The 57,671-nt window shown below is 43.4% G+C and carries 52 protein-coding genes and 1 tRNA gene (1 of these 53 cut by a window edge); 19 read left to right on the forward strand and 34 right to left on the reverse strand.

The annotated features are described in order from the left end of the window. The 5 genes from E7X57_RS05645 to E7X57_RS05665 all read right to left on the reverse strand — a co-directional run. Positions 1 to 209, reverse strand: partial view of a tetratricopeptide repeat protein gene (locus tag E7X57_RS05645; protein ID WP_135611496.1) — the 5' portion only. 2,971 nt of this gene lie to the left of the window's left edge; 209 of the gene's 3,180 nt are visible here — the first part of the coding sequence; it begins with the start codon at positions 207 to 209; its stop codon lies off the left edge, out of view. A gap of 245 nt (positions 210 to 454) precedes the next feature. Then, positions 455 to 751: a carboxymuconolactone decarboxylase family protein gene (locus tag E7X57_RS05650; RefSeq protein ID WP_135611499.1), complete on the reverse strand. Its 297-nt coding sequence runs from the start codon at positions 749 to 751 to the stop codon at positions 455 to 457. A gap of 42 nt (positions 752 to 793) precedes the next feature. Beyond that, on the reverse strand, positions 794 to 1,471 hold the full coding sequence (locus E7X57_RS05655) for a RibD family protein (RefSeq protein ID WP_135611502.1): 678 nt from the start codon (positions 1,469 to 1,471) through the stop codon (positions 794 to 796). A 49-nt stretch (positions 1,472 to 1,520) separates the two neighbouring features. After that, positions 1,521 to 1,823, reverse strand: coding sequence for a winged helix-turn-helix domain-containing protein (locus tag E7X57_RS05660; protein WP_244603611.1), 303 nt, complete (start codon positions 1,821 to 1,823; stop codon positions 1,521 to 1,523). After that, positions 1,799 to 2,575, reverse strand: coding sequence for a hypothetical protein (locus tag E7X57_RS05665; protein WP_135611506.1), 777 nt, complete (start codon positions 2,573 to 2,575; stop codon positions 1,799 to 1,801). The genes E7X57_RS05660 and E7X57_RS05665 overlap by 25 nt, the downstream gene beginning before the upstream one ends. Before the next feature lie 113 nt (positions 2,576 to 2,688). Here E7X57_RS05665 and E7X57_RS05670 point away from each other — a divergent pair, with 113 nt between their 5' ends. From E7X57_RS05670 to E7X57_RS12855, 4 genes are all read left to right on the forward strand, one after another. Beyond that, positions 2,689 to 3,429 carry an ABC transporter ATP-binding protein gene (locus tag E7X57_RS05670; RefSeq protein WP_135611509.1) on the forward strand — a complete coding sequence of 247 codons (741 nt, stop codon included), beginning with the start codon at positions 2,689 to 2,691 and terminating at the stop codon, positions 3,427 to 3,429. A gap of 15 nt (positions 3,430 to 3,444) precedes the next feature. Beyond that, complete coding sequence (locus E7X57_RS05675; RefSeq protein ID WP_135611511.1) at positions 3,445 to 4,695, forward strand: COG1361 S-layer family protein; 1,251 nt, start codon at positions 3,445 to 3,447, stop codon at positions 4,693 to 4,695. Positions 4,696 to 4,722: 27 nt separating this feature from the next. Next, positions 4,723 to 6,030: an ABC transporter permease gene (locus tag E7X57_RS05680; protein ID WP_135611513.1), complete on the forward strand. Its 1,308-nt coding sequence runs from the start codon at positions 4,723 to 4,725 to the stop codon at positions 6,028 to 6,030. Between the two features lie 851 nt (positions 6,031 to 6,881). Next, positions 6,882 to 7,016 carry a hypothetical protein gene (locus E7X57_RS12855; protein WP_256369405.1) on the forward strand — a complete coding sequence of 45 codons (135 nt, stop codon included), beginning with the start codon at positions 6,882 to 6,884 and terminating at the stop codon, positions 7,014 to 7,016. Between the two features lie 120 nt (positions 7,017 to 7,136). Here E7X57_RS12855 and E7X57_RS05685 read toward each other — a convergent pair whose 3' ends face one another. Next, a complete protein-coding gene (locus E7X57_RS05685; RefSeq protein WP_135611515.1) occupies positions 7,137 to 8,006 on the reverse strand; it encodes a DMT family transporter in 870 nt (289 codons plus the stop codon). 129 nt (positions 8,007 to 8,135) lie between these two features. Here E7X57_RS05685 and pncB point away from each other — a divergent pair, with 129 nt between their 5' ends. Together pncB and E7X57_RS05695 are read left to right on the forward strand one after the other, a co-directional pair. After that, a complete protein-coding gene (gene pncB / locus E7X57_RS05690) occupies positions 8,136 to 9,347 on the forward strand; it encodes a nicotinate phosphoribosyltransferase (RefSeq protein ID WP_135611517.1) in 1,212 nt (403 codons plus the stop codon). A gap of 250 nt (positions 9,348 to 9,597) precedes the next feature. Continuing rightward, entirely contained in the window at positions 9,598 to 12,129 is a 2,532-nt protein-coding gene (locus tag E7X57_RS05695; RefSeq protein WP_135611519.1) for a bifunctional aconitate hydratase 2/2-methylisocitrate dehydratase, read from the forward strand. A gap of 173 nt (positions 12,130 to 12,302) precedes the next feature. Here the strand turns inward: E7X57_RS05695 and acnA are convergent, their stop codons facing one another. After that, on the reverse strand, positions 12,303 to 15,065 hold the full coding sequence (acnA, locus tag E7X57_RS05700; RefSeq protein WP_135611521.1) for an aconitate hydratase AcnA: 2,763 nt from the start codon (positions 15,063 to 15,065) through the stop codon (positions 12,303 to 12,305). Between the two features lie 19 nt (positions 15,066 to 15,084). After that, a complete protein-coding gene (locus E7X57_RS05705) occupies positions 15,085 to 16,197 on the reverse strand; it encodes a citrate/2-methylcitrate synthase (RefSeq protein WP_135611523.1) in 1,113 nt (370 codons plus the stop codon). Positions 16,198 to 16,360: 163 nt separating this feature from the next. Here E7X57_RS05705 and E7X57_RS05710 point away from each other — a divergent pair, with 163 nt between their 5' ends. The 4 genes from E7X57_RS05710 to E7X57_RS05725 all read left to right on the forward strand — a co-directional run bounded on the left by E7X57_RS05710 (position 16,361) and on the right by E7X57_RS05725 (position 20,770). Beyond that, the gene (locus E7X57_RS05710) at positions 16,361 to 17,575 is read left to right on the forward strand and encodes an alpha-hydroxy-acid oxidizing protein (RefSeq protein WP_135611525.1); all 1,215 of its coding nucleotides are present in this window, start codon (positions 16,361 to 16,363) and stop codon (positions 17,573 to 17,575) included. Between the two features lie 127 nt (positions 17,576 to 17,702). After that, a complete protein-coding gene (locus tag E7X57_RS05715) occupies positions 17,703 to 18,074 on the forward strand; it encodes a VOC family protein (RefSeq protein ID WP_135611527.1) in 372 nt (123 codons plus the stop codon). Positions 18,075 to 18,189: 115 nt separating this feature from the next. Then, positions 18,190 to 19,914 carry a 2-oxoacid:acceptor oxidoreductase subunit alpha gene (locus E7X57_RS05720; RefSeq protein WP_135611529.1) on the forward strand — a complete coding sequence of 575 codons (1,725 nt, stop codon included), beginning with the start codon at positions 18,190 to 18,192 and terminating at the stop codon, positions 19,912 to 19,914. A gap of 1 nt (position 19,915) precedes the next feature. Then, on the forward strand, positions 19,916 to 20,770 hold the full coding sequence (locus E7X57_RS05725; protein WP_135611531.1) for a 2-oxoacid:ferredoxin oxidoreductase subunit beta: 855 nt from the start codon (positions 19,916 to 19,918) through the stop codon (positions 20,768 to 20,770). A gap of 111 nt (positions 20,771 to 20,881) precedes the next feature. Here the strand turns inward: E7X57_RS05725 and E7X57_RS05730 are convergent, their stop codons facing one another. Both E7X57_RS05730 and E7X57_RS05735 read right to left on the reverse strand, forming a co-directional pair. Further along, on the reverse strand, positions 20,882 to 21,529 hold the full coding sequence (locus E7X57_RS05730; protein ID WP_135611533.1) for a LysE family transporter: 648 nt from the start codon (positions 21,527 to 21,529) through the stop codon (positions 20,882 to 20,884). 101 nt (positions 21,530 to 21,630) lie between these two features. Beyond that, a complete protein-coding gene (locus E7X57_RS05735; protein WP_135611535.1) occupies positions 21,631 to 22,464 on the reverse strand; it encodes a hypothetical protein in 834 nt (277 codons plus the stop codon). A 112-nt stretch (positions 22,465 to 22,576) separates the two neighbouring features. On the opposite strand from E7X57_RS05735, the gene E7X57_RS12860 reads away from it, so the two are divergent. Together E7X57_RS12860 and E7X57_RS05740 are read left to right on the forward strand one after the other, a co-directional pair. Then, complete coding sequence (locus tag E7X57_RS12860) at positions 22,577 to 22,708, forward strand: hypothetical protein (RefSeq protein WP_256369406.1); 132 nt, start codon at positions 22,577 to 22,579, stop codon at positions 22,706 to 22,708. Between the two features lie 153 nt (positions 22,709 to 22,861). Further along, positions 22,862 to 23,197 carry a carboxymuconolactone decarboxylase family protein gene (locus E7X57_RS05740; RefSeq protein WP_135611537.1) on the forward strand — a complete coding sequence of 112 codons (336 nt, stop codon included), beginning with the start codon at positions 22,862 to 22,864 and terminating at the stop codon, positions 23,195 to 23,197. 101 nt (positions 23,198 to 23,298) lie between these two features. On the opposite strand, the gene E7X57_RS05745 is transcribed toward E7X57_RS05740, so the two are convergent. Then, positions 23,299 to 23,493, reverse strand: coding sequence for a YegP family protein (locus tag E7X57_RS05745; RefSeq protein WP_135611540.1), 195 nt, complete (start codon positions 23,491 to 23,493; stop codon positions 23,299 to 23,301). 189 nt (positions 23,494 to 23,682) lie between these two features. Then, on the reverse strand, positions 23,683 to 26,337 hold the full coding sequence (locus E7X57_RS05750; RefSeq protein ID WP_135611541.1) for an HAD-IC family P-type ATPase: 2,655 nt from the start codon (positions 26,335 to 26,337) through the stop codon (positions 23,683 to 23,685). A gap of 293 nt (positions 26,338 to 26,630) precedes the next feature. Between E7X57_RS05750 and E7X57_RS05755 the strand changes: the two genes are divergently transcribed. Together E7X57_RS05755 and E7X57_RS05760 are read left to right on the forward strand one after the other, a co-directional pair. Beyond that, positions 26,631 to 27,122 (forward strand): hypothetical protein, encoded by a 492-nt coding sequence (locus tag E7X57_RS05755; protein WP_135611543.1) that lies wholly within the window; start codon positions 26,631 to 26,633, stop codon positions 27,120 to 27,122. Between the two features lie 222 nt (positions 27,123 to 27,344). Then, the gene (locus tag E7X57_RS05760; RefSeq protein ID WP_167880907.1) at positions 27,345 to 28,232 is read left to right on the forward strand and encodes a PGF-pre-PGF domain-containing protein; all 888 of its coding nucleotides are present in this window, start codon (positions 27,345 to 27,347) and stop codon (positions 28,230 to 28,232) included. Between the two features lie 106 nt (positions 28,233 to 28,338). Here E7X57_RS05760 and E7X57_RS05765 read toward each other — a convergent pair whose 3' ends face one another. From E7X57_RS05765 to E7X57_RS05860, 20 genes are all read right to left on the reverse strand, one after another. After that, the gene (locus E7X57_RS05765; protein ID WP_135611547.1) at positions 28,339 to 29,160 is read right to left on the reverse strand and encodes a response regulator; all 822 of its coding nucleotides are present in this window, start codon (positions 29,158 to 29,160) and stop codon (positions 28,339 to 28,341) included. 188 nt (positions 29,161 to 29,348) lie between these two features. Beyond that, a complete protein-coding gene (locus E7X57_RS05770; protein ID WP_135611549.1) occupies positions 29,349 to 30,659 on the reverse strand; it encodes a TldD/PmbA family protein in 1,311 nt (436 codons plus the stop codon). Between the two features lies 1 nt (position 30,660). Beyond that, positions 30,661 to 31,992 carry a TldD/PmbA family protein gene (locus E7X57_RS05775; RefSeq protein WP_135611551.1) on the reverse strand — a complete coding sequence of 444 codons (1,332 nt, stop codon included), beginning with the start codon at positions 31,990 to 31,992 and terminating at the stop codon, positions 30,661 to 30,663. Continuing rightward, entirely contained in the window at positions 31,985 to 33,898 is a 1,914-nt protein-coding gene (lonB, locus tag E7X57_RS05780) for an ATP-dependent protease LonB (RefSeq protein WP_135611554.1), read from the reverse strand. Before lonB ends, E7X57_RS05775 begins: the two co-directional genes overlap by 8 nt. A gap of 390 nt (positions 33,899 to 34,288) precedes the next feature. Then, complete coding sequence (locus tag E7X57_RS05785; RefSeq protein WP_135611556.1) at positions 34,289 to 34,678, reverse strand: AIR carboxylase family protein; 390 nt, start codon at positions 34,676 to 34,678, stop codon at positions 34,289 to 34,291. A 12-nt stretch (positions 34,679 to 34,690) separates the two neighbouring features. Beyond that, positions 34,691 to 34,978, reverse strand: coding sequence for a chorismate mutase (locus E7X57_RS05790; RefSeq protein WP_135611558.1), 288 nt, complete (start codon positions 34,976 to 34,978; stop codon positions 34,691 to 34,693). A 14-nt stretch (positions 34,979 to 34,992) separates the two neighbouring features. Continuing rightward, the gene (locus tag E7X57_RS05795) at positions 34,993 to 35,856 is read right to left on the reverse strand and encodes a shikimate kinase (protein WP_135611560.1); all 864 of its coding nucleotides are present in this window, start codon (positions 35,854 to 35,856) and stop codon (positions 34,993 to 34,995) included. Positions 35,857 to 35,906: 50 nt separating this feature from the next. Further along, on the reverse strand, positions 35,907 to 37,838 hold the full coding sequence (locus tag E7X57_RS05800; RefSeq protein ID WP_135611562.1) for a hydantoinase/oxoprolinase family protein: 1,932 nt from the start codon (positions 37,836 to 37,838) through the stop codon (positions 35,907 to 35,909). A 262-nt stretch (positions 37,839 to 38,100) separates the two neighbouring features. After that, positions 38,101 to 40,020: a hydantoinase/oxoprolinase N-terminal domain-containing protein gene (locus E7X57_RS05805; protein ID WP_135611564.1), complete on the reverse strand. Its 1,920-nt coding sequence runs from the start codon at positions 40,018 to 40,020 to the stop codon at positions 38,101 to 38,103. A gap of 190 nt (positions 40,021 to 40,210) precedes the next feature. Then, positions 40,211 to 40,813: a HemK2/MTQ2 family protein methyltransferase gene (locus tag E7X57_RS05810; RefSeq protein ID WP_135611566.1), complete on the reverse strand. Its 603-nt coding sequence runs from the start codon at positions 40,811 to 40,813 to the stop codon at positions 40,211 to 40,213. Positions 40,814 to 40,818: 5 nt separating this feature from the next. Beyond that, a complete protein-coding gene (gene rsmA, locus E7X57_RS05815) occupies positions 40,819 to 41,631 on the reverse strand; it encodes a 16S rRNA (adenine(1518)-N(6)/adenine(1519)-N(6))-dimethyltransferase RsmA (RefSeq protein ID WP_210409037.1) in 813 nt (270 codons plus the stop codon). 17 nt (positions 41,632 to 41,648) lie between these two features. Beyond that, the gene (locus E7X57_RS05820; RefSeq protein WP_135611568.1) at positions 41,649 to 42,245 is read right to left on the reverse strand and encodes a DUF655 domain-containing protein; all 597 of its coding nucleotides are present in this window, start codon (positions 42,243 to 42,245) and stop codon (positions 41,649 to 41,651) included. Between the two features lie 76 nt (positions 42,246 to 42,321). Then, positions 42,322 to 42,675: an RNA polymerase Rpb4 family protein gene (locus E7X57_RS05825; protein WP_135611570.1), complete on the reverse strand. Its 354-nt coding sequence runs from the start codon at positions 42,673 to 42,675 to the stop codon at positions 42,322 to 42,324. 153 nt (positions 42,676 to 42,828) lie between these two features. After that, on the reverse strand, positions 42,829 to 43,125 hold the full coding sequence (locus E7X57_RS05830; RefSeq protein WP_135611572.1) for a 50S ribosomal protein L21e: 297 nt from the start codon (positions 43,123 to 43,125) through the stop codon (positions 42,829 to 42,831). 65 nt (positions 43,126 to 43,190) lie between these two features. After that, entirely contained in the window at positions 43,191 to 44,483 is a 1,293-nt protein-coding gene (locus E7X57_RS05835; RefSeq protein ID WP_135611574.1) for a tRNA pseudouridine(54/55) synthase Pus10, read from the reverse strand. Between the two features lie 30 nt (positions 44,484 to 44,513). After that, positions 44,514 to 45,122, reverse strand: a complete 609-nt coding sequence (gene trmY, locus E7X57_RS05840; RefSeq protein WP_135611576.1) for a tRNA (pseudouridine(54)-N(1))-methyltransferase TrmY — start codon at positions 45,120 to 45,122, stop codon at positions 44,514 to 44,516. 267 nt (positions 45,123 to 45,389) lie between these two features. Next, positions 45,390 to 46,412 (reverse strand): DUF21 domain-containing protein, encoded by a 1,023-nt coding sequence (locus E7X57_RS05845; RefSeq protein WP_135611578.1) that lies wholly within the window; start codon positions 46,410 to 46,412, stop codon positions 45,390 to 45,392. Positions 46,413 to 46,423: 11 nt separating this feature from the next. Continuing rightward, positions 46,424 to 46,624: a RimK/LysX family protein gene (locus tag E7X57_RS05850; RefSeq protein WP_244603612.1), complete on the reverse strand. Its 201-nt coding sequence runs from the start codon at positions 46,622 to 46,624 to the stop codon at positions 46,424 to 46,426. 200 nt (positions 46,625 to 46,824) lie between these two features. Beyond that, positions 46,825 to 47,325, reverse strand: coding sequence for an META domain-containing protein (locus E7X57_RS05855; RefSeq protein WP_135611581.1), 501 nt, complete (start codon positions 47,323 to 47,325; stop codon positions 46,825 to 46,827). 280 nt (positions 47,326 to 47,605) lie between these two features. Then, entirely contained in the window at positions 47,606 to 48,898 is a 1,293-nt protein-coding gene (locus tag E7X57_RS05860; RefSeq protein ID WP_135611583.1) for a hypothetical protein, read from the reverse strand. 415 nt (positions 48,899 to 49,313) lie between these two features. On the opposite strand from E7X57_RS05860, the gene E7X57_RS05865 reads away from it, so the two are divergent. Next, positions 49,314 to 50,093: a TIGR00266 family protein gene (locus E7X57_RS05865; RefSeq protein ID WP_135611585.1), complete on the forward strand. Its 780-nt coding sequence runs from the start codon at positions 49,314 to 49,316 to the stop codon at positions 50,091 to 50,093. A gap of 23 nt (positions 50,094 to 50,116) precedes the next feature. Continuing rightward, positions 50,117 to 50,749 carry a metallophosphoesterase gene (locus E7X57_RS05870; RefSeq protein WP_135611587.1) on the forward strand — a complete coding sequence of 211 codons (633 nt, stop codon included), beginning with the start codon at positions 50,117 to 50,119 and terminating at the stop codon, positions 50,747 to 50,749. Between the two features lie 54 nt (positions 50,750 to 50,803). Here the strand turns inward: E7X57_RS05870 and E7X57_RS05875 are convergent, their stop codons facing one another. Next, on the reverse strand, positions 50,804 to 51,550 hold the full coding sequence (locus tag E7X57_RS05875; RefSeq protein ID WP_135611589.1) for an MBL fold metallo-hydrolase: 747 nt from the start codon (positions 51,548 to 51,550) through the stop codon (positions 50,804 to 50,806). Positions 51,551 to 51,630: 80 nt separating this feature from the next. Between E7X57_RS05875 and E7X57_RS05880 the strand changes: the two genes are divergently transcribed. From E7X57_RS05880 to ablB, 3 genes are all read left to right on the forward strand, one after another. Then, positions 51,631 to 51,715, forward strand: a tRNA-Leu gene (locus E7X57_RS05880). Positions 51,716 to 52,037: 322 nt separating this feature from the next. Beyond that, on the forward strand, positions 52,038 to 53,345 hold the full coding sequence (gene ablA, locus E7X57_RS05885) for a lysine 2,3-aminomutase (protein WP_135611591.1): 1,308 nt from the start codon (positions 52,038 to 52,040) through the stop codon (positions 53,343 to 53,345). Then, positions 53,345 to 54,181, forward strand: coding sequence for a putative beta-lysine N-acetyltransferase (gene ablB, locus E7X57_RS05890; RefSeq protein ID WP_135611593.1), 837 nt, complete (start codon positions 53,345 to 53,347; stop codon positions 54,179 to 54,181). The genes ablA and ablB overlap by 1 nt, the downstream gene beginning before the upstream one ends. A gap of 266 nt (positions 54,182 to 54,447) precedes the next feature. Here the strand turns inward: ablB and E7X57_RS05895 are convergent, their stop codons facing one another. Next, positions 54,448 to 56,811: a PAS domain-containing sensor histidine kinase gene (locus E7X57_RS05895; protein ID WP_167880908.1), complete on the reverse strand. Its 2,364-nt coding sequence runs from the start codon at positions 56,809 to 56,811 to the stop codon at positions 54,448 to 54,450. Positions 56,812 to 57,671: the final 860 nt, after the last annotated feature.

Genomic DNA, 57,671 nt, shown 5'->3' on the forward strand with positions numbered 1-57,671 from the left:
TTATCAAGAGCTTCAACGTAATCAGGTTCAATCTCGAGGGCCATATCGTATTTGACCAGTGCTTCTTCATAGCTTCCGTTCAACGTTAAAGCAGATCCTTCTTCATTCAGCTCTCTGGCATCAAAGCTCAGACTTTGAGCCTGAAGGCCAAATCCTGAGATCAGAACGATAACAATTAGTACACTTAGAATGGATCCTTTGACCACCATATTTTAACCCATTAAAATCATTTTTTAATTCAGAAACCAGATATTTTTTTTGTATCTAGTAAGTTAATAGCATCAATTTCGTTTTTATTAGTAAATTTTATCCATATCCTTTTAACTTGTCTTTTCTTTCAAGGTCTTATTTAGATTAGAGCTATTCACTAACTTTTATGATAACATGAAAATAGCTCTAACACAAATAAAGTTTTCCATTAATCAGATTTTCTTGTCTTCTTTTATATATTCATTTAATCATTTGATCCGTCAAAGATATCTTCATAAGCATCTGTCCAGTGCAACTGTGATCCACCTGCAATGAACATTGCTACTGCTATGGCTTCGGCGATCTCTTCCTCTGTTGCACCGTTTTCCTTTGCTCTTTCAGAATGTATCTTCACACATTTCTCACATCTCATAAGAACTGCAGATGCGACTGCTATAAGTTCCTTGACTTTCAAGTCAAGTGAATTTTTCCTGAATATTGCTGAACGCATGTCTCCAAAAGCCTTAGAAGCTTCTGGTAAATTGTCATCTAAAAATGTCATTATCTCTCTCCCTGGTCAATTTTATCGAATACAATTGCATTATCACTTATCAGAAGAACGGTTAATTTTGTAAACAAGCCATACATGGTCTTTCTCCAGTTCCTCACATTTTAACAGTTCTAGTTCGATAGGCTTTGTCTTCCTGATATTGGCAAACAAGGTATCGGTTCCTTTCCCTGTCAAAAGGGGCATCACGATCAGGCTGATTTCGTCTACCAGATCCTCTTCGAGCAATGCTCCGTTAAGGCTGCTTCCGCTGTCGACCAGAACTTTTCCTGCCTTGTACTTTTTACTAAGCAGTTCGAGTGCTTCTTTAAGGTCAACGTGTTCTTTACCGGTTACAATGAAGTCGTAGTCTCTTTCTTTAAGATATTCCAGGTATTCCTCTGGCGTTGATCCTGATACAAGTACGATCACATCCCGGCACATATCGAATCTTCGGAACACATGTAGTGATCCTTTCAGAATACCCTTTGAGTCAATGATAGCCCATATTGGGATCGTGCTTTCTCTTTCAGTTTTCCTGAGATCGGCATCCTCTTCCGATGGAACCCCACCAAACATTTCGATCCCGGTCTTTGCAGTGTTTGCTCCTACAAGGTGAATGTCTTCTCCAAAGCTTACCGCTGTTCCATAATGGATTCCCATATCGACCTCGATGTCCTGAAATGAGCCATCAAGGCTAATGGAATTATGTATTATTACCTTTGGCTTTGCCATGTAACCCCATAGTTACATTGTTCTCTTCAAAGAAAAAAGCTACCGTTGTTCAAAGGCCAAAGTCTGCAAGAAATGCTACGAAATCTTCGTATTTATCGAGGAAGTTCCTTCCCTTATCGGTCAGTGAATATATCTTGCGTTTTTCCTTGTATGGTCTGATTGCGATAAGGCCCTTTGATTCAAGGTCTCCGACATATTCTTCGAACATCTGGAAGGAAAGGTTCGATAACCTCTGAAGTTTTGTTGGACTGATCGTATTGTTGGACTCGCGGATAACTTTGAGTATATCCCTTATGATCTCCAGACGGCTTCTTTTCTGGAAAGGCTTCATATTGTTAGAATGCGAGTCCATTTTCGAATTCCTTTAAGAATAATGAAATAAGCTACGATCGTAAGTCCGTTTATGACATATCCTGCTATAGTATCTTCTGCTATCACATTACTGAAAGTACCAAGGAAGTTCAGTGTAAATATAATGATAAGCCCGAGATAGTAAGGGTGGTTTATTGAACCTATCCTTCCGGACGATCTGAGATTAGATCTTATTAACATGAGTATCAGTATAAATATACTTCCTTTGTAAATAATTGTACTGGCAAGTCCATAATGTCCTGATATAAATCCGTATACCATTACATCCATCAGGACGAATACCATCAAACCCAGGAAAAATATTGATTTATATCTTCTTTTCGTGGAGATATTATCGAAAAGCCGCCATGTAATTGTATAAAGCAATTCTGTGTTTGCTATCCAGAAAGAACATCCTGCTAATATCAGTGCAGGAATTCCTACTATCATAAAGAACAATGTTCCGGCTTCCAATGAAAATTTTGCCATTACCATTGAGATCAGCATTGTCAGAAGTGCAAGATTTCCAACACCGAAGAAAAAGAAGGTATTTTTGAAATGCTTAAGTCCCTCATACTGGCTAATTGAATAAAGTTTGGCTATTTCCAGATAGATCATCAATGCAAGAATGGCCATGACAGGATATGCAATGAGGTCGAATACAACATCCGTTAATGTATACATGGATGTCATTTCTGTTGCCATCTCAAGTATCTTCGGTGTCAGTATTGCATCAACAGCATCGATTGCCATGTTCGGTCCTATGTAGGAGCTGGTATATATAAAAAATGTAGTTAAACTATGTTTTTCAACTATCTTTCTCAACTACTTCTCGTTTTTATAGATGTCAGTATTTACAACAGTTCATGTCAGAACCACTGATCGCTTTCAGTAACGTCTGGAAGACCTACCAGATGGGAGAAGTGCAGGTAAATGCCCTCCGGAATGTAAGTGTTTCCATAGACCGTGGAGAGTTTGCTGCTATCATAGGCCCTTCAGGAAGTGGGAAATCCACAATGATGAATCTTGTAGGCTGCCTTGATGTCCCGTCTGAAGGCGAGATCTTCCTTAAGTCAAGGAATATATCTGAAATGACCGAATCAGACCTATCCACACTCAGAGGGAAGACCATTGGATTCGTTTTTCAGCAGTATAACCTGATCCCGGGAATGTCCGCTCTTGAGAATGTTCTTCTTCCCCTTGAGATCCAGGAAGTTGAAGATAATGTTGCCATGGAAAGAGCAAAGGAATCCCTTGAAATGGTCGGCCTGTCAGACAAGCTGAACAACAGGCCCAGCCAGCTTTCCGGCGGGCAGCAGCAACGCGTTTCCATTGCAAGGTCACTGGCATGTGATCCCGAGCTTATTCTTGCAGATGAACCAACCGGTGCTCTGGACAGTAAGACCGGGCGTGAGGTAATGAACATTCTTCAAAGGCTCTGGAAAGAGAAGGGAAAGACCGTGGTGATGGTAACCCACGACATGGATCTTGCACAGTATGCTGCGAGGCACATAGTTCTAAAGGACGGTCAGATAGTTCGCGATGAGCTTAATGATAATTTGTCCGGGGATGGATCTCAGACAAACTTTGATGATCATAATATCTAAAAAAGGTGATCCGATATGAATTTTAAAAAGATTTCAACAATTTTAGTATTATTCCTTTTCATTTCAATGTTATTTGGACATACTGCAATGGGCATGACCAATTCTGACAGGGGATTGATCGTAGATCTACTGAACCAGAAACCAGATCCTGTAAAACCTGGTGATGTTCTTGAAGTTAGATTTTCTATCCAGAACACCAGGTCAAGTGCAACAGATAACGTTATTGTTGAGGTAGTTCCAAAATACCCTTTCAACAAAGTTTCCGGGCAACCGTTGATCGAGAATCTCGGTAAGCTCGGAAAGCGGTATGAGGATGAGAACAGCAAAGTTGTAAAGTTCGAACTTCTAGTTGACAACAATGTCAACGCAGGTCAATATCCTCTTGAGGTATTGGTCTATGAGCAGGGTAACAGGGAGCATGTTTCCCTAAAACAGGATGTCATGATCGATGTTGACAGTGAATCCAATGCTGAGGTCGAGTCCATCAGCCTTGAGAAACTGGTTCCGGGAAAGAAGACCAACCTGTCCTTTGTCATAAAGAACGTTGGAAATTCTCCTTTGAAGAATGCTATGTTCTCATGGGATAGCACAGGTGACCTTATACTTCCTGTAGGTTCAAGCAACGTGAAGTACATCAATTTCATCGATATTGGTGAGAATGCGACCGTAGAGTACCAAGTATTGACAAATGTCAACACAAAACCCGGACTCTACAAGCTGGATATGACACTTATTTATGATGATGTGGAGGAACTGCAAACCATCACACAGGCCGGAACACTGGAGAACCAGAAACGTAAGACCATTGAGAGTAAAGCAGGTATCTATATCGGTGGTACAACTGATTTCGATATCGTTTTTGTCGAGCAGACCATAAGGGGTGATTATTCCTTCTCGGTTTCCAATATCGGAAACAACAAGGCAAGTTCAGTGACCATATCCATTCCTGACCAGGATGGCTGGAGTGCGAACGGTGGTTCAAATTCCGTTGTTCTTGGCAGTCTCCAAAAAGGCGACTACACGATAGCAGATTTTGGCATTACTCCTGACACTTATGGTGAGTTCCTTCCATTGAAGTTCCAGATCGCCTATACATCAAGTGATGGTGAGAGAGAAGTTCAGGACAAGGAATTGTCAGTACTTGCATCAAAACCGGTGATAATACAGGAATCAGCCAAAAGCAGCGGGTCAAACAGCTGGATAGTTCTTGCTTTCGCAGTTGCTTGTGTTGCAGGCTTTGTGTTCTATAAGAAGAAAAAGCTCTAACATTTCTTCTTATTCGGGGTATTCAACATGAAACCGGCAAAGATATTCAAGATATCATTGAACATGGTCAAAGCCAATAAACTGCGAAGCTGGCTTACTATAATTGGAGTTATCATAGGGATAGCTTCTGTTATGACCGTGGTGACAACAGGTGAATTTTTCCAGGACCAGGTAACCAAGACACTGGAAGGATTTGGAGGTGATACTATCACCATAGTCGCTTCCACGCCTTTCCAGGTCATCGATGAAGAAGAAGTAGGTGTTGATCCTGTTAAAGATCAGGAGTACAATGAGTACCTTGAAGACCCTGATATGGATACACAGGCGAAGTTAACAAAGAAGGATGTGCTCACTCTTGAGAGGATCCCTGAGGTCGAGTATATCAATGTAAAAGTTGAAAGCAGTGCATTACTGGCAATGGGTACAGAAGAGACATCCGTATGGATAAGCGGCGTGGACCCGAAGGTATGGGGGAAGATAACCACAGACAAGATCGCTGAAGGTCGGATGCTAAAACCCGGTGATCGGAATGTTGTGGTTATTTCCGATTCACTTGCAAACGAGGCGTTCAAAGATAAGAAGATAAGGCTTAACCAGATGATCGTCATGAATGAAAGATCATATCGCGTAGTCGGCATCCTTGCAAAAGGGGACGGCCTGCTTGGGGGCATAAGCAGTATGTTCGGCAGTAGTGTGTATATGTCATGCGATGATGTTTATGACCTTCAGGGTGAGGACGATGCCTTTGCAAAAGAGGAAGGCGTCTACGATTCAATTGAGGTGAAGCTTTACGAGGGTTCCGATGTGAATACTGTGCTCGATTACATGGACAATAAATTGCAGTTATCAAGACGCGTCGATGAGGATTCCAAGGATTTCTACATTTCCTCACAGAAGGAAATAATGGAAGGTACTAATAAGTTAATTACCGGTCTGACCGCATTCCTTGCTTTCATTGCAGGTATCTCGCTGCTGGTAGGCTCAGTAGGTATTGCCAACACCATGTTCACTTCAGTGCTTGAGAAAACAAAGGAGATCGGTATCATGAAGGCGATCGGTGCCCGAAACGAGGACATCCTTCTGATATTCTTGTGCAATGCTGCCCTGATAGGTCTTGTAGGCGGTCTGCTTGGAATTCTTCTGGGAACAGCAATAGTGCAGGTTATAGTGTTCCTCATTTCGATGCAGCTGAAGATCGCATTTGCATTCACATTGAGCCTGAAGGCAACGGCAGTAGCAACGATCGTTTCAATTGGAGTTGGCCTGGTGGCAGGTCTCATGCCTGCAAAGAATGCTTCGAAGCTGAATCCTGTGGATGCTTTGAGGTATGAGTAAATTGAGAAGGGAATGGAGTACTGAGGAACATTGATCCCGGTTCTCTGATCCTCTTTATTTATTTATTTATTTATTTATCTATTTATGTTTTTTTTACTATCGGAATTGATCAATTAAGGCACAATAACAGTTGTTGCTTAGAAATACTTGAGTGGTGGGTCGAGAACTGTCCCTGATTTAACAGAAATGTCGAATTTTTTGAATTAATGAAATGTGGGTACTTCTTCGATGTCTTGTTCTTAAGCTATTCGTCAGGTCATTATTTTTTAAGATCGAAAAGAAGAGTAGTAACTCCAACTTCTTTACAAAAACAATTTTGGCAACTTTCCTCTAATATTTCCGGGCTTCTTTCATTAAAACAATTTCCACAATTTAGACACGTACAGATTCTCTGATCAGCCATTTTTATCAACCTTCCCCATTTCTTTTCAAATATATATGTTTCAACACTTATAAACTATATTATTTTTTATCATGCATTCCTCTAATATGTAGGAAAGTAAGACTCGAACATAAGTTCTCTATGAAATGGAGATGCTATACATAAAGACCAGGAATATCAAGTTCAAAAGTGAAATGCAATTTTCTCTTATATATACTCTTCATTTAGTAACAACTTATTGTTGCTGAAGCAAAGGGGCTCTTCAGCAAAGAAAATATGAAATAAAGAAACAATCAATGTTTTATGAGATCTTGTTTCCTTTTATCATAGTCTGGACAAAATATATATTTGTCTTTAATATCCCATATTATGGGGTGATACAATAAAACTTCAAAACAAATTTCCAGTGCTTGAAGGATGGATCGAGAACTGCCCTTAGCTTAACAGGGATATCGAACTGCTGGAATGCATGAAATGTGAGCATTTCACAAAGATCGACTGCATCTTTATTGTCTGTGGCTACAAGGAGAAGTATTCCAAGCGGCGGAAGACTTATCGTGATGCAGAGACTGGTGAAGAGGCCATCAGGTGTGAGATTTCCTGAATTGGGTCTTTTTTGATCAGTTCGATGACTAATTGATGTGCAGCAAATTGATCGTTAGAAGTCAGATCGGTCAATATCCCGATCGGGAAATCTATCTTTGTTTTTCTTGATTAGATCATTTCAGTTACGTTCGGAGAGGTAAACTCCTGCAAGTACAAGCACTGCACCGATCACCACATAGATGTTCGGCACATTTCCGATTATTATGCTGTCCCCGATGATCGTTACAAGCGGGAGCAGGTAGATCCCGTTAGTGGTAGTGCCTGATCCTGCAAGGTGTATTGCTTTGTTCCAGAAAAGGAAACCAAATGCTGAGCAGAATACTCCCAGGTAGATGAGAGCAGCTATGACCACCAGCAGGTCATTTTGTGAGAATATGTCTATCCTCAGGTTCTGTGCTTCATAAAGTGCAAAGGGCAAAAGAAAGAGCGTGCCTGCTAATGTGATGTCCCGGGAAACAATGAGCATGTTCCTTGAACCCATGCGGTCTATGATCAAAGTGTAGAACACCCAGGAGAATACCGATCCGAACATCAGGAAATCTCCCAACGGGTTCAGGTTGAGATTGAACTTTCCGTTCAGTATTAATAGACCAACTCCGACAAAAGCAATGAAAGCTCCAAGATACTTTATTGGTTTTGAGAATTTCTTTCTGAGAGCATCTACGGTGAATAGGAAGAACACTGGCACTGTGGCACTTATGAGAGATGAGTTGGTGGCTGTTGTGAATGTCAGTGCTACGTTCTCGAACATATAGTAACAGGTAATTCCCAGAAAACCGGCGATTGCAACATACTTGATCTCATCTCTTGTGTAGTTCTCTTTTTTCCTGCAAATAGAGAACAGGAGAACGGTAGCAATGAAAAAACGTGTAAATCCGATTGTTGCAGGGTCAAGATAGTCAAGCAACACTTTTGTGGCAACGAAGGAAAATCCCCAGATGGCAACGACCATCAACATGTAGAGAATTCCTTTTGTACGATCTTCCATTTTCACCACTCTTTATAAGATGTCAATATAAGGATTGCTTTTGTGAGCCTGTGTTTTTATATATTGGTTTCGATATGTACATTCATATAAGGTATGATATAACTCAATATCTAAAAAGGAAGACCTCATGTGATCCGATCGATACTGGACAATGACCTTTACAAGTTCACAATGCAGATGGCTGTACTGGAACTTTTCCCTGATGCACGGGCAGAATACCATTTCATAAACAGGGGAGAACAGCGCTTTACTGCTGAGTTTGTAGCAGAACTGCGACGAACTATTAATGAGGATCTCGTTGGACTGGCATTGACCGATGAGGAATACTCTTGGCTCAGAACGAATTGCCCTTTTTTCAAACCTTCTTATATTGAGTATCTTAAGAACTTCCGTTTCGATGCTTCGGAAGTGAACTTATCCCTTACTGATGATGGTGACCTTGACCTCTGTATCGAAGGTCCCTGGCACAGTTCCATTCTCTGGGAAATTGTTCTCATGGCGACCATCTCAGAACTCTATTTCACCATTGTGGAAAATGAATGGTTGAACAGGTTCGCATCCAATGGAGACGATCCTGAGATCACTTTAATGAACGAGTATGGCAGCCTGATGAACGAGATGGGTGAAGAGCTCAATTCAAATGGTTGTATCTTCTCTGAATTCGGAACGCGCCGTCGCAGGGGATTCAAATTGCATGACAAGGTTGTTGACGTTCTGCACAGGCTGGACTCATTTGCCGGTACGAGCAATGTCTATCTTGCTAAAAAATACGGTGTCCGTCCGATAGGCACCATCGGCCATGAATGGATCATGGGTAACTCTGCTCTTGTGGGACTTCGAAATGCAAACCTGTTCGCGTTCGAGAACTGGGTCAGGGTCTACAAAGGGGATCTGGGTATTGCTCTAAGCGACACATTCGGATCAAAGCCTTTCTTCAGGAATTTCAGCCTTGAGCTTGCCAAGATCTATGATGGTGTCCGTCATGACAGCGGTGATCCCTTCAAATTCGCAGATGAGGTAATTGAGCATTACAAGAAGCTGGGTATCGACCCCATGAAGAAGTCACTCGTATTCAGTGACTCGCTTCATGTAAAGGATGCTGTCCGGTTAAAAGAGCATTGTGAAGGCCGCATCAATTGCAGTTTTGGTATCGGCACAAGCCTGACGAATAATTCGGATTTCTTCAGTTACAGTCCTCCGCTTAACATGGTTATCAAGCTTCACAAGATCGATGGCATACCTGTGGTCAAACTGAGCGATTCTGAGGATAAGGCTACAGGAGATTGCGATGCATTGAGGGTTGCCAACTATATTTTCGGCAGGAAAGGGCTGGACGATTAAGTGTTATTTTTGAGCTGAATTTTTGGAATATTTATGGGGATAGCTGTAAGTCATGGAAGGTACACTCCCGTATTCGGTTCAGCTCCTTTACTAAATACATTCATTTGTTGCCCCGTTAATGTCATATACAGAAAACACGATTATCAGCATCATATATCATAATTAATGCTTTTTTTCAAGGAAACAATACAGGAAAAAGCTACTCAGCTGCCAATGCAGCGAAAACGCAATTTTTCATGGAGGATAAAAGATGATCGAAGCTTATCTAAAACACGAAGAAGAGAGGAAAGCTCAGGGAATTCCCGCACTTCCTCTGAATCCGGAACAGACTTCTGAACTTTGTGAGTTATTACAAAATCCTCCTGCAGACAAGGAAGAGTTCCTGCTCAACCTGTTCACGGAACGGATCTCTCCTGGTGTGGACCCCGCTGCAAAGGTCAAGGCAGATTTCCTTGGCAAGATACTGTCAGGAGAAGTCTCTTCACCGCTTATTGACAAAAAGGAAGGCATCAGGATCCTGGGAACCATGATCGGCGGCTACAATGTCAAATACCTTATCGAAGCACTCGGGGATGCTGAAGTAGCAGATGAGGCTACCTGTGCGCTTTCAGGTATAACTCTTGTCTACGAAGCTTTTGACGATGTACTGGAACTATCAAAGACAAATGAAGCTGCCAAAAAGGTTCTTGAGAGCTGGGCTAACGCTGAGTGGTTCACAGGCAGACCAGGAATTCCTGAAACCGTTACTGTAAAGGTATTCAAGGTCGACGGCGAGATCAACACCGACGATTTCTCCCCTGCAAGTGCTGCATGGAGCCGCCCGGACATACCTCTTCATGCACTGGAAATGGGCAATACCCGCTTCCCGGGAGGCATTGATGAGATGGCAAAATGGCGCGAGGAAGGAAACGAGGTTGCCTTTGTCGCTGATGTGGTAGGAACCGGTTCCTCCCGTAAATCCGCCTGCAACAGTGTGCTCTGGCACATCGGCAAGGACATACCATACGTTCCCAATAAACGCCGTGGCTGCGTGATCATTGGTACTGCCATAGCTCCTATCTTCTTTAACACAGCTGAGGACTCAGGTGCCCTGCCTCTGCAAATGGATATCAGCAAGCTCCAGCATGGCGACGTCATCACCATCAACACCGTAAAGGACGAAGTAACAGATGGGGAAGGTAATGTTATCTCCACTTTTGATCTCAAACCCAACACCCTCGCGGATGAATATCGCGCTGGCGGTCGTATTCCTCTCATAATTGGTCGTTCGCTGACCACCCGGACTCGCGAGGCAATGGGTCTGCCTGAGACAGACATATTTGTCACACCCGATAATCCGGTTCCTGAGCCGGGACAGGCTTACTCCCTGGCACAAAAGATAGTTGGTCGTGCATGCGGTGTAGACGGAGTTCTACCCGGCACTGCCTGTGAACCGATAATGACCACTGTAGGTTCCCAGGACACCACCGGTCCTATGACCGCCGACGAACTCACAGAACTTGCCTGCCTCAAGTTCCAGGCTCCAATGTTCATGCAGTCATTCTGTCACACAGCAGCCTACCCCAAGCCTGCGGATGTGAAGATGCACAAGGCACTGCCGAATTTCGTTTCTGAGCGTGCGGGTGTATCCCTGAAACCCGGGGACGGTGTCATCCACAGCTGGCTTAACCGCCTGCTGGTTCCGGACACAGTAGGTACCGGTGGCGACTCTCATACAAGGTTCCCGATAGGCATATCATTCCCGGCAGGTTCCGGGCTTGTTGCTTTCGCAGGAGCTCTTGGTTTCATGCCTCTGGATATGCCGGAATCCGTTCTGGTACGTTTCAGTGGTAAGCTTAATCCTGGCATCACGCTGCGTGATGTGGTCAATGCCATTCCATACTATGCTATCAAGCAGGGTCTGATGACCGTGCCAAAGAAAAACAAGATCAATATCTTCAACGGCCGCATCCTCGAAATAGAAGGACTCCCTGATCTCACAGCCGAGCAGGCATTTGAGCTGACGGACTCTGCCGCAGAGCGCTCAGCCGCAGCCGGTTGCATCCAGCTCGGTGAAAGATCCGTATCTACTTTCCTGCGCTCCAACCTTGCATTGATGAAAAAGATGATCGAGAACGGGTACAACGATGCACAGACTCTCCAAAACCGCATAGAAGCTGTTGAGGAGTGGCTGGAAGACCCGCAACTGCTCAAGGCGGATCCGAATGCAGAGTACGCCGCAGTCATAGGGATCGATCTTGCGGACATCAAGGAGCCGATCCTTGCATGCCCGAATGATCCTGATGATGTCAAGCTGCTTTCCGAGATTGCAGGCACCGCGATCCAGGACGTCTTTATAGGCTCATGCATGACAAACATCGGTCACTTCCGTGCTGCAGCCGCGATCTGGAGTGATCAGAAGTTCAACCCCGATGTCCGTACATGGATATGCCCACCTACCCGGATGGACCAGGCAAAGCTCAGGGAAGAGTCAGTTTTCTCCGTGTACAGTCAGGTCGGTGCTCGCATCGAGATCGCCGGATGCTCACTATGCATGGGTAATCAGGCTCGCGTACCGGATGAATCCATAGTGTTCTCCACCAGCACCCGTAATTTCGACAATCGTGTGGGTGACGGAGCTCAGGTCTACCTTGGTTCAGCGGAGCTTGGAGCGGTTATCTCCAACCTTGGCAGGATACCAACGGTCGATGAGTACATGGAAGTTTACATGGAGAAGATCGAGCCAAAACAGGCCGAGATCTACAGGTATCTTCAATTCGATGAAATGGAAGATTTCCTGTAATACAAACTGTAAAACTAACTGTGAAACTTGTTAAATGCGCAAAAATAGTAACTTTAAAGCGCATTTAACAATAATGGGCACACTATGCCCATTATCCACATTTTTATTCTTCACCTTGAAAACTCAGGAAAGGTGAAACTTTCAGCCTGTAAAGAAAAGATCAAGGAGATATCTTACTCTCCCTTCAGTGTGTCCCTGAGGAACTTGTGCAGGATACCGCCGTGTTTGCAGTACTCTACTTCTATTCCTGATGTGAGCCTGACATCCACATTGAAACTCTTCTCATTGCCATCAGCATCAGTTGCGACGACCCTGACCTCTCCTCCGGGCTGAATGTTGTCGATACCGATGATATCGTAGCTTTCCTGCCCTGTGATGTCGAATGTCCCGGCACTTTCTCCCGGCTTGAACTGGAGTGGGACAACTCCCATGCCAACAAGGTTGCTGCGGTGGATCCTCTCGTAGGATTCAGCGATAACTGCCTTTACTCCGAGAAGCTGTGTACCTTTTGCAGCCCAGTCACGTGAGCTTCCGGTTCCGTATTCCTTTCCTGCTACAATTACCAGTGGTACATTGTCTTCCATGTACTGCATTGCTGCGTCGTAGATGAAAGCTTCCTTTCCGTCTGGCATGTGGATGGTCCATGAACCTTCCTTGCCAGGTACCAGCTTGTTCTTAAGGCGAACATTTCCGAATGTTCCACGCATCATTACTTCGTGGTTACCTCTTCTGGAACCGTATGAATTGAAGTTCTCAACAGCAACTCCCTTTGAGATCAGGTACTTTCCTGCAGGATACTCAGGAGGAATTGCACCTGCCGGGGAGATGTGGTCGGTGGTGATACTGTCTGCAACGAACACGAGTGCACGTGCACCTTTGATATCTGACATCTCATCGATATCCATTGGGAAGTCCTGGAAGAACGGTGGCTCCTGTATGTAGGTGGAATCCCGGTCCCAGTTGTAGAGCAGTCCCTTTGGTGCATCCATCTGCTGCCAGAGTTCGTTTCCTTCGAAGACATTTGAATAGGTATTCTCGAATATCTCAGGTGTAACGTACTTTGCAGTTGTTTCAGCGATCTCTTCGTTGGTTGGCCAGAGCTCGTTAAGGTAGACCGGCTCACCATTCGGATCGCATCCCACAGGCTCGTTGGTCATGTCAATATCAACTGTTCCTGCAAGTGCGAATGCAACTACAAGCATTGGGGATGCGAGATAGTTGGCCTTTACATGCGGGCTGATCCTGCCTTCGAAGTTCCTGTTTCCGCTGAGAACTGCTGCTGTGGTAAGGTCCTTGCTCTCGATCTCATCGATAATGGACTGCCTGAGCGGGCCACTATTGCCGATACATGTCATACATCCGTATCCTACGAGATGGAATCCCAGTGCTTCAAGGTATGGCATGAGCCCTGCTGCTTTCAGGTAATCAGTTACTGCACGGGAACCGGGTGCAAGGCTTGTTTTCACGTATGGCCTGACCTTTAGTCCTCTCTCAACAGCCTTCTTTGCGAGAAGTCCGGCTCCGATAAGCACTGACGGGTTAGAGGTGTTGGTACATGATGTGATGGAAGCGATGACCACGGAACCGTGGTTCAATGCAGGGATGTCCTCCTCACATTTGATCTTTCCAATTCCGCTGTGTTCAGGGTGTGTCTTCTCGACAACTGCATATCCTCCGTCCTCAAGCCAGCTGGAATATTCGGATTCATCTACAGTTTTCATCTCGAAGGTGTCCTTCATGGTCTGGTGGAAGCTCTCGGACATCCTGCTAAGCGGGATGCGGTCCTGTGGTCTTTTCGGACCTGCAAGGGATGGCTCCACAGTGCTCATGTCGAGCTCAAGTGTTGAAGTGTATTTTGGATCAGCTTTGTCCGCCGATGCAAAAAGTCCCTGCTCGGTAAGATAATTCCTGACCATCTCTACGTGCTCTTCGCTTCTTCCGGTCATGAGCATGTAAGTCAGTGTCTTTTCATCAGCAGGACAGAATCCCATTGTTGCACCGTATTCAGGTGCCATGTTAGCAAGGATCGCCCTGTCCGGAAGAGTAAGGTCGCGGTAACCGGGTCCGTAATATTCTACGAACTTGCCTACAACACCGTGCTCCCTGAGCATCTGGGTAACGGTAAGTACAAGGTCTGTAGCTGTTACTCCTTCCTTCAGTCTGCCGGTAAGCCTGAAACCGACAACTTCAGGGATCGGCATGTAGTATGGCTGGCCGAGCATGACAGCTTCAGCTTCGATACCGCCTACACCCCAGCCAAGCACGCCCAGACCGTTGATCATGGTGGTGTGGGAATCGGTACCTACGAGTGTGTCAGGGTATGCAACGGTTTCACCGTCTAAATCCTTGAAGTGAACAAGTGGTGCGAGGTTTTCAAGGTTGACCTGGTGGATGATGCCGCTTGCAGGTGGAACCACACGGAAGTTGTCAAAAGTGTTCTGTGCCCAGTGCAGGAGTTCGTATCTTTCCCTGTTCCTCTGGAACTCGAGCTTCTCATTGCAGGAGATAGCTCTGGATGATCCGTAGCAGTCGGTCTGTACAGAGTGGTCGATCACAAGGTCTGCAGGGATCGCCGGGTTGATGTCCTCCGGCTTTCCGCCGAGTCTCTTCATGGCGGACCTGATTGCTGCAATATCTACAACTGCAGGAACGCCTGTAAAGTCCTGTAAGAGTACCCTTGACGGGATGTATGGGATATCAGCCTGTGGCACGTCATCAGGTTTCCAGGAAGCAAGGTTCTTTACGTCTTCTTCGGTCACGACCTTGCCGTCAACGTTCCTTAAGATATCCTCGAGCAATACCCTGATAGAATAAGGTAAAGAAGAGAGCTCACAGAGTCCAGTTTCCTCAAGTTTGGCCAGGCGGTATATGGTTATTTCCTTTTCCTTAAAGCTGAAAGTGTCTTTTGCTCCAAAAGCACCGGAATTTTCACTCATGCTCTACACCTCTGACCAATCATTTTTCTGATCTAACGAATTTTGCGCGAGGTCGTATCAGCCTGTTGTCTGAATATTGCTCAAGGCAATGTGCAATCCAGCCCGATATTCTTCCTATGGCGAAGACCGCGGTTGCAAGTTTTGAGGGAATGTCCAGATATTTGTAGACGACACCTGAGTAAAAATCCACATTCGGGTAAATTGGTTTGCCCTTTTTTCCCACAAATTCCCTGTAAGCGATCTCTTCCATCCTTTCGGCAATATCGAACCAGAGCATATCTCCCCTGTCTTCAGCTATCTCTTTTGCCAGCTTTTTGTATACCTTTGCGCGTGGATCATAGGTCTTGTAGACACGGTGGCCGAATCCCATCAGCTTTTCGTGCTTTTCAACTTTCCCTATTACAAAATTCTCCACCTTATCAACAGAACCTATCTCATCTATGGCTTCCATCACAGCCATACGTGCACCGCCGTGGAGAGGTCCCTTCAATGCGCATAGCCCGCCGATGACGGATGAGTGGATATCTGAAAGTGTAGATGCTATTGTTCTTGCGGTAAATGTGGAGGGGTTGAGTTCGTGGTCAGCACTCAGTATGAAATCTGTTTCGAGGATGCGGGCTTCAAGTTCAGATGGTCTTGTTCCACGAAGCATGTACAGGAAATTAGCACTATGGGATAGTTCCGGGTCAGGTTCAAGTTCTTCCATTCCGTGTTTTGTTCTCGAAAATGATGCAACGACCGTAGGAAAGCGTGCAATCATCCTCATTCCCTTTCTGATGTTCGCTTCAGGAGAATTATCGTTCAGGTCGGGGTCACAATGGGACATGAAAGAAATAGTGGTTCTCAGGGCATCCATAGCTTCAATATTGTAATTGCAGAACCTGATCACATTAAATGCACTGTCACTTATTGTTCTAAGTTCTTTAAGCTCATCCGAGAAACTTTTAAGTTCGTTCCGGTCAGGCAGTCTGCCATATATCAGCATGTAAGAGACCTGTTCGTAAGACATGTCTGCGAGTTCAGCTATATCGAACCCCCGATATTCAAGGATACCCTTTTCTCCGTCGATAAAAGTGATGCTACTTTCCAGTGCAACGATATTCTCCAGCCCTTTTGCAAAGTTATGTTCCATTAAAGACCCCCGATATATTTCCTTAATGTAAATCTGATATAATTCTATTAATCAGTTTTTACATTCTGTGATACTTTTAAGTCTGATAACAAAGATACATATTTTATGATGTTCGGGTCTTTCGCCGGGATCACGAACATCTTGCTATCAACAGGTGGGGATTATGGGTAGTTGGTATTGTTCTGTATGCAATGTGTACCATTATGATGATGACGTGGGAGATCCGGACTTAGGTATCGAACCCGGAACAAGGCCAGAGGATTTTCCGGATAACTGGAAGTGCCCCATATGTGGAGCTACAAAAGATAAGCTCAAACCTGTGATCGTTGAAGCAACTGAGAACATTGTCGCAGGAAGAACAAAAACAAAAAGTGTCAAGGTAGTTATCGAAAAAGGTGCCGACAATCCTCTTCTAAAACCCGAACTCGCACAGGACTATGGTAAACCTCTTGGTCTTGCAGGAATAGGTTCGGGAATATCCTATCTCAACAACTTCAGGGCTCTTGAAAAAGTGAAACTTAAGACAAGGCTTATCTGTGAACACCAAAAACCTGTGATCGAAAAGAACTTCTTCGGAACAAAAGTATGCATGCCCCTGTTCGCATCTCCTACTGGCGGTTTGAGCTATTTCGAGAACATCGAAGAAGAGGATTTCATGACCTCGGTCCTGAATGGCTGCAAACTTGCCAAAACCATCGGGTTTACAGGAGATACAGCTAAGGATTTCGATGAGCATCCTGGTATAATTGCTCTGAGAAGTGTAGGGGGACGGGGAGTAAATATCTTCAAACCACGTTCCCAGGATGTACTTCTTGACCTGATAAGTCAGTCTGAAAAGGCCAATGCAATAGCTGTTGGCGTGGACATTGACGGAGCAGGTTCGGTCAACTTCACCCTTGCAGGAAAACCTGTTTTCAGGAAGACCATTGATGACCTTAAGGAGCTCAAACGATCCACACCCCTTCCTTTCATGGTCAAAGGGATCATGTGTGAGCAGGATGCACTTGCTGCACTTGAAACCGGTGCAGATATAATTGGCATCTCAAACCATGGCGGACGTGTGCTTGACTCAACTCCCGGAGTTGCTGAAGTGCTTCCAAACATTGTCGAGGCTATCAGGGATTCCAGAGGTGGCAGGAAGGTCGTGATCACAGCTGACGGTGGTATCAGGACCGGTTTTGATGTGGTTAAGATGCTTGCACTGGGTGCTGATTATGTATTGACAGGTCGTCCAATAGTGCGGGAGGCTGTGCCACATGGAGCCGAAGGTGTCAGGAATCTGATCGAGTATATGAGGTCTGACATTGAGAAAGCGATGATCATGACAGCTTGCAATGATCTTGAGGATATTAACAGGGATATACTGTATGAGTATTGAATTACAATAATTGAAAAGATCGAAGAGTATAGTTCGATGATTATACTTTCTTTTTTGACTAATTATATTTTCATCCCTAAAACTTAAATCAGTTCACTGGCATATTTTATCTGGGAGTGATAATTGTATGCCAACGATTGCACATTTTGACCTGCCAGTTGATGATCCTGAGCGGGCAAAAAAGTTCTACGGTGAACTTTTTGACTGGAAGATAGAGAAAGTAGAAGGACCGTTTGAGTATTATTTCATCGAGACCACAGACCTTGAAGGTCAGCCGGGTCTTGGTGGAGGAATGGGGCTTCGTGGTAGTCCTGAACAGAGGATCACCAATTTCATTGGAGTAACTTCGGTAGATGAGTACTGCGACCGTGTGAAAGAACTCGGAGGAATGGTGCTCCAGTCAAAGATGCCTGTGCCCGGCTGGGGATATCTTGCAGTTTGTATGGATACCGAAAAGAACACTTTCGGTCTATGGGAAGTTAATGAGAACGCAGAGTAAGGTCATTTTAGATCCGGATCAGACCGGCCTGAGCAGGTTGATGGATCTTTGTTCCGATCTGATCTGACCGAATTTGATTCGAGCTGATCTTCGACTGTATCAAAGGGGAAATAAAATGAGTACAGATCTTGTAATAAAAGTAGGTGGAGCCGCAGGTCAGGGATTACAGACCATAGGTGTTGCACTTGCAAAGACCTTTAAATCGAGTGGTTTCAACGTTTTTGCCACCCAGTTCTACCTTTCAAGGGTAAGGGGTGGACATAATACGTTCCAGGTAAGGATAAGCGAGGAACCGATCAGGGCAATGACCGAGAAAGTGGATATCCTGATAGCTCTTGATAAAGAGTCTATTGAGGAGCAAATTGAGGAAATGTCCAATGGGGTCATAATATTTGATAATGATGTCGTTAAGATAGACAATACAAATGACCTGTTTTTCAATGTCCCGATGCTGAAGATCGCAAAAGATGTCTGTGGGAACAAGATATATTCTAATTCCGTTGCAAGTGGTGCTGCCCTTGGTCTGATGTGCTTTGAATTTGATTATCTTGCAAAGGTCCTGACTGAAACTTTCAAGAAGAAAGGAGAGGAGATCATTGATAACAATATCAAAGCAGCACGTGCCGGCTATGATTATGCAAGAGAGAACTTCCCCTCGGAATGCAAGTTCTCTGTGAGTGAACCTTCGGATAAAGATGGAAGGATGCTTATCGCAGGAAACGACGCTGTCGGACTTGGTGCTCTTGCTGCCGGAGTACAATTCCTTGCAGCATATCCGATGACACCATCTACAGGGGTCATGACCTATGTGGCTGCAAATGCTGATGACTTCAATGTCGTAGTTGAACAGGCAGAAGATGAGATCGCTGCCCTGAACATGGTGCTTGGTGCTTCCTTTGCCGGTGCAAGGGCTATGACAACAACTTCAGGCGGTGGATTCTGCCTGATGTCAGAAGCTCTGGGTCTTTCCGGTATCACGGAGACACCTGCTGTGATATTCTTATCCCAGCGTCCCGGGCCTGCTACCGGTCTTCCTACCATGACCGAGCAGGGTGATCTCCAGTTCGTGCTAACCGCAGCACAGGGTGAGTTCCCCCGCTGTGTACTGGCTCCCGGAACACCGGATGACTGTTTCTACATGACAGCTGAAGCTTTCAACATTGCTGACAAGTACCAGATCCCGGTCTTTGTCATGAGCGACCAGTATCTTGCAGATTCACTTTTCACATGTAAGAGGTTTGATCCCTCGAAGGTTAAGATTAAAAGATATCTGATGTCTGATGAAGAACTGGTCGGGAATGGTGAATATAAACGCTATGAGCTAACCATGACAGGTATCTCGCCGCGTGCAATACCCGGGCAGGCAGGAAAAGTGGTCGTTGCCGATAGTGATGAACACAATGAATATGGTCATATTGACCAGACCATCGAGAACCGTATCCTGATGAATGAAAAGAGGATGAAAAAGCTCGATCTTTTGAGAGATGATATGGAAACGCCGCATCAGTATGGTCCTAAAGATGCCAAAATAACGCTTGTCGGATGGGGTTCTACATATGGTCCTCTTATGGAAGTAGTGAACATCCTCATAAGTGAAGGTCATTCGGTGAACCATGTTCACTTCACTCATGTTTTCCCCCTGCCTGTAGAGGCTACCAGAAACCTTCTTGAAAATTCAGAGACCATCGTTTGCGTGGAGAACAATGCAACGGGACAATTTGCAAGGTTGCTTGAATGTGAGATTGGTCTGCATATTTCTGAAAAGATCCTTAGGTCTGATGGGAAACCGTACAGTCCTGAATCAATAATACGTTCCATGAGAGACAAAGAGGTGATCTGATATGGTAAGCGTGGAAGATTACGGTGAATTTGAGACAGAATGGTGCCCAGGTTGCGGGAACTTTATGATACTTAAGGCTGTCAAACGTGCCCTTGCAGAACTTGGCAGGTCGCCGGATGAGGTATTGATCACATCAGGTATCGGGCAGTCAAGCAAATTGCCACATTACCTGAAATGCAATGTCTTCAACGGACTTCATGGCAGATCCCTGCCTCCTGCAATAGGTGCAAAGGTCGCCAACCATGAGCTAACTGTACTTGCAGTCACAGGAGACGGTGATTGTTATGGTGAAGGTGGTAATCATTTCCTGCACAATGTCAGGAGAAATCCCAACATCACCCTGATAGTTCATGACAACCAGATATATGGCCTTACCAAAGGCCAGGCTTCGCCTACAAGTGAGCTTGGCATGAAGACAAAGGTACAGACACATGGCGTGTTCAACACTCCGCTGAACCCATTGTCGCTTGCAATTTCCCTTGACTGCTCATTTGTAAGCAGGGGTTTTGCAGGTGATGTTCCTCACCTTACAGAGTTGATCAAAAAAGCTATACAACACAAGGGTTTCTCTCTTGTGGATGTGCTTCAGCCATGCATTTCCTTTAATAAGCTTAACACTTTCAGCTGGTATTCAGAAAGGGTCTATAAGATGGAAGATGGTGATCACAGTCCTGATGACAGGGCAAAGGCATTTGAAAAGTCTCTGGAATGGGGAGAAAGAATACCTTTAGGTGTCTTTTACATTAATGAGAAACCTACTTTCGAGGACCATCTTGATGTTCTCAGGTCCGGGACATTAGTAGGAAATAAAAGTGATCCTCAAAAAGTAGATGAACTTCTCGACAGTTTCATCTGAAATCTTTTTTATATCTTTTTCAACACATTTTAAATCCATTTTCCCTGTCACTATTGAGCTATCATCCTGCTATTTTTTTCAAACGGTTTGCTGCCGTCTTCAATGCCAGGGTCATAGCATTATGGAAAGATTGTTGTAATTAAATATGAACCAGATTCCAAAGATCATCATAAAACTTCCACAGAAGTACAAGACTCGTTTATGGTTTTTACGGGATATGAAATCTTTGCCTCTGGATGTAGAGGATGATACTGTAACAAGATAACCAAGATCTGCTATCCAGTGACCGATAACAAATGCAATTATGGCAACAGTCCCTATAAGATATTCCTGAAGTATTATGGCACTACCTGCTGTAAGCCACCAGAGGACATAAGTGGGATTTAATGCAGATGTAAGAATGCCTGCAAAGACCGGGCTTTTCGCGATCTTTACTTTTCTGGCTGCTCCGGATATGTCCATTGTCGAAACACTTTTTGCACTTTTTAGTATTACCAGACCAAATAATATCATTATAATACCACCAATAATGGACATGTATGCAATGGTACTTCTTTCGATAAAAGATGAAATACCACCGATTATCAGGAGTATTATGGAAATCTCTACCAGTGAGTGTCCAAGGAATACAAATGGTCCTGTGCGCCAGCCTTTTTCAAGTGATATTCCTATCGTGGCGAACATCATAGGTCCTGGAATAAGTGCAGCAGAAATACCAATTGTAAATCCCAGGGCAAGTGCTTTGATAACTTCGATCATAATATCAGGCATTCGATTATATTTCTCATTTATAAAAGTGACTATATTTATAATCTATGTCGCAGCATCTCGATATTTTTAGTTCATGTTACAATATGTATTCAAAGTTTGACAGTCTTATCTCCGATAAGAATACGATATGATCCAATTCCTGCTGCAACACACCATAGGAGAGGCCAGAGATAAGCAGATTCTATATCGCTTAAGAGAAAAAGTATTGCAGTTACCATGAACAGTATCTTCCCCATTTTCACTCTTAATTTATCAAGAGATTCACCAGTCATGTCGCCTTTACTTTTCAGTTCCCGGGAATCAAGGATAGATGGAATGAATAATATTGACATGGAAAGTAAAGCAGTGATCTCTATTAATGTGATATTTACAATTGCAGTATTGTTTCCCTCGAAGATATTGAATAAAGATGCAGCTAGCATTAGTATTGATGCGATCAGATGGATCCGGTTAGGGTAAGATGCTCTGCTGTCAATAAAAAATGCAGTGGCTGTCAGTATTCCAAATAGCCAGGTCATCTGGTAGGTGAGAAATACACTGAGTAGAAACACAGCAATTGTGTCGAATATTCCTGCTTTTAAACCGGTTGAACGATCTACTATTCGTAGCAAGAGCAGAAGCCAAAATAAGGGTAATACTGGATGTATCCCAAATACCATAACAGGAACAAATGAAAGGATAACAGGAACAAAGGCAGCTATCTCGTGGTCAGGGTCAACTTCTCTTGAGATGGCCCATACCAGAAATACGGATATGCCTGCTGTTATTCCATATATTATTGAAGCACTGGTGGTATTGTTGAGGCTTAAATGGAATAGTGAACCAGCTACCAGTACAATTGCAGATATCCAGATCATCAGGCGGTTGGTGGGATAGTCCGGGTCAACTGGACGATTGATGGATGTTATCCTGTAAATGTCCATACATAAAATGCTACGTTCTTAAATTTTAAAGTTTCTAAGGCGAGTGCAATAAAGCATTATAAAAGTCGAATGCCATCATTTTAAATAGTTTGGACTTCAAAGGCTAAACCCTATGGCAATGTCTAAGAAGGATCTGGCAAGAAAGAGCGGAAAGAAGAAAGAAAAACTCGCAGAGCTTGAAAAGAAAGCAGCTGCTGGTGATGCATCTGCTAAGAAGAAGCTTTTAAAAGAGAAAAAGAAGTAAGTATTCTTATTTCTTTTTTCACTCTTTTTTCCACTAACGTATTTCAAGAACATTTGAAGCGCTGCTTTTAAATTTCTATAACTTTCATTCTTATTTTGTGTATTGGTATAATTCCAATATGTTATCATAACTGAAACTAAGGTTTGGATCAAAATGAGAATGTTAGAAGAATTCTTTCCGGAATTTACGGAAAAGCTGGATGAGATCGACAAATTGTATGCCGATACGAGAACTATTGATGAAAAGACATATCAGTTCATCTGCTTTGCTCTTTCCATCAAGGCAAGATCAAAACCCTGTGTACTCAAACATTTCAAAGGTGCTCTTGAGGCCGGAGCCACTGTCAAGGAACTATCTTACATCTTTGCCCTTACAATGAGAGAGGCGGCAGGCGCTGATGACTGCTGGACACATGATGTCATTGGTGATTGGAAGGATATCCTCAAAGGCAATGTTTCATGCAGTTGTTGTGGGGAATCTGAATCCTAATGATCTGATTCGCAGCAGAAATGTTGTATGGCCCAAAAAATAAAAAGTAATTGAAATTTATTAGAGGTTTAATGATCCATTCCAGATATCCGGGATGGAAATTATTCTTCCTCAGAAGGTGTTTCGACCTCAACTATTTCGGCGTCCATAGCATTGTTCTTGACAGATTTTATACCATTCATGCAGGCTGCTTTAGTTGAATAGCCCTGACCTGTTGCTATGATTTCGCCATTCTTTGCTTTGAGTCTGAATCTGTACTTTCCACTCTTATCGGCATATATCTCAAATTTTGACATATTCTCACCTCTTCAGTAAAATTATCTATTTACGATTGATGCACAGCAGTGACACTAACTACCCACTTCCTATAAATTCTTTGGCGGTTATGTGTTAAATACTTTTTGTCTGAAAAACTCTAAAGCAAAGAAAACTGGCATATTCTTGTAAATCAAATATTGATCTTTAAAGGTCCTCGAATTTCTCAATTAACTTATTTTCCTTTTCTTTTTTACATATTTTTCCAGCTCTATCAGGAAGAAGACCGAACTTGCGGTAATTCCTATTACTATCCAGTCCATGGGGTCAATTGGACTTGTCTTAAGGATGGCATTCATTGTAGGGTTGTATGTAATGAACACCTGTAGGGACAGCACCAGTGCAATCCCCATCAGCATGAACTTGTTCGAAAACAGTTCTCTGAATACATTTTCATAGATAGATTTGCAGTTGAAGAGATAAAATATCTCGAAGAAGACTATTGTGTTGAGTGCTATTGTCTGAGCAGTGTTGCTATCTCTACCGTTCTGCATAATTTCAAAGAAGTATAGCAAAAATGTAGCAGTTACCATTAATAAAGCTACGGTAACGATCCTTTGCTTTATAACTGGAAGAAGAAGTGGCTCCTTTGGTTGCCTCGGTGGCCTGTTCAGAAGTTTCTTTTCCATCGGTTCCAGTGTGATAGTTACTCCCAGTCCCAGCGCAGTGATCGTATTGATCCAGAGGATGTGTAGTGGAAGCAATGGTGGATTCTTTAGTCCAAGAATAACAGCTGCCAGTACTGCTAATCCTTCTGCTGCATTTGTAGGAAGTGTCCAGAGTATTACCTTCTGTATCTTGCTGTAGACATTTCTTCCTTCTTCCACAGCATTTACAATGGATGCAAAATTATCATCTGCAAGTACCATATCAGCTGCATCCTTTGCAACTTCTGTACCTGACTTGCCCATGGCGACACCAATATCAGCATTTTCAAGTGCCGGTGCATCGTTAATGCCATCACCGGTTACTGCTACGACCTCTCCCTGGTTCTTAAGGAGACCTACAATTCTTGATTTATCTTCAGGGGATGTTCTTGCAAAGACTGATACTGTTTTCAGTGCTTCAGTGAGCTCTTCATCCGCCATTCCCTGGATATCGCTTCCTGATAAGGCACCCTCAGTTCGTATGCCGAGTTGCCTGGCAATTGTGTGACCTGTCAGGATATGATCTCCCGTTATCATTATCACTCTGATCCCGGCATTATTGCACTTGAAGATGGATCTTTTTACTTCTTCCCTCGGAGGGTCGATCATTCCCTGCAGTCCGAGGAATATAAGGTCTTTTGTATCTCGATCCTCGATCTCATCCTTACCTTGTTCCAGCTTCCGGTAAGCTGTTGCGATTACCCGAAGACCCTCGGATGCCATGTCCTCTGCAGCGTCAAGGAACTTTTCCGGATCAATTGGTTCCAGTTCTTTCCCATTGAACTGGTGGCTGGAAAGTTCGATCAGTTTTTCAGGAGACCCTTTCACATATATCCAGCTATTTCTTTCTTCATCCTGATGCAACGTTGCCATATACCTTTCTTCGGATTCAAAAGGTACGGAGTCAACTCTTTGCATGTAGAATTTTCCGGCCTTAGAGGCAGATACAAGAAGTGCCCCTTCAGTGGGATCTCCATCTATCCCCCCTTCTTCTCTTAAATAAGCATCATTACATAGTGCTCCGGCTTTGAGTGTCTCCATCAATGCCGGATGGGAGAATGGTTCGATCCTCTTCCCCTGGAGTTCGAAGTCTCCCTGTGTGGTATATCCGACACCGGTCACATTAAACTTTCCTTCTAAAGTGTAGATATTCCTTACCGTCATCTCGTTCTTGGTAAGAGTACCGGTCTTGTCAGAACAAATGACTGTGGCCGAGCCAAGGCTTTCTACTGCCGGCATGGTCCGGATTATAGCATTTCGGGAAGCCATTCTTTTTATTCCGAATGCCAGGGAAATGGTAATTAGTGCAGGCAGGCCTTCCGGAATGGCTGCAACTGCCAGACTTACAGAGGCAAAGAAGATGTCCAGGTCATCGAATCCCCTGAGCCTTCCGATAATAAAGGTCAGTATTGCCAGACCGAGGATAACAACAGCAAGTGTTTTTGCCATCTGGTCTATCGTTCTGACAAGTGGTGTTGAGATCTTCTTTGTTTTACTTATCAGTTCAGATATTTTTCCGATCTCACTCTCAGAACCTGTAGCGACCACAATTCCAAGGCCGCTTCCCTGTGTTACCAGCGTGCCTCCAAATGCAATGTTCTTCTGTTCTGCAAGTGGAAGGCTTTTTGTCTCTATGAGATCGATATTCTTCTCCACAGCTGTGGATTCGCCGGTAAGCATTGATTCATCTATGCGCAGGTTCTTTACGTACATCAGTCGCAGGTCGGCAGGGATCCTGTTACCTGCTTCAAGGAGTACGATATCGCCTGCAACAAGTTCCTTGCTGTGTATTATCATTCTCTGCCCGTCTCTCAATATGCTTGTTTCAGGAACCAGCATCTTTGCAAGTGACTCAAGTGCATTTTCAGCTTTTCTTTCCTGAATGAAACCTATGGCAGCATTGGCGAGTACAACTCCGAGAATGACTGCCATATCCGCATATTCCTCAAGAATGAATGTGACAAGTGAAGCGGCAAAAAGAACATAGATGAGGGGGCTTGCAAACTGTCTTGCAAATCGATGTAGGGAACTTTCTTTCTTCTTTACCTCAACTTCATTGAACCCATACTTTGAAAGACGAATTTGTGCCTCTTCGGCAGTAATACCATCCTCGTCCGTGTCCAGTAAGGTAAGAACCTCATCTACAGGCACACGGTACCATTTGATCTCCCCACTCATAGGTAATTATGTGTTATTTTAGGATGATATTCTTTTTGGTTTTTTGTTAGGAGATTTTGGCTTTTTTGGAGTTGATGGTTTCTTCATATGATGATCTGAAAGTCAGCTGCAGATATTTATCAATTTATATTTTCAAAGAAATAGTGCTTAGCATATTGATATTATTCAAGAGTTATTTTTTATGAAAGGCTATATATGCCTTTGACAGTATATAAGTAATTGAGACTAACTACGGCTTTCCGACATTGCAAAAAGGTATAGTGGGTACTTTTTTGTTAATAGGGGGGGTTGAGTTGCAGAGCAAAACCATCTGGCTTATCACTATCCTTTTAGTGATAGCAACACTATTTTCGGCTTTGGCAGTAGCTGATGAGACGCTTCCACCTGGAAATGTAACTGATCTTTCTGGTAATCCTGGGGAAATGTGGATCGACTGGAGCTGGACTAATCCATCTGATATTGACTTTGATCATGTCGAAATATATCTTGATGGTATTCCAGAGACCACTACGAGTTCAGCTTCGTATTTTGGAGTGGTAAAAGACCATCATATTAAAGCAAGAGGCAGGGGTGTGAATTTCCTGGATGATATACAAGTTGCAGAAAGTGATGTTTCTGAAATTGCTTCAGATAGCACAAACGCTCAGGAAAGATCAGGTCAGCCTGCCGATACAATGCCTCCCGTTCAGGTAAATGAAGTCCGGCAAGTTGATATTAAACAAAAGATCAAAGCGCTGGAGGATTTTGGAATAATCTCAGATGTTGTTCACAAGAACAAAAAATGATTGGAACTATAATCTCAATTTTGATCGTTTTGGCTGGCAAAGTTAGATTCATGAAAGGGTATATATTGTTTTGACAGTATAGAATTAATTAACAAAAATAAAGCTTTCCAATTTACAAACTGATCGTGGGTACTTCTTTGTTAATAGGCGGGGGTTGAGTTGCAAAGTAAATATATGCATTTTTTCACTATCTCTTTAGTGATAGCAACGTTATTTTTGGTTTTGTCAGTAGGCAACGCCACGGCTGAAGCATTTGAGAACATAGATGAAAAAGATGTAGCAGTAAGATATGTGCTGAAAGACCTTGAAAAATCATTTACATTTAGGAATGAAGGTATTGATATCACTTATATCAACATCTCAACAGATCTGACTGTAGGGGATGTAAAGGCAATAGTGGAATCTCTCAAATCGACCTCTTCAATGATATCAACTCCTGTAGAAGGCAAAGTATACAAGAACATCAACATATGGGTTGGTGATAGTAAACTTAAACATAGACTGATAACTTCTGATGTGGGATTCAGAGTAAATCGTACCTGGCTTGAAGATAACGGTGTTTCCGAACAATCTGTAAAACTAACCATTTATCGCAGTGGTGGCTGGCATATTTTGCCCACAGAAAAGGTAGGTGAGGATGATGAGTACATCTACTATGAGGCACCTACCTCAGGTGATCTGCGTACACATTTTGCAGTAGTTGAATATGTCGAAAGTGAACCAGTTTCATTGGATACCGAAGAAGCTGTTCCTGAACCTGGAAAGGAGGATCCTGCATTATCTTTAGAAGGGGATAAAGGCATTGTTGCAAGTGAATCTGGATGGGATAATGGCTCGGGGCCAAAAATGATGTTCTTTGCATTACCTGTGCTGATGGTGCTTATATTGGTATCTGCTTCGTATGTTGCATTAGCAAAAGACCCTCAGGTTAAAGCAAGAGACAGGAATGTGGATTTTCCGGATGATCTGCAAGTTACAGAGGGTGATGTTTCTGAAACTGCAACTCCTGATCAGGTAGGTAAAGTTCAGTCGGTTGCTATCAAACAGAAGATCAACGCGCTGGAAGATTCTGGTATTCTCTCAGATGTTGTTCAGAAGAACAAAAAATAATCAGGCTATGCATAAAAAGAGCATTAAAAAGCCACAAAGGCCACCTGTAGTTAATTATAAAAATATTGTAAAGACAAGTAGGGGAGAGATATGACTTGATCTAAACTCAATATTCCGGATCCATCCCTTTTTTGTAGATAAGGTTCTCTATCCTTTTCCTGTCTGAAATATCACAGAAGCTTATCAGAATGCCAATCAATTTTTCGCTCTCACCTTTAATAGGTGATCCTATAATATCGACAGGAATCCTTGTGTTGTTCTTTGTTACAAGAAGTGTCTGGCTTGCCAGACCATAGAACATGCCTTCCCTGATAACCTTCTCAACGGGGTCCTCAACGGCTTTACCGGTATCTTCACTTTCGACATAGAAGATGTCCTTCAATGGCTTTCCAAGGACCTCATCCTGCTTCCAGCCGGTAAGTGCTTCTGCAAAAGGGTTCATGAACTTTATGTAACCATCCTGGTCCGTGGCGATCATTGCATCGCCGGTGTTGTTGAGTATTGCAGTAAGCCACTTCTGGCTTTCTTTTAATTTGCTTTCCATCTCATGCTTGTAAAGAGCAATTTCGATGTTGGTTCGAAGTTCACTTTCCTCGAAGGGTTTTAGTATGTAACCAAAAGGTTCTGTCAGCTTTGCCCTTTGCATAATGGTGTCGTCTGCATAGGCAGTGATATAGACAAGAGGGATCTCGTAGTTGATATGAATATGGTTTGCAGCTTCCACACCATCCATTCCATCCTTTAGCATTATATCCATCAAAACAAGGTCCGGTAAACTCTGTTGTGAATTCTCCAGTATATGAAGGGCTTCCCTGCCACTGTATGCTGGAACGATATCATAATCGTATGATAGGTATGCAGTAAGCAATTCGACATTATCAGGTTCATCATCGACTACAAGTATTTTGGTTCTACCATTCTCAGCCATATTAACACCTAATGGACAGGATTTCGGATTCAAATTCATTTTTGCTCATACGATCGCTGCTACAGTATATCGGTTTTCAGGGAGCGAATATTAAATTTGAGCCTTCTCTATCATTATTGTAATGAACAATATATAATCATTACTATTATACACTTTAGTAATGATTAATGTCGATATTGTTATGTTCTTTATCCCACAATGCTCATATTGGATATTCTCAGTGGTGGTGCAATTGTTCCGCCAACCTTGCGAACATCGGTTCCAGCACCGGTTATATTATTGAGCATTTCAAAGATATTTCCTGAAAGCATAAGGGACTTAATAGGTTTGTCTATTTGGCCGTCCTTTATTGTGAAAGCGTTCCTGGCTTCTACTGAGAAGTCTCCTGAAATGGCGTTTGCAGTATGGGCACCTATTACCGTGTTGATAAAGACACCTTCTTCAGTTTCAGCTATCACATCACTTTGAGGATAATCTATGATCAGATTACGTGTGCCCACCGAAGGTGTGGATGCATAGGAGTGGCGTGTACCATTTCCTGTACTGCTGGTGTTATCCTTTCCTGCAGTATAGTTGTCATATAGGTAGGACCTGAAAACTCCTTTTCCGATGATCTCTGTTCGCTGGGATGGGGTTCCTTCTTCATCGGAGATGGATGTTTCAATACCAGCATGAAGGGTGCCATCATCTATGACTGTAAGTTCTGGTGTGGCAATTTCCTCGTCGATCTTGCCTATTAGAGATGACCTTCCCTTTTGTACATTATCTGCATCAAGGGATGGTTCGAAAGTATTTCCGAGGATGTCAGAAAATGCAAATGGATGGAGTATGACATTCGTTTTCTGCGGTTCAACTGATATGCCGTTCTGTGATCTGATAGCAAGGTCTGAAGCATTTTTTCCTATATTGAACATATCGATGTCAAGGGAACGTGATACTTCAAAGTCATAGGCTGTAGAGATATCTCCTTCTGTTGTAATAACATCTACGAACCCGGAAACTCCGGTACCTTCATCAATTACCTCAACACCGTTGGTGTTCATTATCATTTGTTTGCTGATAGTTGTGGAAAAACTCCCGGAGGTCGTGTTGATGTTTGGTATTGACAATGCACCATTTATCATTTCACCTGTAAGGGAAATACACTCATCCAGTCCAAGTTCATCTATCTTTTTATCAAAGGTTCCTGAGACTTTCGGATATTTTGAATTTGAAGGCAGTGATGTCCAGTCGGGATCGCTTTCTCTTATCTTTGCAGAAGCTACAGCTACTTTTGCAGCTTCATCGATACGTTCCACGATATTTGTGCTTGCAAAACCGACTGCTCCGTTAACAACAGTTCGAATTCCAATACCCTGACTGACCCTGTCTTTTGCAGATTCGATCGTGTTCTTCTTTATATCTGCAGTTATGGATCGGCTGTGCATGACATAAACTTCAGCTTCATCGGCACCCAGCTGTTCAGCTATTTTCAGTGTTCTTTCTGCAAGTTCGAACATATCAGGCACCTCCTACCAATGCTTTTGAAATGGAAATATGTGGTGAACCATCCGAGACAGGAGCAAGCTGACCGCCTTTACCACATCTTCCCGAATGCATCTTAAGGTCGTTTCCTACCAGCGTGACATTATTAAGGATCTCAAGTGTTTTGCCGGAAAGGGATACATCGCGAAGCAATGTGGTCACTTCCCCATTCTCGATAAGATAACCTTTTTCCGCGTTGAACTGGAATATTCCTTCACCTGTGTTGACCTGACCGCCGCGTGAGCCGGTAAGGTACATGCCGTCTTTGACATCTTCCAGCATCTCGTCAAAATTGGAATCGCCATTGTCAATATATGTATTGCTCATCCTTACGATTGGTTCAGAGTATCCCTGTGCACGACAATTACCGGGCTCTCCGCCAAGAGCTGCTGCTGTTTCCCTTGAATGCAGGTATGAATTCAAGGTCCCATCTTTTATAATGGTGGTCTTTGATGATCTTACTCCTTCAGAATCAAAGGGGTAGTACCCATATTCATGAATTGTAGGATCATCGATTATGTTAACAAGCGGTGACGCGATCTGTTCTCCGATACGTCCTTCGAGTATGGAGCTTCCTTCAAGTACAAGGTCTGCTTCAGATGCATGGCCTACGGCTTCATGGGCGAACACGCCTGCAAGCTCCGGATCAAGTATGACGGGCAGTGTTCCGCCTTTTGCCGGTTTTGCACCAAGTAGTTCCACAGCAGTCCTTCCTGCGGATTCGGCAAGAGCAAAGGCATCGTTCTTTTCAAAAAGTTCATAGCCGGAAACTCCGAAACGACTTTCCCTGCCTACCTGGTAGGCTCCGCCTTCGCTGGCCACAGCACTGATGGCGAATCCTGTCCTTATAAGATCGTATTCACAATCAATACCTTCGGAATTGATGTATTGTACTTTAACAGAAGCTTCAGAATAAACTGCAGAAGTACTGCTAATTCCATCTATCCTTGCATGACTGTCCATATCTTTCAATAACTGGACCTTATCTTCAATTGGAATGTCCTTTGGATCAATGGTTGCAACCGGGAGGTCTTTGACCACAGGTTCTTCCATGGGCTTGAGCTCGACTTTCTCTTTTGGTGAGATGTTGTTCATCTGCTGTGCAAGCTCTGAGGCTGAACTTATGGCATCGTTTATGTCAAAGATCCCTTCTGCTGTGGTAAATCCCCAGGAGCCTCCGCATAATGCACGAACTCCGCAACCTCTGCTGTAATTTACCGAGATCTCTTCTATCTTGCCATTATCAAGGACGATCGAGGTAGATGTACCGTCGATCACCCTGGCATCGTAAAAACAAACTTCAGACATTGTCGCTACCTATGACAGCTTCCATCTCGGATTCCTTTATGACATTCATCTCGGTCAGCTTCTTGAGCTTTTCAACGATGCCTGCTTTATCTTCACCTATAAGGCTGTGCTCGATGACCTCTGCAATTGTTGTTACAGGTATGATCTCGACCATTTCCTTGTAGTTTTCCTCGATAAGGACATCGGCTTCGTTGGATTTTGGAATAATTACCTTCTTGATGCCTGCCTGTGCTGCAGCTTCTATCTTGTAGGTAACACCGCCGATCGGAAGTACGTCTCCTCTGACCGAAAGGGAACCTGTCATAGCAACGGTCTGGTCGATAGGAATGTTCTCCATTGCAGATATCACAGCAGTTGCAATTGATATTGATGCACTGTCACCTTCAACACCTTCATAGGTTCCAATGAACTGGATATGAATATCGTGATTGAGCATGTCCTCCCCGGTTACGTTCTTGATTACCGCTGAAACGTTCTGCACAGCTTCCTTTGCTATATCTTTCAGCATACCAGTGGCGATAACGTGTCCATGGCCAGTAGATTGTGTCGGTGTCACTTCTGCCATGATCGGAAGTACAATACCGGAATCTCCGCCCATGACTGCAAGTCCGTTGACCCTGCCAACAGCTGCTCCTATTTTGGTAAAGAGCTGATAGTCCTTACGCCTCTCCAGATAGCTGTCTGCAAGTTGCTGTTCAATTGAACGTGCGATCTTCTTTGCTGCCAGAACATGCGTTGCAGTTGTGATCTCTGCGTTCTCGGAATGAGCAATGTCGCCAGCGACCCTGATAAGTCCTCCAAGGTCACGGAACTTAAGGGTAAGATGACCTTTTCTGCCTGCTCTCCTTCTTGCTTCCCTGATCACTTCATTTACCGCATCTTTGTCAAATGGAGGGATGTGTCCGTCGCGTACAACTTCCTGTGCTACAAAGCGTACAAGTGTCTTCCTGTTCTCAAGAGTATCTTCCATGGAATCTCTCATGAAGACCTCGTATCCATATCCCTTGATACGTGAGCGTAATGCAGGATGCATCTTTTCCACAGCATCGAGGTTACCTGCTGCCACCATGATAAAATCACATGGTACAGGCTCTGTCTTTACAAGTGCACCGGAACTGCGTTCGGACTGGCCGGTAATAGCATATTCCTTTTCTTGCAATGCTGTGAGGAGGCTTTGCTGGGATTCAAGTTTCAAGGTGTTGATCTCGTCAATGAAAAGCACACCTTTGTGTGATTTGTGAATATCTCCGCTCTCAACCCTGTCATGGGAAGGTGTTTCTAGTCCACCGGACTGGAATGGGTCGTGTCTGACATCTCCAAGAAGTGCACCTGCGTGTGTTCCTGTTGCATCGATGTATGGTGCGTGGTCTTTCTGGTAATTTGAAACGATGAGCTTTGGTATCATCAGTTCTTCTTTTGGCATGAACTGTCTTGTCAGCATAAGTATCATGATAGCTGCAATGATACCCCATAGTAACTGACCTACATAGAAGGAATACATTACAATACCAAAGACAAGGAACATCATCAACATATTACGTGACTGGGCTTTCTTGCGTGATTCCATTTTATGGGCTAACACGATCTCCCTGCCTTTGCCGGCAGGTACTTCCCTGATCTTCGGATTATTGTTGTCCTCAAGATTGGGGTATGTCATTATATCTTCAAGTTCTTCCTTTGGCAAAAGTTCAGCCATTGCCTTTGCGAGCATTGATTTTCCGGTACCTGGTGTACCTATCATCATTACATGACGCCTTTGGCTAGCTGCTTTTTTTACAACTTCAACGGCGTGGTCCTGCCCGATGACCTGATCGATCAGTAATTCAGGTACATCTATTGAATTTGTAGTGTTAAAGTCTTCACCGAAAAGTTCGGCTTCTTCATTAGCAGTCATTTCGTTGTCCATGGTTAACTCACATTTTAAACAGTATGATATGCAGATATTCACAGAAAATATGCACTAATGTAATTGTTTTGAGAATTTTCTATATTATAGTAGAGCCATTCCACTAAATATATTTAACTATTTCAGTCCTGTCTGAATGCTATGGGTCGATATGTTTTTAGATGGTTTTGTATAACTTGATCAAATTAATTTCTTTGTCATAAATAGTGCCGATCTCTTGGAGAGCACGCGTATTCATGAAAAGCCGCTTGTAAGATAAATAAAAGTGATGTATGTAAAAATATAGTACTTATTAAAGAACAATAAAAGAGATAAAACATTTCATGTTCGATCTCTTTTTTTGTTCACTTCTGTTTATGATCTATATTTCATCAAATTTGATTGAACTGATCATTCAATAAGGTCAAGGATCCTGATCGCAAGTTTTGCAGCATTTGCACCGTTATCAATACCAACGCTGGCAACAGGAACTCCAGGTGGCATCTGCACAACTGAGAGCAATGCGTCAAGTCCGCCAAGTTTTGCACTGACAGGTACGCCTATCACAGGTTTCATTGTCCTGGAAGCAATAACTCCCGGTAGTGCGGCTGATAGTCCTGCAATAGCAATGTAAACCTTTGCATCACTATTTGCGATGTGATCTTCAAGTTTATCCGGGTCTCTGTGTGCGGAGATAACATTTACTTCAAAGGAGTATTTTGTTTCTTCCAATACTTTCGTAACACGGTTTGCAATTGCGTGATCTGATTCTGAGCCCATTAATATTGAAATATCTACCATTTTTTATCTCCATCAGGGGAGGTTTCCTTCCCCGCTAAGTTCATGCTGGCGCGCAATGCTCATCCTGATAAGGATCTCAAATATTTCTTTTACGGCGCCGGAATCAAGGTTTTTTTCGGTTGCAATGTTAGCGGCCCTGTCAAGAACAACATGGTTTTGGGTATTATCATTGATAGCCCTGTGTTCTTTCCTTTTGCTCTCTAACACATCATCTGCAAGATCGGTACGTTCCGCGATCAACTTTATGATCTCGTTATCAATCCTCTCGATCTTACTGCGAACTTCATCTATTGCGGTCATGTTTACCTACGGAATTAAAGTTTCATTAAACCTTCATTATTAATCTTGGTATTTATCACTTTTCCGGTAGTGCCACACTCTTCCCATATCTTTGCAAGTTCATTTGCCATATCTTTATCTACAAGCGCAGAATATGCGGGACCTGTGCCCGATAGACTAACTCCTTTAACACCGATCTTAAGGGCTTCCATCATTATATCAGTACTGAACCCAAGTGCTCCGCAATAGAGGAACCCGTTAAGCGTCATGGCCTTCTCATATTCCCCTTCAAGTGCAAGCTCATAAGCCATATCTACCCAGGGTGCGATAAGCTCAGAATTCTGTACGTTTGTCTGTGAACTGAAAGACTGCCTTTCGGGTGCAAAGATAATTACATCCATCTCTTTCTCAGTGCGTTTGATCAGTTCGTTCTTCCGATTGTCAGTAATAACGATACCGCCAAAAAAAGAGGCACATGCATCATCAAGAGCACCTGTGATGGTAACTCCTGCATCCTTTGCAGCCCTTACGCCAAGATGCACTGCATCCATGGGTTCCATTGTCTCTCCAATGGCATCAAGGGTTGCAAGAATGGTTGCATTTGCAGCTGCACTGCTGCTTTTCAATCCGCTTGCAAGTGGCACTTCGGTACGTGTTAGAACAGTTCCTCCCATCTCAATGCCAAAATGATCAAGGACAAGCTCCATCGACCTTTCGATCAGTGTGGTATCCCCTTGTGGCATATTTTCAATACTTCCGATTATGGAAGAACTGTTCTTTGTAAGTTCAACGTCCGCAAAGGTCTTCAGGTCAACCCCAAAAGCAGATCCTTTCCAGGTAGCAATGGCATTAATGATGGTTCCTGCACCGAGTGCATAGGCATGTCCTGTTAGTGTCATATCGAATTCCCGGAAATAGAATATGGGATGTTGATATTTAAGGGTATGACTTACTTCTTCAATTCAGCAATTCCCAGGAAAGCATACTTCGTTTCCAGAGGAACTCCGGTATCTAATGGGTTGATCACCTTTTTGTTAACTTCGATGTTGATATCACCATCATCGAGCTCTGCATCTCTCATGTAATCCATTACCAGTTTGTTGCCAAGTTCTTCTGCATAAACCACTGCTTCCTCATAGTTTTTCATCTCATCTTTTCCAAGAGGGGAGAATACCGAAATTGAGGTTGGCTTGAGGTTGTATTTGGATTCACCGAAGGTTGCCCTGATGAGGATCTCTATCCTTTTCACTCCTTTTCCTGCAAGAGCTCCCACTGCATTTCCTACTTCAGCGTGTTCGGGTAAGAGTATCTCTGCATCCACGAACTTCTTTATCTCCTCAGTGTATGCACGCACAGGTCCTCCAAGGAGGACAACCGGCACATCAACCTTGAATCCGGCGAAGAAATTCCCATCCAGGCCTTTTTCGATCTCCTTGGAATCTACGGTTTCCATCAGGTAAGACAGGAGATTTAATGCCATGTTCTTTGCTACTTTTCTTTTGATCTCAAGACAGAGGTCCTTTACTTCCATCTCTGCAAAGATACACATTTGCTCTGCACCGAGGATCGATGCTTCTTTATCCCATTCATTGTAGTCTCCAAGCACATGCAATGCATCGGTAGGTGTGAACCCGATGGTCTGTATAAGCCTTTTCTGTATCAGGCTGTCAAGGAGCATAGGAGAAGGCATTATTGTTCTTTCCAGGTATATTTCACTGACAGTAAGTGGTTCATCTTTAATCCTTTTCAGCAGTTCCTCTTCCCTCTGGGTAAGTTCTATAGGTTTCTGTTTTGTCCTGATAAAAAATTTTGTCGGCTGGATGTTCTCGCCCAGCTTCATTCTTGAAATTGATTGTCCCTGCTTCAACTTCTTGATGATCCTTGGATATTTAGTAGCTGCAACACATAGCGGTATCACCCTTCTGGGTCCGATACTGAGCACATGGTTCATGATCCATACATGACTGTCGCCGCCCATTGCAGAGGTTTCCATCTTAATAGCCTCAACTTTGGTCTGCCACCCGCCGACAATGGCACCAGTCTCTGAGATCTGCGGTAGTCCGTTGACTGTCAGCGAAACATCTGTACTTGTACCGCCCACGTCGATCACTACACAGCTTGGTTCCTTTGAGAGGTATGCTGCACCCACAAGACTGGCGGCAGGTCCTGTAAATATTGATTCGATGGGGTGCTTAAGGGCTTCATGCATTCCCACTATGGAACCATCACATTTCAGCATCATGAGTTTCGCTTTTATGCCACGGCGTTCAACCTCAGACGCAACTGTGTTCATGAACTGGTTGGCAATTGGAAGCAACTGGGCGTTCAGGAATGCTGTAATTCCTCTATCATATGCGCCTAGTGACTGGGATAGCTCGTGTCCGCAGATCACAGGCATTCCGGTAAGTTCTGTGATAAGTTCCTTTACCTTAAGTTCGTGTTCGGGGTTCCTTACACTGAAATAAGATGAAACGGCAAATGCTGATACTTTGTTCTTTACAGCATGGACGAACTCCTCGACCGAAACAAGATCTAACGGTGCAGTCTCATTGCCGCCGGAACTGTGTCCACCGCTCACGGATATGTAATACTTTATTGCCGAATTCTTGGGGACATCTGTCTTTCCGACAAGGATAAGTCCCACAGGGTAACCGGTCTTTTCCAGGATCGTGTTAGTTGCCAGGGTCGTGGATACTGATACTAGTTTTACCTGTTTTAGAATAGATTGGTCAAGTCCGTCAAAAGCGTTCTGTATACCTGGCAAAAGGTCAGGATAGGTGGTCCTTGCTTTTGTAGAATCAATGATCTTTCCATCCGCGTCGCTGATTAGAACGGCGTCGGTGTAAGTTCCTCCTGCATCAATACCAAGGCTGTATTTCATGATCTTATTCCTTTATAGTAAATTTCTTTTATGTTTGCTCTGGAGCGGTCTGCCTGGCAGTACCACATAAAGCTTAGCTTCCATGTGTTAATCAATATTAGAATCGTTAGTCAGCTCATTAGGACTAATTACTGCTATATGAACGTTCGGATTTTGTTATGGAGTTTAAGAAGTTCGATGTTACTCGAACTTGCTTAAGATCTCTTTCAGTTGCCACTGGATATTCGGACAAACAATGGTTATTTTACATTCCTGTTTATTTTCAGATACCTCTTTTCGGTGTGCCGATCCCCACGAAAACAAGCTTTGTTTCCAGTGGCAGGCTGTCACCGTGCATTGTGATATCGTTCCTTGTTACTTCTATGCGCACATCCTCTGCATCCAGTCCGGCTTCCTTCATGTAGCCCAGGACAAGTTCTCTTCCAAGCTTATCTGCATATTTGAGGGCTTCCGGATGCGTCTGAAAGATCTCACGCTGGCCTTGCACGAACACGATATTACTTATCTTCGATTTCTTTCTTACATTCTTGATAAGTATCTCGATCCTCTTGATACCTTTTCCCACAAGCGCTCCTGCTGCATTGCCCACTTCGGAATGTTCCGGAAGTATAACATCTGCATCGATCAATTTTCTTACGTCTTCCACATAAGCTCTTACAGGTCCGCCGAGGAGTACTACAGGGATGTCAAGCTTGAACCTGGTGTGATGATCACCTTCTATGACCTTCCTTATCTCCTCCGGAGGTACATTTTCCAGAAGATAGGACATAAGGTAGATGACCATATTCTTGGCAACTTCATTTTTAATTTGCTGGCAGAACTCCATCTTGTTCTGGTGTGTCATACGTCCAAGTATGGTTGCTGCAGCGCTGGAAGCCTCAGAATTCCATTCGTTGTAGTCCCCGAGCACATGCAGTGCATCAGTTGGGGTAAATCCGATAGCCTGTACAAGCCTTTTCTGAATGAGCAGGTCCAGGAAGACTGGTGAGGGAAGTTTGTCGTGGAAGATACCGCTTATGGAAACCGGTTCATCTCCGATCCTGTCAAAGATCTCCTTTTCAGATGGAGTAAATTCTGATGTAGGTTCTTTTCCTGATCGAATAAAGAATTTAGTGGGCTGTATATTATCGCTTAAGAGCATTCTTGAGGGCACTCTTGCCGTCTTAAGCTTTTCAATTATTGAAGGGTACTTCGTTGCGGCCACACATAGTGGTATAACTCTTCTCGGGCCGATGTTGGGTTTTTGGTTCTTGATCCAGATATGGCTGTCTCCGCCCATTGCAGAGGTTTCCATGCGAATGGCCTTGACCTTTGTCTGCCAGCCACCGACCACCGCTCCCTCATCACAGAGTTCCGGCAGTTCATTTTCTATCATGGATACATCTGTACTTGTACCGCCGACATCAATTACTGTACATGTCTTTGCTTTGCTAAGATATGCTGCACCCACAAGACTTGCTGCGGGGCCTGAGAAGATAGATTCAATAGGTTTTTCTTTTGCTTCATCGATACCAACAACGGAACCGTCACATTTGAGCATAAGAAGCCTTGCCTTTATGTTCCTTCTTTCCATTTCGCCGATGATGGTCTCTATGAAATGATCTGTTATCGGGATCAGCTGTGCGTTAAGGTATGCTGTGATACCACGGTTATACGCACCAAGATCCTGGGAAAGTTCATGTCCGCAAACACTTGGAAGTCCTGTCAGCTCTTTGATCAGTTCCCTGATCTGGAGCTCATGCTCAGGATTGCGTATGCTAAAGTAGGATGAAATTGCAAAGGCTGAGACTGTATCTTTGTTCTGGAAGATAAATTCCCTGACAGCTTCAATGTCCAGTTTTCTTATTTCTTCTCCGTTAGGACCATGACCGCCTTCGACAACAATGTAGTTCTTTATGGAATGAGTTTCAGGTATTACATAGTCACCTGCCATGATAAGTGCAACAGGGTAGCCGGTACCTTCAAGGATCGTGTTAGTGGAGAGCGTTGTAGATACGGAGACCAGCTTTATGTCTTTGAGATAACTCTGATCTAATCCGTCAAGTGCGTTCTGAATGCCTATCAAAAGGTCTGGGTATGTTGTTCTTGCTTTTGTAGAATCAACGATCTCACCATCTGAATCCCTTATTATTACCGCATCGGTGTAAGTACCACCTGCGTCAATACCCATGCTGTATTGCATCTTTTATCACTCCTTTAACTCCAAATATAAGACTTCGCTCTGCATGAAGGCTATAAACATAAAATGAACCGGGGATATTCTCCCTAATATAGATGGTTTGGAATCGTATATAAGAGTTGTGTGGAATGTATGCAAAACCTATGGTTTGCCTGTAGTTCGAATTTATATTCTAACTATGTTTCCAGCAAGGTCAAATGCCAGAGGGACCAAAAATACCCTTTAGCACAGTCAGTTCTTCAAAGAAGCAGCTATCACTATTACAGGTCTCAACTTCAAACCCACAGGTTTCCATTCGTTCCTTTACCTGCCCGATACCTGTAAGTGAAGATATGAGAATAAGCACCACTCCGTTCCCGGTGAGGTATTCGGGAACCTCTTCAATGAAACGATTTACTGCATCCCTGCCATCAGGTCCGCCATCGAAGGCATAATTAAGCCATCCCGGGACTTTCTCATCTTCTGATGTGGGAAGATAAGGGGGATTGAACAGGATAAGGTCGAACATAGTTCCGGGCTTAAAGCAATTGAACATATCTGCCCTGATGACCTCCACGCCACTCGATCTTGCACAAGCGGCAGCAATGGGGCTGATCTCAGTAGCAATAAGTTCAACATCGACATTTTCCTGAAGGACTGCCGAAACAAAACCGGTGCCTGCTCCGACTTCCAGTACTTTCATGCCTTCCTTTGCATTATCAATGGCAACGTCAGCAAGCAAATAGGAATCCTCGGCGGGGTCGTAGACCTGTTCATCAAGGGTTATGTTCGCATTCCTGTGGGTGATCGTTACCATGGTCTTTACATCGCGTTCTTCATTTTGCAGATGTGATTTGCAATGTCTGCAAGCTCATGGGGTTCAAGGTTCTCAGCACGCTTGTTCATCTGCTCCTCTGGCAGCTCATCAACTATCTGCTTGATGTTTGGAACCTTTAGCAAATGGTTACCTTTGATAATTGCATTCCTGAGCTTTTTACGTCTTTGAAGGAAACCGGCTGTGACAAGGTTCAGGAAAAATTCGGGCTCATCAACATGGAATGGTGATGGTCGGGGAACAACTTTGACAACTGCAGACCACACTTCCGGAGGTGGTGAGAATGCTGAAGGGGGTATCTTCATGAGTATGGATGCATCAGCAAAATAATGTGTGTTCACGGAAAGTCTGCTGTAGTCCTCTGTATTGGCTTCAGCTACCATGCGCTGTGCAAACTCATACTGGTACATCAGTACGCCCAGTTCAAAGTCATGTTCAAAGAGCTTGAACGTAATTGGTGAGGATATCGAATATGGGAGGTTTGCAACAACTTTGTTGAATTCGGGAAGATCGACCTTCAGGACATCGCCGGGGATTATCTCCAGTTTCTCATTGTCGGAAAAACGGTCATGAAGGACATCTACAAGCTTAGGGTCAAGTTCTATGACTATGACCTTTCCTGCTTTTTCCAGAAGCCTTTCTGTAAGATTGCCGATACCGCCTCCGATCTCGAGCACAACATCATTTTCGGAGAGATTGGCCTCTTCGGCAATAGAATCAAGAATTCGTTCGTCTATCAAAAAATGTTGGTCATGGCATCCGCCCTGGATACCATATTTCTGTAGAATTTTTCTTACCAATGCGATGACACCTGTCTTTAATCATTTTTTGGACGATGCATTGGTACTGTGAAAAGCCTGTATTTGATATTATCATCCTTAAGCTCTTCAAGGATACGGTTTACAATGACCTTTTCAGGAGTATGTACTCCACCGACACGGTCATGCAGGTCCTTCAGGTTCTTGAACTCGCCTTTCTTACGCTCATCGATGATAGCCCACATGAGCTTCTTGCCGATACCGGGTAGTAGCTCCAGCATATGCAACCTTGTTGTTATGGGATGTGCCTCGTTGAAGAACTTGACGAACTTCTCTTCCTGATGCCTGACACATTCCTCAAGTACATGAGGCAGCTCAAGCTGTGCACCATGGCTCAGTTCCGGATAGTGTACCCTGTGCTTTACGTGGTCGATCTCATCTCTGTCCCCGTCACCAATATAGACGCGGGACTGTATCTGTGGATTAGCTCCTTCTTTTGGAACAAGTTCCATAAGTACAAAGTGCTTATCACCAACTGCCTGGACCAGAGGTTTCTTCTGGTATGCCGGCCGCTTGTCTGTTGTACTGCCATAAGGTAGGTAGTCAAGGACCCATGCGTAATCTTCTTTCTCAGGTGGTGTTCCCCTCTTTCTCATAGTATCCTCCCGTATGTTGTGCATCGGTGATGAAACTTACTGTCTCCATCAAAAAAAGTAAAGTATGAAATATAAATTATTCCATTGACTCGAGTACCAGATTAAGTATCGTATCCAGTTCTTCTTCGGTCAAAGTAAATCTCTCTTTTGCATAAAGTGCCCTGAGCTCATCCCTGCTTTGAGGTATGATATCTGCAATATGGACTGCGATCTCAGGTTTCATCTTCTCCAGTTCAAGAAGTTTGCCCACAAGTTCTCTGGACTTTTCGGCACTGATCTTTGCGAACATGTCTGCATGGTTGATGGCCTTGCGAAGCTCATATCCCAGTTCTTCGCCGCGTTCTGTGCGCTCTTCCATTATCTCGCTAAGTATTTCCTTGACTTCGGGAACAGTCAATAACTCTTCACTCTGGACTTGTTTGACGATCATTAAAATACACTCTTTGAAATTAAGTATAGTTTACCGTTTTGAGGGCCACACAGTTGTAGCGGATGTAATCTTTCAGATAGGTGTTGATATAGATATATCTATCGACACCTGAATGTGTCAGTGTCCAGACTATTGCTAGTCTGGAACATGAACTTAGTTGTATTTCTGTGGTTTCAGGTGCTGTGGCAGGGAAATGACCTCTTTCATTGCATTTCCGTCCCTGACCTGTAAAAGGTAAGCTCTTCCGCGCTGTCCAAGTACCTTACCGGTCTTTCCCTGGAACTTTGCGTTTGGCATTCCCTTCTGTATGCTTGGGTCGATATCGATGTGGACCATCTGTCCGTTCTCGAATTCCTGGATAGCCTTGCTTACAGGAGAGAGTCCCCTTTCCCTAACAGTCTTCTTCAATTTGTACCTAGTACAGCTTCTTTCACCGTGTGATGTTGGCATTATTTTCCTCCGTTGTTCAGGTCGTGGATAAGACCTATGTTTGATAAATTTGATGGTTTGCCGACTTAAATGTCGACTCCGATGACGTCCAGCTCGGCAACGGTAGCCTGTGTGCCGATGAGCCCTGTAAGGCTTGGCACTGTTCTTCCTTCGTCGCTGGATATCAGTTCCTTGACATAGAGGCCGCCCTCGCAATGAACTTCGATCATTGCATAGTTCTCGGTCAGTTCGTTAAGCTTTATGTCATGGACGGTTCGCTTACGTACCAGATCTGCCCTTCTGTGAGATACACGCTGTGGTGTTCTCTGGCCGATCTGTGCACCAATGAGTTCATTGATGGCCGATCTGAGTTTTTCCTCTGGAATTTGCTCTTTGAATGTAACTTTAAGGTTATAAACTTTATCCGCCTTTGAGCTCTTGAGAGCCTCGACAGTGGCCTTTGGTGTAAATGTAAGGCCAATTACTTCTATCTTGCCGGCAGCACGATCATTGATCTCTTTTTCAACCTGCTTAAGATCGCATGTTCTGAGCAATGGTTCCACAGCCTCTACAACGAAAGGTCTTCCGGTACCGAGCATCAGTGCATCGATGTCCTCACGACCTGCACCATGGAACTTCGTGTCAGTGCAGCGCAGTGCTTCGATAACAGGGTTCTTGGTAAGCTCATCAACTGATTCCGGATACTGCTTTCCGGTGAAGTTGCATGCCTCACATCCCCTACCCTTACATGACCGGCATGGCCAGCGTGTCTGGGGGATGGTTCGCACAAGTTTCCTGTACCTTCCAAGGATATAGACCGAGCGCACCTGAAGAATGACCTCTTCGTTAGCAAGGTCAAGTGTTACGAGTATATCCGGGGTCTCAAGCTCAACATCTTTATTTGTCCTTTTTGCAATGAGCTTTCCTACCTCACGGTTAAGTTCAGACTTGAACTGCTCTGCATGGGTAGCTTCGGACTCTGTCCAGAGGATCTCCTCGTTCTCGCTAAGAAGCCCGCTCATCTTTGTTCCGACAAGGAACGTGGAATATTCATAATCCTTAAGTGCGATCTCGGCCTTTTCGGCCCAGTCGTCCAGTTTCTTAAAAAGTCCCAGGCAGACCCAGCATTTTTCATCTTCGCCTTCCTTTCTCAATGATTTGCGGGCGTTGACACTTGAGCTGCTTAGCTCTTCCAGTATCTCTTTGTCACCCTCATCCTTGCTAATGCGGTCGCCTTCCATAGCGAGTGCGAGCTTAACAGCACGTCCTCTTTGATCATTGGTCAATCCGGTAGAGAGCTTTGCGAACTGTCTTCCCATACAGTGGTCACAAATGGGTCCTTCCTGGATGATCTTCTTTGCAGTATCGAGTATGTTCACCTGGTCACTTCCTTCTTCCTGTTCCTTAAATTACTGGACCTTCTCTGCCATTGTCCTGTCGATCTCATTGTTGATCAGTATTATGCAATGGTCTGCATGTAGTGGTATTGGGCCAAGGGAGATGGTCTGTGCTCCCTGCTCATTTATCATTTGTTCTTCCTCTTCAGTGACACCCACATGGTCACCGAGAATGAACACAGCATCATCGGTAAGGTCGGAAACTTCGCGTATATCTTCGCCATCTTCATGCAGGTAGATAAACTTGCGTCCTGCTTCCCTGAACTCGTTCAGGAGGGTGTCAAGACCACCCCTTCTCATAAAAACTCCGGGTGTAGAGCGTGTTTCCCATTCTGTTGCTGTTTTCTGGAGTGCTTTCTTGATAAGTGAACCTGCACTTCTTTCATCCGGGTTCAGGTACCTTATGTGCTCTCCGTCAAAACGGACTATCTTTCCCGGATCCGGTTCTCCAAGCAGTACCAGATGAACCTGAACATCCCTTCTCAGGTCATGGGATAAGAACAATGATGAGTTTATACATCTACAAAGGATATCCATGCGGCCGGCTGCTCCGGGCATGTCATTGAGGGAAAAGTCGCCTGTTGTCAAAGCTTTATGGGCAATTATCACAAAATCTCGCATATTTTAGAATCCTGTCTTGTTTTTTGGTGATAACCATGTTTTATTAGATTAAATGCACCCTTAAATAACACAATACTTTTTTTATTTAGTTAATGTGTATTCCGGAATGATTCTTAATAAAGAATATAGGATAAAAACATATCTACTCTGATCAGTATCTCCGGCTGGCATAATATCTGTTCCAAGGTTTTACTTTGTTGAATATTCACAGTGATGAACAACGATAAAAATAACAATAAATACAATAAATACAAAAAATGAAAGGGTTCACCTTACCCTGTTAACGATACCCCTGAACAGGCGACCAAGTATATCAGAACCTGTTATGACTATCTTCTCAGGATCGTCATCATTCCAGTAAAGTATAAGGTCGTTATCGATGACATCATCTTCGGAGTCTACAGGATAGACCTTCAGCTTATGAAGCACATCCCCTATTTTTTCCTTAGGGCTTTTTACGATTATGGGAGCATGGCAATACCGCAGCGGATAGAAAGGCTTCCTGTAGATGGCATCTCTTATGAACGATGTAGAATCGATTGCTACGACAGGATGATCATTGTTATCAACCGCGATTATCCATTTCTTGGCCGGCTTTGCGATCTTCTGAAGTAGTTCTTCAAACTCCGGGGTCCCAACTTCCGGAAAGATCGGGCGGTTGTTAACTGTGGGGAGCTCTATTATGGAATTCTGGTCTATAAGGGAACCTTCCTGCTTTATACTAAGATCATCCAGTGACAGGAAATTAATAGCTCCTAGTCCTTCCATCTTGTCAATATCGCTTGCATCCGATCTGATATGCTTTCGAAGCATTATCCTCAGGGATGTTTCTTTGAAATACTCAAGTTTCTCTTTGCCAAGCCACCTGTCAAGGATCATTGCAGAAGGTTTTGTCACAGGATACAACAGCATTATGTAAAATTTGACAATAGGTGTCAGTGAAGCTCCCATCTTTAAGGCATTCCTTGTGAAATATGCCTGGGGCATTATCTCTCCAAAACAGGTGATGAACACTGTGGAGAATATGAAAGCAGAGCTTCCTATCATCACGGAATCCGTTAGCAATGTAAGCAATACGTTAACACCCACATTACCCCACAGTAAAGTGGAAAGGAGCAAATGCGGATCGCTCCTTAGTTTTAAGACCTTTTTTGCATGTATGTTGTTAGCTTCGGCCTCAATTTCAAGCCTGAGACGACTTAATCCAAAAAGGCCAATGGTCAACCCTGAAAAAAGGGCTGATTGGCTCAGACAAAGAACAATAAGTATCCAGATAATGATATCATTCATAATTTATTGTTTCACTCCAGGTAGGAAAAATTGCTAAACAATATTACGAGGGCACAAAATAAAAGAATTTCTGTATAATTGGAATTTGGATCATCTTCTAAATGATTATTTTGGATCGGATGGATAAAGAACCGGACCATTTCAACATCATTCTCTTTGTAAAGCTCTATATTAAAAGCATGCCGAGATGATGTTCTGGCCTCGGTGTCCACTTTAGCTTTTATAGCAGGCAGTCACAGGTCTGGTAGTGCAACCCACTCCCTCCAGCCAAGCATTAATTTGTCTTTTCCCTTGTCCATAAGATATCTTAAATCGAAAATGAGCGATTAAGTATAAATTAAATTTGGTGGGATGAAGAGTACGGAAGCCTCTTCTTTCCCGAATTCAAAAAAAGTATGGTAAAGCAGGTATTTCACTGCTCGACTACTTCTCCTTTCACAAAGAGCATTCTGTCGCCATTCTCTCCGACTCCAAGAACAAGCTGATCATTTTCCATTGAGACGGTCGTTACATTGCTCAATAAGGAAAGGTACTGGGTATCCAGTGAATCGGGACCACAGTATGCAAGTGTTATTGGACCAGGTGCCAGTGTAAGCTCATTTCCTTCCAGTGTGTAGCCTCCACTTCCAATGTTGCAGTCTGCTTTAATTGAGTATGTTCCATCCGACTTGAATGCAAGTGTGTAATTTTCCGGATCAGGAACTACAGACTGGCTGGCAGGGAGTGTTTCGGTCAATCCTGACCATTGCCATTGTATGCCAATGATCTCATCGGTGGATATGATGTTCTCTTCGTCCTGTTCGGTCTCAACAACGTCGTTCTCATTATCAGTTTCAGTACAACCTACTGCGATCAGGGTGCCGGCAAGTACTGCAAAGATAATAAAAATGGATAATAATTTTTGTGTATTCATGATCTGATAACCTCCTGGTTCTCTAAATACAAATATGTCAGTTTACTACTTAAGGATTGTTTAAGCTACAGTTTAATTCGAAGTCTTTTGATATTGATTTTATGTATCTTTGATGCACCGGGATGCAATAGTGGCTTTCTCCATGCAAAAAAGTTTGTTTTACTTACGGCTCTTAGAATTCCTCACCAAATTAAACACACAATAACGGCTTAATTGAATTTAGAGTAAAGGATCTCTACAGATCCGGTATAAGGATCTATAGAAATCCCAATGTTTGAGTTCAATCTTCAGGATGCCAGCGTTCCATATGTTTGGCATGGGTATTGAGATAGAAACCGGGCTTGAAGAATTTGTCATAGAACTCCAGGTCAAGATGATGGGCCTGCAAGTAAGGCATGGCATATATGCTTGGAACGGTGCCAGGGAATTTACCAAATTGGTCGTTGATGTGTTGCGCCTGCAGGGTTACGCATTCCTTGAAATGCTCATCATGAACTTTGGCACTTGATCTTACCTTTGGACTGTCCTTCCATGGGCCCGGCGTACCAGAATGGAACGGTCCTCCCGGGCCGAACTTACGTTGGACGAATGCTTCGACCGCGCTCTTCATGTCCTTGTAGTGAGGAGGACAGTATCCCTCAAAAACACCTTCAAGTCCTGTAGGATTTGGTAGGGACCAGCGATCATTGGTATCATACCTGAATCCCAGGCCAGGCACGTCCGGATTGCCGCTTGCCCCGAGAACGGAATATGGGTCCATGCCGTTGAAAAGCCATCCTCCCAGTCCCATTGCCTGAAGCATCATCATGCCTGCGTAGCAAGATGTGGAGAGTTCGGAGGTAAGCTCGGCAAAGGACCAGAGTTCAAGGTAACTCAATGGAAGGGGATTCTCCACGTCCACAAGGTCACTATACTGTTCTAATCCTTCGATCTTTGTCCCGTGGATGTCATCATAAAAACAGATATTGTTCTGGGTATAATAACATAGGCCTGCAATTACATGCTGTGCAAGATCACCGACCGGTATGACCAGAGTGGTTCCGGGATGATTGGCAACCCAGGTGTTGTGTGCTTCGATATATGGCATTTCTGGCGGGAGTTCCAGTCGGCCATCGGAAATTTTACGAATCCTTGTCTTGTGTGCTTCCAGAAGTGACTCAAGGTCAAGAGTACCGTCTTCGGCAGGTTCATCTAAAGCAGGAGCATCCCTGGTCTCAAATATATAAACTCCATCGTCGTCAGTAAAAAATATCTCACTGGTATGGAACCCCGCAGCTGACGGGAATGTTCTTCCTCCTGCAGAGCCGGCGTAGTTCGATAGGTCCGGTACATACACCTCACCTCGCATTATCATATTATGCCATCCCGTATTTCCTGCCACCGCAGTCAGCAGCATTATCTGCTCAAGCTCTGTAAGTGGCTTTGGTTCGTACTTGGATCTATAGGCGAAGTAACCATCCGGTATTTCGGCTCCCATAAAAAACCGACGGCTTCGCCTTCCCAGAAGTGTGTCTATAAGTGTAAAGTTTCGTGCATCTTCAAATCCCGGTGGAAATTTCTTTGGATCTGTCATAGTTAACCCCCTGTTATACTATAGCTATTGACTCTACTACATGTCCGTATAAATCTGGAGACTGAAAAAAGAGTAAAGTCCAGATCCTTCCTTGCAGATCAAGAATAAATGGTCTGGTGTGGAAAGAATAGATCAATCGGCTTCCGAATTGTTATACATAGTAACGAATGTCATACCTTACTCCCAGTATACTGCCCCATTTAAGATATTTCTGCAAGATATTTACCATTTGCGGATCTATAAATTTTGTCTAAGAGAACCACACAAATTTACTATTAGTTTTAAAATTATAACCTATTTATAGAAGATTTCTATAAAGTCTTACTTACAATACGTTTATGTGCGTTTAAATGCAATATCTCTGCAGAGGGGACTTTCCGGATAGAGGATGCTGTCCCGTAGAGGAGTACTAATAATGGCAGATGAGATCGATTATAAGATTCATGGAAATGAGATGCAGCTTGTGGAGATCGGCCTTGATAAAGGAGAAACAGTAAGGGCCGAGGCCGGAGCTATGATGTTCATGGAGGATGGCATTAAGATGGAAACTTCTACAGGCGGTGGGCTCCTGAAAGGCCTTAAAAGAGCATTCTCCGGTGAGAGCTTCTTTATCACTTCATTTACCCAGACCGGAAATGGAAAGGGCAGTGTTGCTTTCGGTGCTCCGTATCCGGGAAAGATCGTGCCTATAGATCTCACAGGGGAGGGTGGTAGCTTCCTCTGTCAGAAGGACTCTTTCCTTTGTGCTGCTGATGGTATCGACATTACGATCGCTTTTTCCAAGAGGATCGGAGCCGGTCTTTTCGGCGGGGAAGGTTTCATTCTCCAGAGGCTTCACGGTAATGGCCTTGCATTCGTTCACGCAGGCGGTACAATTGTGAAAAAGGAACTTGCACCGGGAGAGACCCTTAGGGTCGACACAGGATGCCTGGTGGCATTTTCTGAGAGTATTGATTACGACATCCAGTTCGTGGGCGGTTTCAAGAACGCACTTTTCGGAGGCGAGGGTATGGTACTGGCAACGGTCAAGGGACCGGGTAAAGTGTATCTCCAGAGCCTGCCGTTCTCACGTCTTGCTGACAGGATCGCAGCGGCCATCGGTCCAGGGGAATCCAACAGGGGAGAGCGAGGTGGCATATCGGGAATCGGCGAGACTGCACTCGGTGGCATCCTCGGTGGGGACAGGAAGTTCTAATGGTCTTTCCTGAGGTATGAAAAATGAGAATACTTGCCCTTGCGGATGTGCATGGAGATCCTTCCCATATCGATGGGCTGCTGGAGAAAGCAGGAGAGGTCGATCTTGCGGTGATCAGCGGAGACCTGACCCAGTTCGGTCCTGCCAGTGAAGCTGAGAAATTGCTGACGATGTTCGATATCCCTGTCCTTGCAGTCCCGGGAAACTGCGACCCGCTGGATATCATGGAAGTGATCGATTCATCGGATGCGGTAAACCTGCATAATGCTGTGAAGAAGATAGATGGCTTTACGTTCATAGGAATGGGAGGTTCCTGCCCGACCCCGTTCAACACTCCGTTCGAGCTTGAGGAGGATGAGATCGAAAAAACCCTTGAGCCGCTTTTCGCAGGTGCTGAAGATCCTGTTGTGCTGGTCTCCCATACACCTCCCAGAGGTTTGCTGGATGATGTCTCCGGTGAGAATGTGGGAAGCACAGCCGTGGCTAAGTTCTTTAACCGTGCAAAGCTAGTGATCTGTGCGCATATCCATGAGGCAAGGGGATTTGCCAGATCCGGCGATACTTTCCTTGTAAATCCCGGCATGGCAGCACAGGGATATGCTGCTTTGATCGAGCTGGATGAAGATAATGTAAGTGTGGTCTTCCTTGAGGACTGAACTTAACAGGTTCGACCAGCTTCAATAGATCGATCGGATCCTTATCGGACTCGATCAGATCTCAACAACCATGAGGTCTGAGGGTATGTGGACCTCTCCCTCGAACTCTTCTTTCAGGTATTCAAGAGCTTCTTCTTCATGACCCTGCATGTGGGGATAAAGGTGTGTAAGATATACTGCTTTGATACCTGTATCTTTAAGATAGGGTCGCATCATGTCAGGCGTGGTGTGATTCGTCATCTCAAAGTCCAGCGGGAATGAGCACTCGTGGATAAGCATATCGCAACCCTGAGCCAGCTCCATGATGTCGTCACAAGGCTCTGTATCCCCGGAATAGACCACGGTCCTGCCATCATAACGTATCTGATAGGCCAACGAAGGTACACTGTGTATCCCGGCGGCGCATTTCACATCACACATATCGAAGAGCCTGAACTTCTCACCCGGCACCACTTCAACGACATCGATGCTGACCTTCTCCTTCATGTAAGGATAGATATCCATGAGCCTGTCAAGCCACTCCCGTGTCCCTGCCGGACCATAGATGGTAGAATCGAACTTATCACAAAGCCAGTTCGCCTTGAGCAGACACATCACATCAGCCACATGGTCCAGGTGCAGATGTGAAAGCACAATGGTATCGATGTCCGTATGCTCGTTCCCGCTCTCGAATATCCGGTTCAGCACCCCTCCTCCGCAGTCGAACAGGACCTTCTCCTCACCAATTTCCATCAGGAGTCCTGATTGAACCCTGTCTTTCTGTGGTATCGCCACACCGGTTCCAAGAAATGTTATCTTCATGTTTTATTAGAATAAGGCTTAAGTAACTTAACTTTAATTATGGGATGTTCAACGGCACAAGGCGACCGTTCTATTTCTATGCGGGGGTCGCCCAGCTAGGTCAAAGGCGCCAGACTTAAGATCTGGTATCGAAGGATTTCGAGGGTTCGAATCCCTCCCCCCGCACTTTTCTTTTGGGATATAGGTAACGTGAAAAACCGAACTCTTACAATAAATTGATTGATGTTTTAGATATTTCACCACTAGTTTATGCCTAATCTGATTTCGAGTTCTCATATATGGAGGGGAAAGTATATCAGATACTAACTTTAAGTTATGCCCTGTACAACCATATAGTGTAGGTGTATTTTATTTTATAGGCGTCAGTCAACGAAAAGTGACTAAAAGTATCTGTTATTTAGGGTCCAATATGCTTTTTTATGCCAATTTTGGATGTCAAATTACAGATGCCGTTTTTTGAAGCCGAAACCTTAGCAGTGGTATTTTGATGGAAAAATACAGTAAGCAACAAAAAGAAATAGCAACAATGATCGATTCTGAAGACTTTCTGGATAAGTGGAAAGATTGGAATTGGCAGTTAAAACATTCAATTCATGATATTGATACTTTCGAGAAATTACTCGGAATAAGTTTTGAGCCATCTGAAAAAGAGAAGCTCGAAGAAACGCTGGAAAAATTCCCATTGTCTATCACACCTTACTACCTATCGCTGATAGATTCTGATGATTTCAGGAACGATCCTATTTTTCTCCAGGCGTTTCCTTCACCCGAAGAATTAACTGTATCAGATGAGGAACTTGAAGATCCTCTTTCGGAAGATACAGATAGCCCTGTTGAGGGCATAACTCACAGGTATCCTGACAGGGTCCTTTTCCACATAAGCAATGTTTGTTCTATGTATTGCCGCCATTGCACACGTAAAAGAAAAGTTGGGGACATTGATTGCATACCTGGAAAAGAGAAGGTCCTCAAAGGTATTGAATACATAAGGAACACACCACAAATAAGGGACGTGTTGCTTTCGGGTGGCGATCCTTTGATGCTATCTGATGATTACCTTGATTGGATCCTTTCTGAAATAAGGAGCATTCCTCATGTAGAAGTGATCCGTATCGGAAGCAGAATGCCTGTCGTACTTCCATATCGTATAACAGATGAACTTGTTGAGGTTTTGAAAAAGCATCATCCGGTCTGGTTAAACACACATTTCAATCATCCCAGGGAAGTGACATTCTCATCCCGGCAAGCGCTTCAAAAGCTTGCAGATGGTGGTATCCCTCTTGGAAACCAGACGGTACTGCTTGCAGGTGTGAATGACTGCCAGAGGATCATAAAGAAACTGGTCCATAAACTGGTCCAGAACCGTGTTCGTCCGTATTACCTGTACCAATGTGATCTTTCAGAAGGACTTTCACATTTCCGGACTCCTATAGGCAAGGGAATAGAGATCATGGAAAACCTGATCGGTCATACGAGTGGCTTTGCAGTTCCTACCTATGTCATTGATGCTCCTCATGGGGGAGGAAAAATACCGGTCATGCCCAACTATATTATCTCATGGTCAACTAATCGTGTGATCCTCCGTAATTATGAAGGTGTTATTACCACCTACAAGGAACCGGAATCATACAAACAAATATATTGTGATCGGAACTGCGAAAAGTGTGACCTTCAGCTTAAACTTGACGATGCTACAGAGTACAAGGGAATTGGTATTGCCAAACTTCTCTCGGATCATGATGATACCACCAGTCTTGTTCCTGAAGATAATGCGAGGATGGAGAGAAGGGCTTAATGGATTCCATTGAGAAAATAGGTAATTCTGTTATCCAGCACGGAAGTTATAACGACCGGATCTATCTTATGAAACTGGATCCGGCAGATATGCCTTCACTTCTGGATGAAATTGATGCTCTTGCAGAAAAGGAAAGTTATTCCAAGATCTTCACAAAGGTTCCTGGATCTTTCAAAGAACTTCTTTGTGATCGGTGCTATCTTTGTGAAGCATCGATCCCACGATATTATTATGGGAAAGAAGATGCAGTTATCATGAGCAAATTCCTTGATGACAAGAGAAGCATTAATTGCCTGAATGAAATGCATGAGGATGTCATAAAGACAGCCCTGTCAAAAGAAAAAGGAATGCATTCCATTCTTCCATCTGAATATTCCATAAGGAAATGTGAGAAGCAGGATATTGGACAGATGGCTGACGTTTACCAAAAGACATTCGATACCTATCCTTTCCCCATACATGATCCTGATTATCTGTTAAAGACAATGGAAGATAATGTGGTATATTTCGGTGTTTTCAAAGAAGGAAAAGTTGTTGCACTTTCTTCTGCTGAAATAGACTATGATTACTCGGGTGTGGAAATGACAGATTTTGCAACACTGCCTGAATTCCGTGGAAAAGGTTTATCGTCAGAGTTGCTTCGAAAAATGGAAAAAGACATAAAAGCAAAGGGGATCAAAACTGCATATACCATTGCAAGAGCCAGCTCTTATGGAATGAATATTGTTTTTGCAAAATGCGGGTATGAATATTGTGGCAGACTTGTAAATAATACTAATATATCTGGCAACATTGAAAGCATGAATATTTGGTATCGAAACTTTCAAACTGATTGATATTTATGTTATCAATCATCTCTTTTTGTCGCGTTGATACATGCCTTATTTCACTCTCCCCAAGTTTCCAACCTCTCCCTCACATGAGCGCTGCTTATCTTTCTATATAATGGAGCATTGCCATTCCTGACAATCAAAGATATAAATGCAACAGTTGCAGCATAAGTTGAGAAATCGATGAATTCAAAATGATAAGTAGATACCCTCACGGGACATACAAAATACAAATGCTGTCTGCTAAAGCAGCGCATTCGGGTTAATATTGGTTAAATGGATGCGTTTTCAGGATCAGTTGGTATACTAAATCCAAATGTACTTCCCTTTCCAAATTCACTTTCGACCCAGACCTCGCCACCATGCATTTCCACAAACCTCTTCACAATATTTAGCCCCATACCAATACCTCCATATTTCCGGGTAGTGGATGAATCAACCTGGGAAAATTGTTCAAACAATTTGTTATGATCTGCTGGTGAAATACCGACACCGGTATCTTTTACAAAAAAGTGCATTAATTCCCCACACTTATTTGTTTCAATTATAACATTTCCGCCATTGGGCGTGAATTTAATGGCATTATGTACAAGGTTATAGAGTATCTGCTTTAATTTAGTTTTATCAGCTTTTAGAATTATCTTTTCATGATCGATGTTAGGGGTTACAGTTATATCTCTTTCTAAAGCAAGGGGATTTACCAATGTTTCAATTTCACTGATGATATCCAGTATTGAGACTATAGTCGGATGGAAGTCAATTTCCCCATGTTCTATTTTTGAAATGTCAATGACCTCGTTAAACATTTCTAGCAGATGTTTACTGTTTATCAATATATGTTTCATATAGTGCATCTGTTTTTCATCCAGGTTTCCTGAATTTTCAAGCAATACATGTGAGAAACCTATTACCACATTTAAGGGGGTTCTGATTTCGTGGCTCATGTTCATTATAAATTCCGATTTAGTCCGGTTAGCATCTTCAGCAGCAATTTTTGCATTGAGCATTGCTTCCTGTGCATCCTTACTTTCAGTAATATCATACATTACACCGATCATCGAAATTGGTTTACCTTGTTGATCTTTCTCCCAGGCGAGGTCTACTTTTACCCACCGTATTGTTTTGTCTTTTTTTATGATGCGATATTCTAAAACAGCATCTCCTAATGTTTTTTGCAATTCTGTAGCTTTTGCAAGAACTCTGTCTCTGTCGTCAGGATAGATTGTCTGCGCCCACAATTTAGGATCACTAAGCCACTCTTCCACAGTATAACCATAGATCCTTTCGACAGCTGGGTTTACGTATGTTGCCACAAGTGTTTCAGGATCTGCACGGAAGATCAGATCATTTATAGTTTCAGCAAAACGATGATATTTTTCGTTTGATCTTTGCAAAGCATTCTCGATCTGCTTCCGCTCGGTAACATCCCTGACAATTGCCACATCTGCTGGTCTGCCTTCGTACTCTATAGTGGATGCGTTTATGTCTACAGGGATCTTTTTTCCATTCTTTGAGATAACTTCGATCTCATAATTATTTGAAATATTTACCCCACTTAATCTCTTTGTATATCTCTGCTTTACAAGATCTACATATTCAGGCGAAACAAAATCAATGAAAGGTTTCCCGATCACTTCCTCAATAGAATATCCACATAGATCCACCATCTTTTTGTTTGCATATTTAAGTACAAAATCTTGAATAATAACGATCCCATCGTTCCCGTTTTCCACAAGATTTGAGTATTTCTCCTCACTGTGTCTCAGTGCCTTCTCCGCGATCTTGCGCTCGGTTATGTCGATGAGGATTCCTCTGATGCCCATTGGTTTGCCATCGTGAACAATTCTGCTCGCATATATGGCGATAGGAAATGCACTGCCATCTTTTCTCAGAGCTGTGTATTCGCTGGGAGTTCGATTCTCTCTACGTATTGCTTCCTCAAAATTCAATCTAGCCCTGTCCAGATCCTCAGGAATTAGTGCCCGGAAAAGATTGAAACCTTTGTCGAAGTCTTCCTGTGCATAGCCAAACATTCCAAATGCACGATTGTTGACAAACATGAGATTTCCTTGCAGATCGGTCTCAAAAATTGTCTGAGGCAAGGAATCGGCCAACTCTTTATACTTCATTTCACTTTCTTTTATTATTTTTTCAAACAGCTTTTGTTCTGTAATGTTATCAGCTGTGAGCAGTACAATTGGCTCATTATTATGTTGCAGCAATGTTGTTGAAATTAAAAAATCGAATGTTACAGACTGATCATTGTTTACGATCTCCAGTTCACTTTCTTTCTTGTAAATACTTTCACCGGTTTCAAAAGTGTGCATAACAGAGTTTCTTATAGTACATTCTGAGCATTCTCTGTTTTTCCCACAACCTTCTCCTTTGATCGAATTCACACATCCAAACAGCTCACCACGAAGAAGACCCAAAGCATCCTTTTTTTCTTTCCCTAATGCAATAGTAGCAGTTCGATTGATGTTTTCAACTTTCCCTCCCTGATTGACAAGGATCATAATTAGGGGAATATCATCAAAAACAGAATTTAAAATGTCAGGACTTACAATAGGGTCGGTTGGACTTCTATTATATTCTTCGAAACCCTCTCCATACAGAATTTCTTCACTTTTAACCATATGTGTCCATCCCCTCATATTTAAGTCCCCCGTTAAATATTTTAAATTTGAGGTTATATACTATTTGTAGTGTCATATTATACTATTAGTATAATGTTATACTATTAAATATATTTCTTTATGCTCTAAAAATTTCAAATCAACCCGGATTTGAACGACATTAAAAATAGTAATTAAAAAAGTACTTATTGTACTGTTAAAAAAAGATTGTTAAAAATCCACAAATACAAATGTTGTATGTATACCCCTCTAATTTCAATTGGGCCTATCTATAACATCCCTTTGGAGTTCTTCATAACATCCTATGCACAAATACAAGAGATGCTCGTTTTTAGGTTCATAGAACTTGACGAGCACAGTATTTTTGTGAGATTCACATGCTTCACATCTCGCCGCAAAGTTGGCCTTTCGTGGAGGGTATGTGCGCATGTTAATTCACCTCATTGCATCTTCTGCTTTTGTCTCGATCACGTCCGCTTCCTGTGTTCATAAACAACATTTCTTTAACACTCCCCTTAATTTTATTTAGTCAATTACAATCGAAGCCTCCGGTCATATCTGATCCGGATGAGATGATCTTATGTAATTGAACCCAAGCCCATACAAATATACACTCGCATTATATATATTAATTTTGATATATACAGTCAAAATAAATAAAAAATGATTTTCCAGTTTTTGTTAGGATAGATCTTTTGCGAGCCTTAAAGCTTCTACAAACTACAAATGCTGCCTATAAGGACATGACATGGCTCGTAGGTTGTGATGCCATCGTACATATGCCCACGGAATTCCTGCAGTACAGATCTGGCGTGAGTTATGAAAAGAAGATTCCCGGTATAGTAGAATATTCTCGATAT

This window comes from Methanococcoides sp. AM1 (assembly GCF_900774055.1).
Classification (GTDB): domain Archaea; phylum Halobacteriota; class Methanosarcinia; order Methanosarcinales; family Methanosarcinaceae; genus Methanococcoides.

Excerpts from the sequence above, each read along its gene's own strand:
- ablA (WP_135611591.1), top strand. The coding sequence starts at position 52,038 with ATGGAAAAATACAGTAAGCAACAAAAAGAAATAGCAACAATGATCGAT.
- E7X57_RS05875 (WP_135611589.1), bottom strand. The coding sequence starts at position 51,550 with ATGAAGATAACATTTCTTGGAACCGGTGTGGCGATACCACAGAAAGAC.
- E7X57_RS05790 (WP_135611558.1), bottom strand. The coding sequence starts at position 34,978 with ATGACCGCAATAGATGAAGTTCGCAGTAAGATCGAGAGGATTGATAAC.
- E7X57_RS05705 (WP_135611523.1), bottom strand. The coding sequence starts at position 16,197 with ATGGAACATAACTTTGCAAAAGGGCTGGAGAATATCGTTGCACTGGAA.
- E7X57_RS05715 (WP_135611527.1), top strand. The coding sequence starts at position 17,703 with ATGCCAACGATTGCACATTTTGACCTGCCAGTTGATGATCCTGAGCGG.
- E7X57_RS05655 (WP_135611502.1), bottom strand. The coding sequence starts at position 1,471 with ATGGCAAAGCCAAAGGTAATAATACATAATTCCATTAGCCTTGATGGC.
- E7X57_RS12860 (WP_256369406.1), top strand. The coding sequence starts at position 22,577 with ATGGCAATGTCTAAGAAGGATCTGGCAAGAAAGAGCGGAAAGAAGAAA.
- E7X57_RS05695 (WP_135611519.1), top strand. The coding sequence starts at position 9,598 with ATGATCGAAGCTTATCTAAAACACGAAGAAGAGAGGAAAGCTCAGGGA.
- E7X57_RS05665 (WP_135611506.1), bottom strand. The coding sequence starts at position 2,575 with ATGGCAATCGATGCTGTTGATGCAATACTGACACCGAAGATACTTGAG.
- E7X57_RS05805 (WP_135611564.1), bottom strand. The coding sequence starts at position 40,020 with ATGCAATACAGCATGGGTATTGACGCAGGTGGTACTTACACCGATGCG.
- E7X57_RS05865 (WP_135611585.1), top strand. The coding sequence starts at position 49,314 with ATGGCAGATGAGATCGATTATAAGATTCATGGAAATGAGATGCAGCTT.
- E7X57_RS05870 (WP_135611587.1), top strand. The coding sequence starts at position 50,117 with ATGAGAATACTTGCCCTTGCGGATGTGCATGGAGATCCTTCCCATATC.
- ablB (WP_135611593.1), top strand. The coding sequence starts at position 53,345 with ATGGATTCCATTGAGAAAATAGGTAATTCTGTTATCCAGCACGGAAGT.
- E7X57_RS05825 (WP_135611570.1), bottom strand. The coding sequence starts at position 42,675 with ATGATCGTCAAACAAGTCCAGAGTGAAGAGTTATTGACTGTTCCCGAA.
- acnA (WP_135611521.1), bottom strand. The coding sequence starts at position 15,065 with ATGAGTGAAAATTCCGGTGCTTTTGGAGCAAAAGACACTTTCAGCTTT.
- E7X57_RS05895 (WP_167880908.1), bottom strand. The coding sequence starts at position 56,811 with ATGGTTAAAAGTGAAGAAATTCTGTATGGAGAGGGTTTCGAAGAATAT.
- trmY (WP_135611576.1), bottom strand. The coding sequence starts at position 45,122 with ATGCGAGATTTTGTGATAATTGCCCATAAAGCTTTGACAACAGGCGAC.
- E7X57_RS05785 (WP_135611556.1), bottom strand. The coding sequence starts at position 34,678 with ATGGTAGATATTTCAATATTAATGGGCTCAGAATCAGATCACGCAATT.
- E7X57_RS05735 (WP_135611535.1), bottom strand. The coding sequence starts at position 22,464 with ATGGACATTTACAGGATAACATCCATCAATCGTCCAGTTGACCCGGAC.
- E7X57_RS05660 (WP_244603611.1), bottom strand. The coding sequence starts at position 1,823 with ATGGACTCGCATTCTAACAATATGAAGCCTTTCCAGAAAAGAAGCCGT.
- E7X57_RS12855 (WP_256369405.1), top strand. The coding sequence starts at position 6,882 with ATGAAATGTGAGCATTTCACAAAGATCGACTGCATCTTTATTGTCTGT.
- E7X57_RS05845 (WP_135611578.1), bottom strand. The coding sequence starts at position 46,412 with ATGAATGATATCATTATCTGGATACTTATTGTTCTTTGTCTGAGCCAA.
- E7X57_RS05750 (WP_135611541.1), bottom strand. The coding sequence starts at position 26,337 with ATGAGTGGGGAGATCAAATGGTACCGTGTGCCTGTAGATGAGGTTCTT.
- E7X57_RS05710 (WP_135611525.1), top strand. The coding sequence starts at position 16,361 with ATGGGTAGTTGGTATTGTTCTGTATGCAATGTGTACCATTATGATGAT.
- E7X57_RS05685 (WP_135611515.1), bottom strand. The coding sequence starts at position 8,006 with ATGGAAGATCGTACAAAAGGAATTCTCTACATGTTGATGGTCGTTGCC.
- E7X57_RS05675 (WP_135611511.1), top strand. The coding sequence starts at position 3,445 with ATGAATTTTAAAAAGATTTCAACAATTTTAGTATTATTCCTTTTCATT.
- E7X57_RS05855 (WP_135611581.1), bottom strand. The coding sequence starts at position 47,325 with ATGAATACACAAAAATTATTATCCATTTTTATTATCTTTGCAGTACTT.
- E7X57_RS05810 (WP_135611566.1), bottom strand. The coding sequence starts at position 40,813 with ATGGTAACGATCACCCACAGGAATGCGAACATAACCCTTGATGAACAG.
- E7X57_RS05720 (WP_135611529.1), top strand. The coding sequence starts at position 18,190 with ATGAGTACAGATCTTGTAATAAAAGTAGGTGGAGCCGCAGGTCAGGGA.
- E7X57_RS05730 (WP_135611533.1), bottom strand. The coding sequence starts at position 21,529 with ATGATCGAAGTTATCAAAGCACTTGCCCTGGGATTTACAATTGGTATT.
- E7X57_RS05795 (WP_135611560.1), bottom strand. The coding sequence starts at position 35,856 with ATGACACTAACAGGACATGCCTATGCACTCGGTGCAGGAACCATCATT.
- E7X57_RS05725 (WP_135611531.1), top strand. The coding sequence starts at position 19,916 with ATGGTAAGCGTGGAAGATTACGGTGAATTTGAGACAGAATGGTGCCCA.
- E7X57_RS05775 (WP_135611551.1), bottom strand. The coding sequence starts at position 31,992 with ATGTCTGAAGTTTGTTTTTACGATGCCAGGGTGATCGACGGTACATCT.
- E7X57_RS05680 (WP_135611513.1), top strand. The coding sequence starts at position 4,723 with ATGAAACCGGCAAAGATATTCAAGATATCATTGAACATGGTCAAAGCC.
- lonB (WP_135611554.1), bottom strand. The coding sequence starts at position 33,898 with ATGGACAACGAAATGACTGCTAATGAAGAAGCCGAACTTTTCGGTGAA.
- E7X57_RS05860 (WP_135611583.1), bottom strand. The coding sequence starts at position 48,898 with ATGACAGATCCAAAGAAATTTCCACCGGGATTTGAAGATGCACGAAAC.
- E7X57_RS05745 (WP_135611540.1), bottom strand. The coding sequence starts at position 23,493 with ATGTCAAAATTTGAGATATATGCCGATAAGAGTGGAAAGTACAGATTC.
- E7X57_RS05800 (WP_135611562.1), bottom strand. The coding sequence starts at position 37,838 with ATGAAATACAGCCTTGGTATTGATGCAGGAGGAACTTACACCGACGCC.
- E7X57_RS05820 (WP_135611568.1), bottom strand. The coding sequence starts at position 42,245 with ATGAGAAAGAGGGGAACACCACCTGAGAAAGAAGATTACGCATGGGTC.
- E7X57_RS05765 (WP_135611547.1), bottom strand. The coding sequence starts at position 29,160 with ATGGCTGAGAATGGTAGAACCAAAATACTTGTAGTCGATGATGAACCT.
- E7X57_RS05830 (WP_135611572.1), bottom strand. The coding sequence starts at position 43,125 with ATGCCAACATCACACGGTGAAAGAAGCTGTACTAGGTACAAATTGAAG.
- E7X57_RS05670 (WP_135611509.1), top strand. The coding sequence starts at position 2,689 with ATGTCAGAACCACTGATCGCTTTCAGTAACGTCTGGAAGACCTACCAG.
- E7X57_RS05740 (WP_135611537.1), top strand. The coding sequence starts at position 22,862 with ATGAGAATGTTAGAAGAATTCTTTCCGGAATTTACGGAAAAGCTGGAT.
- E7X57_RS05650 (WP_135611499.1), bottom strand. The coding sequence starts at position 751 with ATGACATTTTTAGATGACAATTTACCAGAAGCTTCTAAGGCTTTTGGA.
- E7X57_RS05770 (WP_135611549.1), bottom strand. The coding sequence starts at position 30,659 with ATGTTCGAACTTGCAGAAAGAACACTGAAAATAGCTGAACAGCTGGGT.